Genomic DNA, 57,671 nt, shown 5'->3' with positions numbered 1-57,671 from the left:
CGGTGGTTTATGACTTTATTCAGCGTCGCGTTGGCGACAGAATTGGCCTTATCTTATTTGCCGATACCGCGTACGTTCAAGCGCCGCTTACCTATGACAGAGATACCGTTTCCACACTTCTGAGTGAAGCTGTCATTGGGTTGGTTGGCGAACAGACGGCCATTGGCGATGCGATAGGTTTAGCGGTGAAGCGCTTTGACGAACGGGAAGAGTCTAATAACGTTTTAATTCTTCTTACCGATGGGCAAAATACTGCAGGGAATATTACACCCGAGCAGGCGAAAGAGTTGGCAATTAGTAAGGGTGTGAAGGTTTACACTATTGGTGTGGGCGCAGATAAAATGCTTATCCAAAGCTTTTTCGGCAGCCGACAAATAAACCCGTCGCAAGAACTTGATGAAGGCATGTTAACCGACATTGCAACTAGCACTGGCGGCCAATATTTTAGGGCTCGAAATGCCCAGGAACTTCAAGCTATTTATCAACAACTTGACGCGCTTGAGCCTATTGAAGGTGAAACGCGTAAGATGCGTCCATTGAGCGCACTGTTTTACTATCCCCTTGGTGCGGCAATATTACTGTCAGCACTATGGGCATTCTTGACGGTTCTTTTATCAACATTTCGTTGGTTCGCACAAAGACGAATTAACTCGTCCCAGCAACCCCCGAACTCAGCTGATTCTATACAAGCAGCTCAAACAAACAGGGAGACGAAGTAATGGAATTCGACTTCTTAAACCAATTTCATTTTTTACGCCCCGAATGGTTTATCGCGCTCGTTCCCCTGATGCTGCTTGTGTTTTTAATTAGAAAAACCACGGCTAAGCAATCTGGCTGGCAATCTGTGATCCCTTCTCATCTATATCAATATATGGTGATTGGAAAAACCGAAATGGGCGCAAAACCTCCAATGTGGATGCTTGCTTTTGTGTGGATTATAAGTGTGATAGCACTCGCTGGCCCAACGTGGGAGCGCCTGCCGCAGCCGGTTTACCAGTTGAAAATGGGACACGTTATAGTCATAGATATGTCGCTTTCAATGCGCGCTACCGATATGACGCCAGACAGGCTAACTCGCGCTAAATATAAAGCGATAGACCTAGTCAACGCTATTGGTGAAGGAGAAATGGGCTTGGTTGCTTACGCTGGCGATGCGTTTGTCATTAGCCCCTTAACCGAAGACGCAGGGAATATCACAACCCTTATCCCAAGTCTTTCACCGGAAATTATGCCCGTGCCGGGCAGCGACCCACTCCTTGGCATAGAGAGTGCGTCAGAGCTTCTCACGAATGCCGGATATAACTCAGGCATGATCTACTGGATTACTGATGGTATAGAGTTAGAACAACAACAAGAGCTTCAAGAGTATGTGGCCTCTATTCCTTTTACAGTAAATGCACTTACCGTTGGAACATCTGAAGGCGCGCCTATTCGCCAGCAAAGCGGTGAGCTTTTAAAGGACTTCACTGGCAGCATCGTTATACCCAAGTTAAATGAAGGCGCAGTGAAAGGCGTGGTTAAAACCAGCGGCGGACGCTTTGAATCCTTTACATCAAACGACGCCGACATTGATGCGCTCGCCTCGGTATCTCTACTAGATAAAAGCGACAGCGAAGAGAACGAAGAAGAGAGTAATTTACAAGGCGACCAGTGGAAAGAAGTTGGCCCTTACTTGCTGCTTATACTTCTTCCGTTTGCCGCCTTTGCATTCAAACGCGGGTTAGTTTTCATCGTGTTAGTGGGTTTACTTAGCCCCTCTATGATTAAAAACGCCCATGCTTTGCAACGTGCCCAACCCTCAGAAATTGCTGGAACGTCACAAGACATAGACGCACCGGAAAGCGCAAAGGAGATGGCAAATAAACCCGATTCACTTTCATGGTGGCAAACGCCATTTATGAATGACAACCAAGAAGCATTGAACAGCTACCAAAGAGGTAAATACAAAGACGCCGTTAACAAGTTTAATGATGAAGCGTGGAAAGCATCATCACTTTATAAATCAGGTGACTACGAAGGTGCGTTAAATGCCTTCAAAAGCATTCCTGGTCCCGAGAGCCTTTACAATCAAGGCAATGCACTGGCAAAACTCGGTAAGCTTGAAGACGCTATTAATAAATATGATCAGGCGTTAAGCGAAGCCCCCGATTTTGACGATGCAAGAACCAACAAAAAGATTGTCGAGGATTTGCTGAAACAGCAGCAACAACAGAATCAGGATCAAAACCAGAACGAAAATGGCGATGATGGCGAACAGAGTGACTCGCAGGATAATGGCCAAGATAACTCTGATAGCCCTAATAGCAAACAGCAATCAGGGGACCAGAACAATCAGGAAGGTTCAAATGAGCAGAATGGTCAGCAAAACGATAATGAGGGTCAACAGTCTGACCAAAGCCAAGCTAACGATGAACAGCAAAGTGGCGGAGATAACTCACAACAGCCTGATGATTCCGAGATGAACAGTCAGAACGAGTCATCAGACTCTCAGCAGCAAAATGCAGAACAAGAGCAGTCTGACCAAGGTGATGGTGCACAGCAAGACAGCGCGCAAGCACAAAAAGACGAACAACAAGCAGAGCAGGAAGCACAGGCAATGCAAGGTCAAGAAACCGAGCTTACCGACGCAGAAAAAGAAGAGCTGCAGCGAATGGAGAGTTTAATGCGCCGCGTGCCAGACGACCCTGCATTCCTACTAAAACGAAAAATGCAATTAGAAGCACAAAAACGTCAGCGTCAACGTATGCCTTCAAACCGGAGTGATTGGTAGATGAGAGCCTTATTACAATCTACACTTATAGTTTTTTTATTAACCCTACTCTTAAGTACGGCGGCTTATGCCGATGTAAACTCGCTGGAAGCCACCATTGATAGAAACCCTGTCATGTTGGATGAAGCCATTCGCTTAACGGTTACCGCAGACGGCAGCGCAGACAGAGATGCATTCGACAGCTCTCCCCTGCTTAAAGACTTTGTGGTCGGAAGAACATCAGTAAGTAGCCAAACCTCAATTGTCAATTTCGACACCAAGCGTACCACCGTTTGGACCACTACGTTATTTCCTCGTAAGGAAGGCACGTTCACCATTCCTTCACTAACCATTGAAGGTAAATCAACCAAGCCTATTCAAGTTAAAGTAATACCAGTTCAAGAACAAAGTAATGTCGCACGAGACTATTTTGTTACCACTGACATCGACGTGAAAGAGGCCTATTTAAATCAACAGCTGCTTTACACGGTTAAGCTGTTTCTTTCTAGCAATATTGAGCGCGGTAGCCTACAAGCGCCAGAAATGCAAAATGCGGAAATCACCCAGCTAGGAGAAGATAAACAGTATACAGATATCGTAAACGGTAGAAGGTATCAGATTATAGAGCGTCAATTTGCCGTTGTGCCTCAAGCATCCGGTGAATTCACGCTAAGAGGCCCTATTTTCACTGGCGAAGTTATGGCTGCCAATACTAACCAACGTTTTGGCTTCTTCAACCGCACCCAGCAAATTAATCGGGTTGGGCCCGACATTACGGTGAATATTAAGCCCATTCCTCAGGGGATAGATTACCCTTGGTTACCTTCTGAAATGGTGCGAGTGGATGAAGAATGGCCACAAGGTGATAGTTTTGTAGCAGGTGAACCAGTCACTCGTATTGTTACGCTAACCGCATTGGGCGTAGTAGAAGAGCAGCTTCCTGATATTCCTGAGCTTTATCCGCCAAACTTTAAGCTGTACCCTGATCAATCTAATACTACGACAGTTGAAAAAGACCAGAGCTTAATTTCACAGCGCCAAACGTCGCTGGCGATCATTCCAACGCAGCCTGGTAACTTTGTCTTACCTGAAATTACTATCCCTTGGTTTAATACGCTTACTCAGCAAACTGAGTATGCCACTATTCCCGCTCGTTCAATTACGGTAGCGCCAGCGTCTGGCGCAAATAATGCTAATACTCCGAATAGATTAGACACTCCATCAATCAGTAGTGCAAGCAATGAAGATATTCAAAACGATATACCGTCAACTGCACCACAGACTAACGCTAGTGCTAGCAAAGAGGGTGAACCATTAGACAGCGCTTCAGGTGAATTCAATACTAACGAAAATACCCAGCTTAATTGGATGGTAACTGGTGCACTACTTGTGCTGTTCGTCATAGCGCTTACAGGATGGTTAGTTACCTACAGAAAGCTTAAACAGGCTCAGTTTATGGGACCTGGGATCACTAACAAAACCGGCTCTGTACAGCGCCACCACTCTTATGCTCAGTGGGATGAAAAAGCACAGTTTCAAAACCTTATGTCAGCAATAAAGGCAAAGGACACACGTTTACTTACGTCTGCTCTTAAGCAGTGGATAAACGCGTTAACTTCGGGTAAAGCGCAACTTTCGCAGTTTGAAGGAATCAACGCTAGTGTTAATGAGCTCTATGCACTGCGCTTTTCAGCCAATAAAGCTGACGCTAGCACCCAATCTAAACAGGTCATGAAAGCTTTAGATAAACTTTCACATGAAGCTAAGCTTGCCCGCAGCGAATGGAAGCAAAAAAGTGAAGGGGACAATAACACGCTATCTGCCTTATATCCTGCTTCATAAAACGCATTTCATTTGCCAATACACTAGAATTTGCGTAATGAAAGCCCTTGCAATTAGCTAAATCACTGTGACAAGGGCTTCGTAGCAGAAATGATTGCGTTCGAGAAACAGTCGACCCTTTGAGCCTTATTGTCCTCTTTAAGGCTTATTAATCTTTGAAGCTTTAGCTCATAAAAATAATCAATTAAACGCGACGGGGAATATAATGAAGAAAACACTAGTAAAGCTAACGCCAATTGCGTTGGCCATTACCACGCTTACGGCTTGCTCTCCTGCAAGTGAAACCGCTAAAACAGCGCCGGAACCTATTAAAACAGAACAGCCAGCCGGGCAGTCTGAATCAGAGCGCCTTAATGCGTTCTTCGAACGTACTTTTGAAGAAGATCTTAAGCGTTCGCCATTATTTCAAAGTTACTTGGGTAAAAAATGGGACTATGACAAATGGGATGACATCAGTGACGAAGAAGCTGATGCTCGCATTGCCATCGCCAAAAACCGACTAGAAAAGCTTAATAGTTTTGACACCAGTCAGTTAAGTGAACAGGAACAGCTAAGCTTGCGCCTGTATAAATTGGGTATTGAGCGCGATTTAGCTAACGACGAATTTCGACATCACCGTTACATTGTACATCAGTTCCGCGCCGCACATACACAAGTGCCTAGCTTCCTTATCAACATTCACAGCGTAAAGAGTAAAGAGGACGCTAAGGCATACATTGGACGACTAGACAATGTACGTACGTACTTTGATCAAGTTATCGAACAAATGAAAGTTCGCGAAAAAGCCGGCGTATTCCCCCCTGCATGGGCCTACGATCAAATGATTGATGCGTCAAAAAACGTGATTACCGGCGCACCGTTTGATTCTAGCGAAATACCTTCAACTATCTGGGAAGATTTTCAAAATAAAGTAAATAGCCTAGATATTACAGAGGCGGAAAAAACGACGTTATTAGGTGAAGCGAAAGCCGCTTTGGTAACTTCAGTCATGCCGTCATACGAAAAGTTTATCGAAGAACTCGCTCATCAAAGGGAAATCACGCCTGAAGGCGATGGTGTGTGGCGCTTACCCAATGGTGATCAATGGTATCAGAATCGTCTAAACTGGTTTACCACTACAGACCTAACCGCTGAAGAAGTCCATCAAATTGGCTTAGACAATGTAGAGCGCATACACGATGCGATGCGCGACATTATGAAACAAGTGAAATTTGAAGGCACCCTTCAAGAGTTTTTCGTTTTCATGCGTGAAGACGAGCAATTCTATCTACCTTCAACAGATGAAGGTAGACAGCAATACCTTGATATGGCGAAAACAGCCATAGACGACATGCGAGAAGCTATCCCTGAATACTTCGGTATTCTTCCAGAGGCGCCCATGATTGTTAAACGGGTTGAAGCATTCCGCGAACAGTCTGCGGGCAAGGCGTTTTATCAAAGCCCAGCGCAAGATGGCAGCCGCCCAGGTATTTATTATGCAAACCTTTATGACATGAAAGCAATGCCTACTTATCAGTTAGAGGCGCTGGCGTATCACGAAGGCATCCCAGGTCACCACATGCAGCGCGCTATTGCACAAGAGCTAGAAGGTGTACCTCAATTCCAGAAATTCTTGAGCTTTACCGCATACACAGAAGGTTGGGGCCTATATACCGAAGAACTTGCAAAAGATATGGGCTTTTATAAAGACCCTTATTCTGATTTCGGTCGTCTAGCCATGGAACTTTGGCGCGCTTGCAGACTTGTGGTTGATACGGGTATTCATGCGAAAAAATGGACGCGCGAAGAAGCCGTAGATTACCTTGTTGAAAATACGCCAAACCCTAAATACGACGCGCAAAAAGCCATTGAGCGCTACATTGCTATGCCAGGTCAGGCTACGGCCTATATGATTGGTAAACTGAAAATTATGGAACTTAGAGAGCATGCCCAAGCTGAACTTGGTGACAAGTTTGATTGGAAAGGCTTCCATGACGAGGTGTTGAAGTACGGTCCAGTCCCACTTTCTATTTTAGAAGAAAACATTAATGCTTGGATTACTTCCCAAAAACGTGCCTAGCTTTTCGAACTAGGTGCTCTGATCACTGGAAATAAAATGAAAACGCGCCTTTCGGCTAACGAAATGGCGCGTTTTTTATGCCATAGTGAGAAAAAATTAAGTTTTTGGATTTTTTTATGTTTGGGCGAAATAAATCTGATAATGCTCAGGTCTTATCGGGTATGAAAGCAAAACACCAAAGATATGAAGCATTAGTAAAGGCATTTCACGCCGACATCTACCGCTATGCATTTTGGCTTATCAAAGACCAGAGCATTGCTGAAGATGTTGTTCAGGAAACCTTTTTACGTGCTTGGCGCTCATTAGACGCCCTAAATGATGAAAAAGCAGCAAAGTCATGGTTAATTACCATTCTTCGCCGCGAAAACGCCCGTCGGTTTGAACGCAAACAGTTCGACACAGTAGATATTGATGATTGCCATATTCAAGATGACACACAGCATGCTGATGGGGACTTGAAAGATAGAGAGCTTCAGCGACTATTAGGTGGATTGAGTGTGGAGTATCGTGAACCCTTAATACTCCAGTTGATTTTCGGTTTTAGTGGCGAAGAGATCGCCAACCAGTTAGGGCTTAACAAAAACACGGTAATGACTCGCCTTTTCAGAGCGAGGAATCAGCTAAAAGAGGCATTAGAGAAGCAAAATGAACAGAGAGGTCGTGTAAATGGATGAGTTAGAATTTAGGCGTCGTATCTACGCCGATCCAGAAACGACTGACAGTGATGTTGTAGAAGCGGCAAAAGCGGATGAAAGTAAACGCAGTTTCTGGAATGAACAAAAGCAGTTAGATAAGCAATTAAAGCAAGCATTGAAAGTCGATGTACCAGAGGATCTCGCAAGCAAGCTAATATGGCAGCAGTCTGCAGACGAATTCACCCGTTATAAACGCAGAAGTCGCTGGTATTTAGCCATGGCTGCATCGGTTGCTTTCACTGTAGGTATCGGACTTACCATGTGGTACCACCAACCGCTTAGTATTGGCGGACAAGCACTTGCCCATATGCAGTACGCAGAAATGGAACACGCTCATTCGTTGCTTCCTGTTGATTTGAATATGGTTAACGCAAAGCTAGCAAGCTTTGGTGGCAGCTTTAGCGAAATGCTCGACGGTGTAGAGGTCGCAAACTATTGTCATTTGAGCACAGTTAGAAGCCTTCATCTGATTGTGAATACGCCGCAAGGCAAGATGTCGGTATTCGTAGTACCTGAACGTGGAGATGTCTCCGTTCCAAGCGAGTTTGCCGATGGTCAGTACCATGGAGAGAGCATTAAAATGAAGCATGCCAATGTAATGATTGTTGGCGATAAAGATGCTGATTTAAGCGATATGAAAAAGGCGGTGTCAGAAAGGATTCAATTCTCTGCTTAACACACGTTAAGTAACTGTAAAGTGTTCCAAAAAAGTGCGTATCTTTAGCACTTCCCTTCGTCGGCCCCTATGGGCCGATTTTTTTTGCCCAAAATTAAGATGAAACCCTGTTCAATAAAACTTATACTCCGACTTAAAGGTTAAAACGTCCGTTTTAATTTCAGTTAATCACTTCATTCACTTACCCGCAGTAAAGAGGTCTCCATCACAATGAGCGCTTGGTTTCGTTTTACAAGGCTAATGATTTGCCTTTTGATTCCTGCAATAGCTTGTTTCACTGTCTTTGCTCAAAGTATAGATATTCCCAACGCACTTAGACTAAAAAAACTTGATAATTATAGTCATATAGCTGCAACGGCAATTTATCATTGGAATACACCTAGCGAGGTGAGCAATGAGAATATCATTGCTATGTTAACGAGCGCCGGTTTGCAGAATGACACGCAAAGTGAAGGCGTGATATTTAGACACTTGTTGGCCACTTATACTGCGAATGATGCTGACTCGCCGAGAATCCCACTTTTCGTTAAAGAGCCTCTATTAGATAAGCATTGGCAAGAGCTTAAGACAATTAAGCCTGAGCTTTTCGCTGCTGCGAAGGCGTATTACATTTATGCTAGAGCGGTAAATGATTTTAAAGGCTCTGACCATAGGGTAAATTTTTCTGTTCCTGAACTGCGCCGTTTGCAGCGAGAAGCGCTAGAAACTGGGAGTCGACGAGCCACTGCTATAGCTAGCATATGGTTAGCGATGGAACTCACCCTTGCGAACCCAATACAAGCAATTAATGAAATCGAATATGCGTTACCGCACCTTCCTCGATACTCATCAGACAAAAGCTTAGAAAATGCGTTATCAAACGTAATTGCACATGATTGGCTGAGAGGTGCTTATCTGGAACTCTTCGTTCCAAGCAGAGCATTTTTCCACTCAAAAGAGATCATTGAAAGTAAAACGCAAGATAACAACACCATGGTAAAGACTTGGGCCTACTTCTCGGCCATCGATTCATTGTTAATTCAAAATAAGTTTGAAGAAGCATTGGCTATGTCAAACGACGCAATAGAGCATTTGTCCACAGTAACGTCAGTGCACGAAAGGTTGTTGACGTATGTCCAAAGACTTCGTGTAGTAGTGTTTCAAAAAAGCGAAGGATATGAACTGCTAGCGCAAGAAGTCATGACGCAAATCAGGCAGCTTGATACCACAGAGGTAAAACAAAGAACTGAGGAGCTTTCAGCTTACGCAGATGCACTTTACGCTGCGGTATTGAACGATGATGCTAAATTTCAAGACTCCCTTCAGCGTTACCGCAATATCGTTCTGGCTACTATTCCAAATTCGGGTTTTAAAGAAAAAATCAAGCTTAGGTTAGAGCGGGAGCTTTCTAGGCTTTACGATGCTTCGGGTGACTACGAAAAAGCATATGAGCATTCGAAAACCTACAATAGGCTTCTTGTTGAAAAAAACACTGAGCAATTCAAGTTGTCAAATTCTTCGTTTACCGACGGTATTGCGAAAGATATCGAGTTAGCGCGATATCGACAAAAAGAACTCACTGTGCTCAGAAGTGAAAAAGATGGCCTTTCTACCGACAAAGAAGCAATGAAAACCACCATTTTTGCGTTGATTATCACAATTCTCATCATTCTTGCACTATGGCTATGGATTTCAAAACGACAGAGCGACTTGCTAGCTGAGCGTGACTCACTTACCGGCGCTCTCACGCGACGAGCTATGCTAAACAGTTTGAAAAAAGCACTGAAAGGCAATAAAGCGTCCTGTATTGCTCTACTTGATGTCGACAACTTTAAAAAGATTAATGACAAATACGGCCACGTTGTCGGTGATGAAGTGTTGACTACCTTTACGCAGATTATCAAAAACCGAATTCGTAAGTCAGACAAGCTCTGCCGATATGGCGGCGAAGAGTTTTTGATTTACTTTTCCGACTCCGACCAAAGGTCTGCTAAGCGAATTCTGGACGAGCTGAATTTCGCGCTTTCTCGCCAGAAACACTGGAGCAATACAAAAGAAATGTTTTCCGTGAGTTTTTCTTCGGGTCTGTTAGACGTCAACGGAGAAACCAACCTAGACACCATTATCAAGATGTGTGATGAGCTTCTCTACAGAGCCAAAAGAGAAGGTCGAGCGCGCGTTGCATCTTTTCCAATTTAACCTTTCGCCAAACTTTATTTACGAATTACCGTATAGAAAACATGCAAGGTCGCTGACTGACATAGAGACTCTATGTCATAGGTGTTAGCATGAAAGAAAAAACATAGGGAATTTATATGGCTACTGGCACGATAATCTCGTTGGGTTTGTATTTTGTTGTAATGTTAGGGATAGGCCTTTTCGCTTATCGGCAGACAGACACCAACGTAGAAGGCTATATGCTTGGCGGCCGCCAACTAGGCCCCGCGGTAACCGCGCTTTCAGCAGGTGCATCGGATATGAGCGGATGGATGCTCATGGGCTTACCCGGTGCAATGTATGTATCAGGCTTATCTGCTGGCTGGATTGCCGTAGGTTTGACACTCGGTGCTCTGGCAAATTATATGTTAGTTGCTCCACGCCTTCGCGTTTACACTGAAGTAGCCAACAACTCCATTACCCTCCCCGACTATTTTGAAAATCGCTTCGCTGACAACACGCGTTTATTGCGCGTTATAGCCTCTGTGGTTATCGTTGTCTTCTTTACGCTTTACACCTCTTCTGGTGTGGTAGCTGGCGGAAAGCTCTTTGAGACATCATTTGGATTAACTTATGAGACCGGCTTATACGTCACCGCGGGTGTCGTCGTAGCTTATACCCTCGTAGGCGGTTTCATGGCAGTAAGCATGACCGACTTCGTTCAGGGGTGCATCATGTTTGTATCTCTCATTATGGTACCTGCCGTTGTTATTAGCGAGTTGGGTGGAATCGGCGCGTCAATTGACGCCTTAGATACCATTAATCCGGCGCTTTTCGATGCATTTATGGATGCGGCTACCAATGAAGCACTAAGCGTAATAGGCATTGTTTCACTGATGTCATGGGGCCTAGGTTATTTTGGTCAGCCTCATATCATTGTGCGTTTTATGGCGATACGTTCTGTTAAAGATATACCAACTGCGCGCAATATCGGTATGAGTTGGATGATTGTGTCGATTATTGGTGCGTTAATGACGGGGCTTTTCGGCCTTGCCTATGTAACAGGTAACGGAAACGAAATCGATCCAGAAACCGTCTTCATCTACTTATCTCAAATTCTATTCCACCCGCTCATCGGTGGCTTCCTGCTCGCTGCGATTTTAGCGGCGATCATGAGTACTATTTCTTCTCAGCTGTTGGTAACCTCAAGTTCATTAACCAGTGACTTTTATCAAGCCTTCCTAAGACGTGATGCGTCAGATGGCGAGCTCGTTATTGCTGGTCGTGTCAGCGTAGTAGTTGTCGCGCTTGTAGCAATCTATCTAGCTTATGATAGAGACAGCACCATTTTAACGCTTGTAAGTAATGCTTGGGCTGGCTTTGGTGCAGCCTTTGGACCGCTTGTACTATTTAGCCTGTTTAAGCGTGAAATGACTCGCCGTGCTGCATTAGGTGGTATGATCGTTGGTGCAGTAACGGTGTTACTGTGGATTTATCTTCCTATTGAAATCGGCGGCCAAAAGCTTGGTGACTGGATGTACGAAATTGTCCCTGGGTTTATTTTATCTAGCTTAACCATCATGATTTTAAGTAAATCTGGCTCGCCAAGAGAAGGTGTGGTCGATACGTTCGACGCTTTCCAGACCAAATTGAGTGAAAGGTAAGCGAACGATACGAAATAAGTCATTCGCAACGAAAGTGAATAACAAGCCCTGTTTATATTACTAAACAGGGCTTTTTTCTTTTTATAGGCCTTGAAAAAAGTGGCTTATGCTTCAATTGCATGACAGTTTTATTTAATGGAATAAGATAGCTATTTTAAATAGCAAAATCGCATACTACTTTTGAAATTAAATATGTTATCGTTCTATGCAGAAAAATAACCCATATATAACTTTTTTGTATATAACATAAAATTCGGACTTCAAAATGACTGCTAGTATCCCGTCTGTAACGCATTTGAAACAACTCGAAGCCGAGAGTATCCAGATTTTCCGTGAGGTTGCTGCTGAGTTTGAAAACCCAGTTATGCTTTACTCTGTAGGAAAAGACTCTTCTGTACTGCTTCACCTTGCCCGTAAAGCGTTCGCGCCCGGCAAAATTCCTTTCCCACTATTACACGTAGATACCACGTGGAAGTTTGGTGAAATGATTAAGTTCCGTGACGAACAAGCTAAGAAGCACGGTTTTGATTTGCTTGTTCACATCAATGAAGAAGGTGTTGAAGCTGGTGTTGGCCCATTTAGCCACGGTTCAGCAAAACATACTGACATCATGAAAACCCAAGCACTTAAGCAAGCGCTTAACAAATATAAGTTCGATGCGGCATTTGGTGGCGCTCGACGCGACGAGGAAAAATCACGTGCCAAAGAACGTGTTTACTCATTCCGCGACAGCAACCACCGCTGGGACCCAAAAAACCAGCGTCCAGAGCTTTGGAATATTTATAACTCTCAGGTTAATAAAGGCGAAAGCATTCGTGTATTCCCAATGTCTAACTGGACTGAGCTAGATATCTGGCAATACATCTACCTAGAAAACATCGATATTCCGCAACTTTACCTTTCTAAGCCTCGCCCTGTCGTTGAGCGCGACGGCGTTCTTATTATGGTTGACGACGACCGTATGCCGCTAGAAGAAGGTGAAGTACCAGAGATGCGCTCTGTGCGTTTCCGTACTCTTGGCTGTTACCCACTTACCGGTGCGGTAGAATCAGAAGCAGCTACCCTACCTGAAGTTATCCAAGAAATGCTGCTTACCAAGACGTCTGAACGTCAGGGCCGAGTTATCGACCATGACAGCGCAGGCTCTATGGAGAAGAAGAAAATGGAAGGGTACTTCTAATGGCCACCGACAACGTTGTTTGGCATAAACACGAAGTAAACAAGACCACCCGCTCTGAAAAGCTTGGTCAAACGCCTCGTGTATTCTGGCTAACGGGTTTAAGCGGCTCTGGTAAATCGACATTAGCCAACCTGCTTGAGAAAAAGCTTCACGAGCAGAACAAGCACACCTATCTGCTTGACGGCGACAACGTGCGCCACGGTCTGTGTGGCGATTTAGGTTTCAGCGATAAAGATCGCGTTGAAAACATTCGCCGCATTAGCGAAGTCGCTAAACTTTTTGTCGATGCCGGTACCATTGTGCTTACCGCTTTTATCTCGCCTTTCAAAGCCGACCGCGATTATTGCCGCAGCTTAATGGAAGACGGAGAGTTTGTAGAAGTGTTTATCGATACACCTCTTGAAGTGTGTGAAAAACGCGACCCGAAAGGGCTATACAAGAAAGCGCGTAGCGGTGAAATCAAGGACTTCACAGGTATTGATTCAGCCTATGAAGCGCCTGAAGCGCCAGAAGTACACTTAACCTATCAGGATGAACCAGCAGAGCAAACCGCTGAGCGATTGTATGCTTTGCTTCAAGAAAAGGGATTGGTGTAATGACACAGCCTTTAAATAGTCTTGCACAAAAAGTGCTAGCTATCGCCAAAGAAGCTGGCGATAAGATAATGGCCATTTACGAGAAAGACTTCGCCATTTATGAAAAGCAGGATACCAGCCCGCTAACAGAAGCTGACCTTGCCGCACATAACGTAATCGTAAACGCCCTTGAAGCTGAATCTGACCTGCCGATTCTTTCTGAAGAGTCAGCAGATATTTCATGGGAAGAGCGCAAAACGTGGTCGTCATACTGGCTGGTAGACCCGCTAGACGGCACTAAAGAGTTTATTAAGAAAAACGGTGAGTTTACGGTAAATATTGCACTTATCGAAAACGGTAAACCGACCATGGGTGTGGTTTACGCGCCAGCACTAAACAAAAGCTATGTAGGTATTGTTGGTGAAGGTGCGTGGACTGAAGTAAATGGCGAATTTACCGCTATTTCTGCGCGCAAGCACGATGGTGCCGAAGTGTGGAAAGTGGTAGGTAGTCGTTCTCACCAAAGCCCAGAAATTCAGAATTTATTGGCACAGCTTAAAGGTGAAACCGAGCTTGTGGCGATGGGTAGCTCACTGAAGCTTTGCTTGGTGGCTGAGGGCGAAGCACATCTTTACCCTCGATTAGGCCCAACATCTGAATGGGATACAGGTGCAGCGCACGCAGTCGCACTAGCAGCAGGCGCAAACGTAACCGTACTTGACCCTGAAAACCCATTAGATGACAACGCTGACGCTCTTACGTACAACCAAAAAGAGTCTGTGTTAAACCCCTTTTTCCTTGTGAGCGCATAACATGAACAATGAAAACGAATTATTGAGACAGGACATTCTGTCTTACCTAGAACAACACGAAAAGAAAGACATGCTACGTTTCCTTACCTGCGGTAGCGTAGACGACGGTAAAAGTACCCTAATTGGTCGCTTGCTTCACGATTCTAAAATGATTTATGAAGACCAACTTGCAGCTATCACTAAAGACAGTAAAAAAGTGGGCACTACCGGCGAGAAAGTTGACCTTGCCCTTCTTGTAGACGGTCTTCAGTCTGAGCGTGAGCAAGGGATTACTATCGACGTAGCATACCGCTACTTCTCTACTGACAAGCGTAAGTTTATTATCGCAGATACTCCGGGGCACGAGCAGTACACCCGTAACATGGTAACCGGTGCGTCAACGTGCGACCTTGCTATTATTCTTGTTGATGCTCGCGGCGGCGTTAAGGTACAAACGAAACGTCACTCGTTCCTGGTTTCTCTTCTAGGTATAAAACACGTTATTGTTGCTATCAACAAAATGGACTTGATGGACTATTCAGAAGAAGTGTACAAGCAAATTCAGGAAGACTACCTGAAGTTTGCTGAGCAGCTTGATATTCCTGACATTCAGTTCGTACCTATTTCAGCACTTGAAGGCGACAACGTAGTAGGCAAGAGCGAAAAGACCCCATGGTTTGACGGCACGCCACTTATGGAAATGTTGGAAAACATTGAAATTGGTGAAGACGACAACCTAGAAGATTTTCGCTTCCCTGTACAATACGTTAACCGCCCTAACCTAGATTTCCGTGGCTTTGCGGGTACGGTGGTATCTGGCCAAGTTGCACCAGGTGATGAAGTAACGGCACTTCCTTCTGGTAAGAAATCAAAGGTGAAGCAAGTCGTTACGTTTGAAGGCGACCAAGAGCGCGCTTATGTACCTCAAGCAGTAACGTTAACGCTAGAAGATGAAATTGACATCTCTCGTGGCGATATGATTGTAAAATCAGACAACTTGCCACTGCTTAACACGCAATTTAAAACTCACCTTGTGTGGATGTCTGAAGAGCCGCTAATGCCAAACAAGCAATACTTGTTTAAGTTCGCGACTAAATCAACGCCAGGGGTAGTTGCTCATATCGATAATCAAATTGATGTGAACACGCTGGAAGAAACGGATGCCATGCACTTAAATCTTAACGAGATTGGTGTAGTAGACGTTAAGTTTACTCAACCTGTTGCCTGCGACCCGTATAAGCGCAACCGCCCTACCGGTTCATTCATCGTCATAGATCGCTTGACCAACGGCACTGTTGGTGCTGGTATGATCATTGACGAAATTGCGGGTGACGCACAGCATACATCACCAAACTTCTCTGAGTTCGAGCTTGAATTCAATGCACTAGTACGCAAGCACTTCCCGCATTGGAACTCTGTGGATATCAGTAAACTTTAAGCAGGACTGGAGCAATATGGATGTGACCCAGTTCATCGTACTGGCAGTATTTGCCGGTACGATATGCGCGCTGATCTTTACCAATCAGCGCCCTTCCACTGTGTTTTCTGGTGCAGTGTTAGCTTTACTGGTTACCCAGCAGTTATCTCTTGATGACATTTTGCTAAATTTGACAAACAAGGGTCTTATCACCCTTGTTTTGTTGCTTTTGGTAAGCAGCGCAATTGATAAAACAGCGCTAATAAAACGCCTTGGAAGAAAATTAGTAAGTGCTAATTTTACTCAATCCTACTGGCGCTTGTTTTCATTGACCTTTTTATCGTCTGCCCTATTAAACAATACGGCAATTGTGGCAAGCCTAATTGGCCCAATTAAGCAAAATCAATATCATCCTGCCTCGCGATTGCTAATCCCGCTTTCATACGCGGCTATTTTAGGCGGTACGGTAACCTTAATCGGTACGTCTACCAACCTAATCGTAGACAGCTTCTTGCAAGAGCACGGGCATCCAGGCTTTAACTTTTTTGACTTCACACTTTACGGAACGGTAGCTGGACTAAGCTGTGGTCTACTCATGTTTTTGTTACTTCCTTTGCTACCTCATATTGGCAATAAGAGTAACAACTATCACGAGTATATGGTTGAAGCCGAAGTGGAATCTGGTTCAGAGCTCATAGGCAAAACCGTAGAACAAAACCATTTACGTAACTTACCAGAACTCTTTTTGGTAGAAGTGGTGCGCAATGGCAACCTGATATCTCCTGTTGGGCCTGACCTGGTCATTCTGGAAAACGACAAACTGATCTTCTCTGGCAACGTTCAAAAGCTTGATAACCTTAGCCACATAAAGGGGCTAAGCATGTTTGCTGAGACCGATGGGGTATTGCGTGAGAGCTTAACCGAGGTAGTTGTTGCCAATCGCGCTCAAGTTATTGGGCAAACCATTAAAAAACTTGGCTTTAGAGCCCTGTTTGATGCGGCCGTTGTAGCCATTCGCCGCGATGGAGAGCAGCTGTCAGGCAAGTTAGGAGAAATAAAGCTTCAAGCAGGTGACTTCTTACTTTTAGCTACAGGCCCAGACTTTGCGACTCGTCAAAATTTAAATAAAAACTTTTTTATTTTGTCAGAGCAAAAAATCGCCCGCCCACTAACCAACAAGCAAGAGTGGATTACCCTTGGCGGCTTCCTTTCCACGGTGTTATTGGCTGCAACTAATGTCATTTCACTGGCTATTGGTCTGCTGTTTTTAGCCGCTGTGCTAATTGGCGTAAGGGTAACGTCAAACGGCGAAATGAAACGAAATTTACCGTTAAATTTGATTGTAGTGATTGTGGGCGCGTTAAGCCTGGCAACCGCATTAGAAAATTCAGGGGTTATAAATATAACCACCGAGGCACTTATGCCAGTGTTGTCGGGTACTGACTGGTTCATAGCATTGTTAGTCATCTACTTGCTAACACTGGTTTTAACAGAGTTCGTTACCAACAACGCTGCTGCGGCGTTAATGTTCCCGTTTGCCTACGGGTTAGTGCAAATCATTGGCGCACCGCTAATGCCATTTGCGTTAGCGGTAGCATTTGCAGCAAGTGCCAGTTTTATTTCACCGTTCGGCTATCAAACCAACTTGCTTGTTTATAATGCGGCGAATTATAAGTTTTCGCATTTTATGAAAATTGGACTGCCTATTTCGCTGTTGTACAGCACCATAGTTTTGACACTGCTTAATATTACTTATTTGTAAGGTCTTGCGGCGCGTTTTGAGAGTACACAGAAAATCACCAAAGATAGAGCAGCAATCAGCAGCATTACGTAAAGGGAAGCAAGCGCTTCCCTTTTTCTATTTATAACCTTTCAATACATTCATTTTCTCTTACAAATATCAAGATGTTGTGCTGTACAACACCTGTAGCCAACAGTAATCTATACCTCAATTTATTGCCTGCCTGTTGGCAAGCTAACAATGACTCATGGCTTTACCCAGAGACAGAGTAATAAGAAAAACGAAATAGGAGCAAGGGATGCACAATGTAACGAACCCCTTTCAAGCGTGTAACGATATTTTCTTCAAGCCTAATGGCGTATTTAAAGCAGTAGGTGAAAACAACAATTGGAGCTGGATGCCATTTATTTTGTTCATGGCTATTTCTCTTGTTTCCCAGTACTTGTATGTAAACTTCGTTGACATTGAATGGTTCGCTCAGATGAATATTGCCGCGCAAGGGGATATGAGTCCGGCAGAAGAAGAGCAAATGAAGGCCTTCTTCACCAGGGATGCTTTGCTTTGGTCATCGGTTATAGGTGCCTTTTTTGTTCCTATTATCGTAAACGCCATTTACGCCGTGTACGTGAATTTAATGACCCGTTCTGACGACAGCCATGTGTATGGCTTTACTGACTGGTATGGTTTCGCTTGGTGGCTTTCAATGCCTTATGTGCTTACTGGTTTAGTGGGTGTTGCTTTGCTGTTGTTCGCAGGCGACCATCAAGTTTATCGCCAGCGTCCCTTGGGTATATTGCGAATATCCCGATGGACTCGCCTTGGTACGCTTTCGGCCAGGCGTTAAGGGTAGAGCTATTCTGGGGCATTTATTTAGCCACCGTAGGTATTACTCAATGGACCGCCTTTTCTCTTAAAAAGGCGGCATTAATTGCAAGTGCACCTTATATTGTTATCTACGGCATCTGGTTGATTGCCCTCGCCTTGTTCTAATTAACCTTGCGAATGTAACGCGCCCACTATACGAAAAGTGCGCTGTGCTATTAATACAGTAGTTATGAATATAATGTTTGTGATTACAGTGCTTTAGTACAGCGTTTCTATAAACTGGCCGCGCAGCCTTACTTTAAAAAGACGCACCCTTTCATTTCTTTCACTACCCATGAATAGCATCATTGCCGCTTTTGTCGTCACACGAAGTATCTTTATACCATATATGGTATTACACCCACAGCGGCAGCTGTTTCGTTGGCTTAGACCCTTGTCGTAACGGCCTGAAATAATCTTTATTTTGATAAAACTTCGCATCCTGCGGTGAATGCCATAAAGGCACGCCTAACAAAGGAAGGGGCTTTAAGAGTGGTGTGATCTGAAAAGCATCGAGTGCTGAAATTCGGGCTGACATTGCATCGTCGAGTACGGCGCGTTGTTGCCATTTATCGAGCTCACTAAATCCTTGAGGCACTGAAACCGCGAGCCACTTTCCAGTAAGCCCAATAAACGGGTTCAGCATCATTTCTAAACTCGCATGCCCAAATACATAGGGCGTTACTTCAGCATGCCAACGCCCTCGATTTGCTAGAAATACCTGTTCCCATTCATGGGTGGCCAGTTGCTGTAGGAAAACTTCTAGCGATTCAACGCCACTTGGTTTGGGCTCTTCTATCGCCAGCACCACGCCACACTCATCAAAGTGGGTAATCCGATTGCGACGTGCGGTGCGAGGGTTTACGCCGTACGCCTCGATATCGCTTATATGCAGTTCATTTAATAAGGATTTTGTTTTGGGAAATTGCAGCCAGATTAGTGCATTAAACAAATCGTGCCAGCTTTGTTCTCTGGTAGGGACAACCCCATCTTCACTAATAATCGTTTCATAGTAACGCTGTTCATCTTCTGAAAACTGACTCTGTCCTTTAAATACAGGCCCCGTCCATTGCTTGTGATATCTAGATGTAAGTTCATTAAGCACTTCAGGCGATGGAAAATCATCAAATTCTAATAATTCGAGTTCATCTAGAAGATCAATTACCGGAGGACTTGCGTGTGCTTTTAAGTAGTCTTTACAGAAAGGGATTGAGTCTGATTGCATATCAACTATTGGTTCGCTCTGGGGTTTTCTCTATACTGAGCAAGTATTGTAGAGCAAACAGAGACTAACAATGAAAAAAATGTTTTTGCCATTGCTTGTACCTACCCTTCTGGGCGTAAGTGCTTGCACACCTAACAACGACAGCGCGTCACAAGATCAGTCTGCGAAAAAAGAGATGCCTGTGGCGTCTAACTTTGACAGTGTTTACAACAATATTTCAGACGCCGATATTCGCGAGCCATTAAAGGTACTGTCTTCAGATGAGTTTGAGGGCCGTTTACCGACGACTGAAGGCGAAAAGAAAACCATTGAATACTTGGTTAGTGAATTTACCAAAGCGGGGCTTAAACCGGGTAACGGGGATAGCTTTTTACAAAAAGTAGCCCTTATGGAAATTACTGCTGACCCAGATATGACCATGACTATTGGCGACAACAACTTCGCATACAAAGAGCAAATGGTTGCCTCTTCCAAGCGTGAACAGAGCTCAGTGTCGCTCGAAGATTCAGAATTAGTCTTCGTTGGCTATGGTGTGAATGCACCAGAGTACGACTGGAACGACTACGAAGGGTTAGATGTTGAAGGCAAAACCGTCGTCATGCTAATTAATGACCCGGGATTTGAAAATCCAGAAAGTGGTAAGTTTCAAGGCACAACGATGACCTACTACGGTCGTTGGAGCTACAAATATGAAGAAGCGAGCCGTCAGGGCGCTGCTGGCGCCATTATTGTTCACGAAACTGCACCTGCCTCTTACGGCTGGTCAGTTGTTGCCAACAGCTGGAGTGGTCCGCAGTACGGCCTTGTAAGCGCCGACAAAGGAGCAAGTCGTGTGGCTGTTGAAGGTTGGTTAACGTTAGATGCAGCGAAAAAAGTGTTTGCTGATGCAGGGCTCGACTTTGACCAAGAGAAAGCAAACGCCATGCAAGGTCCTTACAACAAAGCGATGGATATCAACGCCTCGGTTACGGTTAACAACACCTTCAAAAAGTCAGAGAGCAACAACGTTATCGCGACTCTGCCGGGCGCAGAGTTTCCTGATGAGCATATTATCTACACGGCACATTGGGATCATTTAGGTAAAGATGAGAGCAAAGAAGGCGACCAAATCTATAATGGCGCTCATGATAATGCGACGGGCACTGCGGCTATTCTAGCCATGGCCAAAGCATACTCAGAGTTGACGCCTGCACCAAAACGCTCGGTATCATTTTTAGTAGTAACTGCTGAAGAGCAAGGGCTGTTAGGCAGTAAATATTATGCAAGCAATCCTGTTATTCCGATTGAAAATACGGTTGCTAATATCAACATGGACGCAATGAACGTATTAGGTAAGACCAAAAACGTTGCCGTTGTAGGCATGGGTAAGTCAGAAATGGAAGACTATCTTGAAGCCGCTGCGGCTAAGCAAGGCCGTACACTGACTCAGGAAGACAGACCAGAAGCTGGGTACTACTACCGCTCAGATCATTTCAGCTTTGCCAAGCAAGGTGTTCCAGCACTGTACGCTGAAGGCGGAAATGAACCAGCAGATGAAGAGACAGCCAAATACAGAAAACGTATGAATGTCATTGTTACGGGCTGCTATCACCAAGTGTGCGATCAGTATCGTGACGATTGGGATTTAAGCGGTATCGTACAAGACACGCAAATGCTGTTTGATGTGGGTGTAGGTGTTGCAAATGCAGAGGCTTGGCCGAAGTGGAATGAAGCAAGCGAGTTCCAGCGCCAAAACTAAAACACTTTGACGTAAAAACGCAAAGAAGGCCGCGTCTTCTTTATCGTTAATAAAGGGTTTCTTCCTGAAACCCTTTTTTATTGACCCGCATTAATTTACTACCCTCTATATTTGAACTCACTTCCCTCTATATTAAGCACTGCTTACCGCATTCATAAGCTTACCTTTGCATGGAATTAGGATAAAAATGTTAATAAACGGCTATTTTGGGATAAATGGAATAAGAATTTCCATTTTCTCATCATAATGTACTTGCAATTTCCTGTCAGACTGGCACATTCAGGGGCACGCGAATAAGAATAACAACAAATCATCGCCCACTCGTACGCGAGTACCGACAGAAAAAACTTCTATTATTTTTTTCAACAAGTGAACAGAGAGAATCCGTTATATGTGTGGTATTTTCGGTATCCTTGATATCAAAACCGATGTGTCTGAACTCAGAACCCAAGCCCTCGATTTATCAAAACTTTTGCGCCACCGTGGCCCTGACTGGTCGGGTATCTGGAATAATGACAATACCATTCTTTGTCACGAAAGATTGGCGATTGTCGACGTTGATACAGGGGCGCAGCCTCTTATCAGCCAAAACGATAAACAAATTCTTGCCGTTAACGGCGAGATTTACAACCACAAGCAACTTGCTGCTAATCTAGATGAGCCGTACCCATTTAAAACCCGTTCTGATTGCGAAGTTATTCTTCCGCTTTTTCAGCAAAAAGGCATCGACTTTATCGATGAACTAGAGGGTATGTTTGCGTTCATTCTATACGATGAAGAACAAGACGCTTACCTTATTGCCCGCGACCATATTGGTATTATTCCGCTTTATACCGGTTACGATGAACACGGTAACTTCTATGTTTCATCTGAAATGAAAGCGTTAGCAGGCGTATGTAAGACAATCAGTGAGTTCCCTCCTGGCCACTACCTGTGGAGCAAAGAAGGTAAAATCACCAAGTACTACAAACGCGACTGGATGGAATACGACAACGTAAAAGACAACACCAGCAACCTAGAAGAGCTACGTATAGCATTCGAGAAAGCTGTGAAGTCACACATGATGTCTGACGTTCCATACGCTGTACTTCTATCGGGCGGTTTGGACTCTTCACTGGTTTCAGCTGTCGCTGCGCAGTACGTTGCAAAGCGCGTTGAAGACGAAGACAAGACAGATGCATGGTGGCCTCGCCTGCACAGTTTTGCTGTAGGTCTTGAAGGAGCACCTGACCTTAAGGCAGCGAAGAAAGTGGCCGACATGATTGGCACCGTACACCATGAAATTCACTTTACCATTCAAGAAGGTTTAGATGCCATCCGTGATGTTATCTATCACTTGGAAACCTACGATACAACAACGATCCGCGCCGCTACTCCAATGTACTTAATGACACGCAAGATTAAAGCGATGGGCATTAAAATGGTGCTATCGGGTGAAGGTTCTGACGAAATTTTTGGTGGTTACCTATATTTCCATAAAGCGCCAAACGCCAAAGAATTCCACGAAGAAACGGTACGTAAACTTGATCGTCTACATATGTTTGACTGTGCGCGTGCTAACAAAGCCACATCGGCATGGGGTGTAGAAGCTCGTGTTCCATTCTTAGATAAGAACTTCATTGACGTAGCTATGCGTTTAAACCCACAAGACAAAATGTGTCTAGATGGAAAAATGGAGAAGTGGATCCTTCGTAAAGCGTTTGATAACGGCGAAACCCTTCCAGCAGAAGTACTGTGGCGTCAAAAAGAGCAGTTTGGTGATGGTGTAGGTTATTCGTGGATTGATTCAATTCGCGATTTCGTTGAAAACGAAGTGACTGATCAGCAACTTGCAACAGCGGAATTCCGCTTCCCAGTTAACACACCAGACACCAAAGAAGGCTACTACTACCGCACTATTTTCGAGAGCTACTTTCCTCAAGAAAGTGCGGCGCGCTGTGTGCCAGGCGGTAAATCTATTGCGTGTAGTACAGCAGAAGCACTTGAGTGGGATGAGAGCTTTAAAAACAATGCAGATCCTTCTGGCCGTTCGATGAAAGGCGTCCACGCTGGCGAGTCTTAATAGACAATCGTACAAGCAGAGCTAACATTTAAAAAAACGCGGCCTAAGCCGCGTTTTTTATTGTCTATTTATTCTTTTGAATCTTCTGTTTTTGGTTTATACCATAAAGCAGAATTAGTAAGAGGGGTCTCAATGGGTAATAACGGATTTTCGAGAGTGAAAATTTTACGCTCATTAACCCCTAAAGAGGCTAAAATTGGGGCGTACGTAGATTCAAATAACGCATCAAAAGACCCATCTTCAATGGCTCTGTTAAGGCCTGTTTCAATGAGATTCGCTAACGTCTTGTTACTTGAACTTACAAAGTAATACATAGCGGTGGGGTAATACAGCGCCATTGAAGGCTCAAGGTAAAGATTGTTACGACGACCTTCCACCTCCAGCTCTGCGTCCACTTCCATAACAGAACGAGGAAAGAAGTCTCCTTTACCTTGTTTAATCATGTCATACGCTTCGCGAAACTCAGGCACAGTAAACACGTTAAACCCGTTGGCTTGAAGAATTTTGGTGTCCGGCCATTCTTCACCCTGAATGGGTATAAGTTTACGCATGTCAGTCAGCGATAATACATCATCGAACTTCGTCTTTTTATTTTCGTTAATAACGAAAACACGAAGACCTATAAGCCCTTTTGCGATTGGAATACGAATCGGGGTCAGTTCCTTCTCGCGCTGGCTGTCCGTCATACTCCATACTACGTTAACTTCTCTGTTTTCACGTAGCTGACGCATCGCTTTGCCCGTCAGCAATATACGATCAGAAGGGCGTAGCTCATAATTTACGCCGGTTTTATCGAGCGCAAGTTTAAGCAGTGCTATCGGATATTGAGCACGGGCATCTGAGTCGTCAATAGGACGCGGATAAGTGATTGTCCAAGTAGCGGCCTCAACCATCGATGCAGCAGTAAAAGAACACAAAGCGACGGCCGCTATTACGGCTTTTTTTAGCAGATTAAAGCTATGCATCTTCTTTATGTCCTTTGTTAATTTGATTACTTAAGCGCAAGACGTGTTTGCCACAAAGCCGGCGCGTTTCAAACACTTATTCAATACCAATGTATTTATGTGTTTGTAAAGATAGCCGCCAGTTACGTTCAATACAAGTACGCACTGCAAGTTCTGTGGCTCTCTTTTGCTGGCTAATTGGTTGTAAACAAACCTGTTTTCCGTCTAATGACGATACATTAGTAAGCAGCGCATCAAGCTCGTCAATATGCTTTTGCATTGCGATGGGGTGCTTGATTTCATTCGCTCTTTCAAGCGCACTTACTAAGACGTCATATCCGCCTTTCATGTTTATTTTAGGAGAAACCGTCACATACGTACGCGTGTCACAAAGTACTTCAAAAGTACCGCTGGTCTCTATTTGTGTTGTGTATCCATTGTCATGAAGTAGGCTCGTCAGAGGACGTAGGTCGTACATACATGGCTCACCGCCGGTAATAACCACATGCTTTGCCACATAGCCTTGTTTCCCAAACTCAGCCAGCAAAGCCTCCTCACTGGAGATGAAATAGGTTTCAGACTCTTCGCCTTTTGTGATCACAGCTTGTGGCGACACACTCAAGTCAGGCTTAATTTCCCACGTATGTTTTGTATCACACCATGGACAGCCCACAGGACAGCCTTGTAAACGAACAAAGATAGAGGGAATACCAGTGTGAGCACCTTCACCCTGGATAGTTTCAAACATCTCATTGATGTTTAATGTGGACATTACAGACAATTTGACACCCTTTAACGATTGTATGTTGGGATTTTACCAAGGATCACATAAAATTCGGGCATAATTTCTTAAATCTTCGAAAAACTATGTCAGAAAACGTTGTTGTTATCTATTCAGGAGGCATGGACTCCTTCACAGTGCTGCATAAGGCGCTAAAAGCAGGCAAAAAAGTTCATGCACTAAGCTTTAACTACGGACAACGCCACAAGAAAGAACTCGATTATGCTGCCAACGTGTGTAATTCGCTTAACGTTCCCCACAAAATTGTAGATATTAGCGCCATAAATACGCTCATAGGGGGTTCAGCGTTAACCTCAGATATCGAAGTTCCAGAAGGCCACTATGAAGAGCCAAGCATGAAACAAACCGTGGTGCCCAATCGCAACATGATTTTGTTATCGCTGGCCGTTGGCTACGCGGTCAGTTTAGACGCTAACGAAGTATACTATGGCGCTCACTCTGGCGATCATGCCATTTACCCAGACTGCCGCCCTGAGTTTGTTCATAAAATGAATGATGTGTGCGGCATTGCGAATTATACACCGGTTACGATTATGACGCCTTATATCGACGACAGCAAAACCGCTATCTTGACCGATGGTCTGTCAATGGGACTGGATTACGGCCAAACGTGGACCTGTTACAACGGCAGAGAAAAAGCATGCGGAAAATGCGGTGCGTGCGAAGAGCGCTTAGAGGCGTTCAAGGAAAATAACGCCGTCGATCCTCTAGAATACGAATAGCGTAATCTGAAATAAAAACACCTCTTATTGTTTATAAGCGCTTTATTCCAAGCGTTTATAAACAATAAGAGGTGTGATCGCAGGTGCTTGTTGCTACTACTTTTGACTCTCTGAAATGAAGTAGCTCAATTCTTTAATACAGTGACGTAATACAGGGTTTAATCGCGTATTTTTTCCATTCATCACAAACAGTTCGTGACTAAATTTAAATAAGCTCCCTTTTGCAATAGGTACAAGCCCAAGTGCAGCGCCCTGCTCTTTCGCCATATAGTCTGGCAGCAAACCAACATACTCGCCGGTCATAATCGCAGACATCGCTGCATCAAATGAATCTGAGAAAGTTTGAATCGATAATCTGGTTTCATCTTCAATGTAGTTTGCCGACGACAATCCAGAAATACCAATGGCAGGATAATCACCAATTTTCACGCCTTCTGGTAAATCAGTATCGCGATACTTTGCCAGAGGATGTGTAGGCGCACAGTACAATCGCCCTTCGGTTTTGATGCCGACAGGATGAAAGGTTACTGATTCCGGTTTGACCATGTCATAGGTTGAAACAACGAGGTGGCACTCACCAGATAGAGCGACATGCTCAACTTCATTGTATAAACGAGTTTGGATATTAACGTGAATATCGTCAAACTTCTTCATTGTACTTTTAACCGCTTTACTTACGGCCAAGTGCATAGAAAGTGGAAGACCAGCCATTAAGACCAAAGTGATATGACCAGAATAGTCATCATGCAGCGATTTCAGATTGAAGACAAAGTTGTCGAAGGCATTAAAGATGCGTTTGGTTTCTTGGAAAACCACCTCACCCTCTTTTGTCATTTGAAAGCCACCACGACCGCGATGACATAACACCAAATCTAAACGTTCTTCCAGTTTTTTGATGGCTGCACTGATGTTGGGTCGTTGCATACGCAACACGGGTTCTGCCGCAGTAAATCCGTTGCAGCTCGCTACAGCGTAAAACACACGCAGTAGCTTTATATCTGACTCCTGAAGACGATTAAGCATATTAGCACCTGTTTATAGGTATAGTTATCGATACTCAACTTAGAACTATATTCAACTAATTGTGCTATTACAACGACATTTTGCGGCTTTTCATCTCATTTTTTATTAAAAATTTGAGTTTTGTGCTACGAAAAAACTGACGTCAAGTCGTATTGTCCACAGGAAAAAAGGGGGATTTTCTTACATCAAAAGGAAAAGTGCTGTAGTGAGTTATCCGGTTTTATACGGAAAGAACCCACATACAGCCTCAGCTAGCGGGACGCATCGCCATTTTTAAGAGAGTGTAACAACTTGCTTTCGAAGTGCTTCAATATCGTCACGCAATGATGCTGCTTTTTCAAACTCAAGCTCACGCGCATATTCAAACATCTGCTTTTCAAGCTCCGTGATTTGGTCCATTAACTCAGTAGCACTTGCTGTTTTCTGTTGCTTCTTCTTCTCTTCAACTTTGCGCAGTCTGACTTTTCCAGACGCAGGGTGCGCGCTGTCGCCTAAGTCCATAATATCGGTAATAGGCTTGTTAAGTCGCATCGGCGTTATACCATTTGCCTCATTATGCGCCATTTGCTTCTCACGACGGCGCTCGGTCTCGTCCATCGCTTTTTTCATCGACTTGGTAATACTGTCAGCGTACAAAATAGCTTTACCATTAACGTGACGCGCGGCTCTACCAATAGTCTGAATTAATGAACGCTCGGCTCGCAAAAAGCCTTCTTTATCGGCATCTAAAATCGCCACCAGCGACACTTCCGGCATATCTAGACCTTCACGTAAAAGGTTAATACCTACCAACACGTCGAATTTACCCAGTCGCAAGTCTCGGATTATTTCAATTCGCTCTACGGTATCGATATCCGAATGCAGATAACGAACTTTAACGCCGTGCTCATTTAAATACTCGCTTAAATCTTCAGCCATACGCTTGGTTAAGGTAGTAATAAGCACACGTTCGTCAAGCTCTACCCGCTTTTGAATTTCAGACAAGACATCATCAACCTGAGTGGCTACAGGACGTACTTCAATAACAGGGTCTAGCAGACCCGTTGGACGCACAACCTGCTCTACTATCTCACCGTCAGTTTTCTTTAATTCATAATCGCCTGGCGTCGCAGAAACATAGATGGTTTGGGGGCAAATCTGTTCAAACTCTTCAAACTTAAGCGGACGATTGTCCAACGCCGACGGCAGCCTGAAACCAAACTCCACCAAGGTCTCTTTTCTAGAGCGATCCCCGCGATACATTGCCCCTACTTGAGAGACAGTTACGTGAGACTCGTCGATAAACATTAGGCCATCTGCTGGAAAATAGTCCAATAAGGTTGGAGGTGGTTCGCCCGGTGCTCTTCCTGAAAGATAGCGAGAGTAATTCTCGATCCCAGAACAATAGCCAAGCTCCATCATCATTTCGATATCGAACTGGGTACGCTGTGAAATACGCTGCTCTTCAATCAGCTTATTCGCCTCTTGAAGTTGCTTTTTGCGATCGCCAAGTTCTTCCTTGATATGCTCAATAGCATTGAGGATTTTCTCTCGAGGGGTTACATAGTGCGTTTTAGGAAAAACCGTTGCTCGAATAACTGACTTATCGACAGCCCCGGTTAGCGGGTCGAACAGACTAATTTTATCTATCTCATCGTCAAAAAGCTCGACCCTTACGGCTTGCTTTTCAGAGTCCGCAGGGAAAATATCTATAACATCGCCACGCACACGGAACGTACCCCTTTCAAACGCTAAATCGTTACGCTTGTACTGAAGTTCTGCAAGGCGACGTAAAATGTCACGCTGGTCCATGGTGTCGCCCTGGCGAAGGTGCAATAGCATCTTCATGTAGGATTCAGGGTCCCCCAAACCATAAATAGCCGACACACTCGCTACAATGACCACGTCTCTGCGCTCCATCAACGCTTTAGTGGCGGACAGTCGCATTTGTTCAATATGATCATTAATTGACGCGTCTTTCTCAATAAAGGTATCTGTACTTGGAACGTAGGCTTCTGGCTGATAATAATCATAATATGAAACGAAGTACTCTACGGCGTTATTGGGGAAGAATTCTTTCATCTCACCGTAAAGCTGAGCCGCTAATGTTTTGTTGTGTGCAAGAATAAGCGTTGGTCTCTGCACTTCTTTGATGACATTAGCCATGGTAAAGGTTTTACCCGACCCCGTAACACCAAGCAGTGTTTGGCCGGCCAAGCCACTTTCTAGGCCATCCACCAAAGCTTCTATTGCTTTTGGCTGGTCGCCTGCTGGCTTGTATTTAGAATGAAGCTCAAACCCTCTACTCATTTACTTAACCTTTTCTTTAGCTTACTGCTTAACATCTTGCTTGCGGTCAAACTACTCAACATTAAAAACGCACAGCCTTAAATAACCGCTCTGGTATTAGCTGTGCTCAGACGTTTCTTTATCTAATTCAAACTGAGTAATCGCACGTTTGAAAACAACAAATGAAACACACGCCATTGCAATATTGGCAATGACCGTTCCTGCAAATAACCCTTTCAGTTCAAATAGAAAACTACCCGCAACGCTGATAGGTACGAAGAAAACAAATAAGCGGATGACACTTAACGTTAATGCCGTCATTGGGCGATGCATGGCATTCAACGATGAGTTAGTCAGAATGATAATGCCTTGCATGCCATAACCCAGCGGTACAATCATAAGAAACAGCTGTATTAGTACGCTTACCTCTGCTTCATTAGCAAAGGCGACGGCTATCCAGCTAGATAGTCCCCACATGACAAGAAAAATGGCGAACTGCCAAACCAGAACAAATTTCAATGTAAGCGAATATGCCGTTTTTACCCGTTCTACTTGGCCTGCTCCAACGTTTTGACTGATAAATGGAGGCAGTGTCATGGAAAGTGCTAGCACAACAATACTTGCAATAGACTCCATTCTATTTCCCACTCCCCACGCTGCAACCGCTTCAGCACCGTAACCAGCAACTACAGCTGTCATCACGCCACCGGCAACAGGGGTAAGCATATTTGCACCCGCCGCAGGTAGTCCTATTTTGAGAATTTCACGGCTGCTATCACGCAGCTCGGCAAGTGTCAGCAGTCGAGGCAACATCAACTTTCGACGAACGGCTAAAATATAAAGAATCCATAATGCACCAACTATCCACGCTATAAAGGTAGCGAGTGCCGCACCTTTTATTCCCATTGCCGGAATGGGCCCTAGGCCGAAAATGAAAATAGGATCAAGCAACGCGTTTAATCCACCGCCTGCTGCCATAACAACACTGGGTGTGCGTGTATTGCCACACGCTCGCAGCACACTATTGCCAACCATCGGCATAGCAAGAAAGATGCTCGACAAGTACCATAGCCCCATATAGTCAGATATGTACGGCATTAGATTGTCTGTTGCATTAAGCAACTTAAACACAGGCTCTATGGTGAAAAAGCCAATTGCAGCTAGTGCACCCACAAGCAAAACGGACAGCATTAATGAACCCGTCGCATAATGTTGAGACTTGGTTATTTCTTTACTGCCCTGTAACTTGCCTATAATTGCAGAGGTACCAATACCTAAACCTATGTTTAGGCTTATTACGGTAAAAGTAACGGGAAAGGTAAAACTAATAGCGGCTAAAGGGTCGGTGCCCAACAAGCTCACAAAAAAGGTATCGATAAGTCCAAAGCTCATCATCATTACCATTCCCAGTATCATGGGAATAGTCATACGCTTTAACGTAGTACCTATATCTCCTTCCAATAAGTCGGAAGTACGTTGTTTAGCGTTACTTTTTATCACTTGAGCTCCGGCAAACTAAAATCCCCTCATCAATTGCGCGTTAGTGTAAAAGAGTGAACACTATTTAGCTATGCGTATTCGACAAACAAAACAAAGCATAAGAGGGTTGTATGAAAAGCGATGTTTTTGACAAAAGTACGTGCGATGACCCATTTCGCTGGCTACGCCACAAAACTACGAGTTTTTTGTAAAAATAAATCAAAACACGTGCGTATGTGTTCATTACAGTTTAATTTCTATCCTGTTTCACTTTTAATATGCAGGCAAAACGTCTCGGGCGCATCTAGCTATCCAAATAGAGCGTTTAAAAGACACACAAAAATATTAACAAAATGTAAGGCATTGAGAATTAAGATGGATTTCATTGAATAGCATTTAGGCATTCGTTGAATTAACACACAAGCTACTTTTTGTTCAACCGATCTATTCCGATCGAGAAACAAGATCAAAAAAAACACCCTAAACCCCTGTATTAAAAAGATTATCCACTCAATAACGCCATAACCTCATTAGATCAATACGTACGCGATCTCGTAAATAACTACAGCGATTCTAAGCTATCAACATAGTTATCCACAGATTTAGTGGATAACTAACGCCAGACCATATTCGGCGGGATTTCGTGCTCGATTAATTTCTCAGCACGTAAGTGGTGACTAACCTTTTAATCCTCGGGTACAGGTTACAGATTTATTAAATGCTGTACATAATAACAGTATGGAAGGTTTTTTTTATTCTATTTAGTTATAGAAGCAAGATATAAATAGATATTAGAAAACGATTGTAAATCACATTATTTAAATTCCAAAAAACGCTCATCGCTCATCATTGTTAAATAATGTGCACTTATTAATCACCGTTTTCACTAGATTGACGACAAAATAAGCACAAAAGCTTCAAAAAGCTATTTTTTGCGCAGTCAGCACAAATATTTCATTTATGTTGTTGACAGTTCCTAAGTACGTCTTTAATATTCGCCTCCGTTGAAGCACAGGTCCCCCTTAGCTCAGTTGGTTAGAGCGACGGACTGTTAATCCGCAGGTCCCCCGTTCGAGTCGGGGAGGGGGAGCCAACTTCAGCAAACAACTTAGGTGTCGATTCCCCCTTAGCTCAGTTGGTTAGAGCGACGGACTGTTAATCCGCAGGTCCCCCGTTCGAGTCGGGGAGGGGGAGCCACTTAGTTGGCTCTTAATCGCCTCACCCACTTCATTCTATTTTAATTCCTAAAACAACGCGTTTAGACATTAAATAACCCTAATTCAATCAAGTTGTTAAACCCGTTCTAAAAAGGGATAATAGACTTAATCTGTTTTTCTTTTTAATTCGCGGGCATTGTCCGTCAAAATTCCTCGAAGGAATTTCGTTATTCATGACTGAATTTTTACTGCTATTGATTGGTACAGTACTGGTTAACAATTTTGTGTTGGTTAAGTTTCTCGGCTTATGCCCGTTTATGGGTGTGTCTGGCAAACTTGAAACTGCCATGGGCATGTCTATGGCCACCACATTTGTTCTCACCCTTGCCTCTGCATCGAGCTACCTAGTGGAAACCTATCTACTTGCTCCACTGGGCATCGGTTACCTTAGAACGCTTGCTTTTATTCTTGTTATCGCGGTGGTGGTTCAGTTCACAGAAATGGTCGTGCACAAAACCAGCCCTACCTTATATAGATTGTTAGGTATTTTCCTTCCTCTTATCACAACCAACTGTGCAGTGCTTGGTGTAGCGCTATTAAACCTTACCGAACAGCATAATTTCATGCAGAGTCTTATCTATGGTTTCGGCGCTGCTGTGGGGTTCTCTCTCGTACTGGTGTTATTTGCGGCCATGCGTGAGCGTTTAGCTGCTGCTGATGTACCTGTATCTTTTAAAGGTGCCTCAATCGCTATGATAACCGCTGGTCTCATGTCCCTAGCATTTATGGGCTTTAGTGGACTGGTGAAAGTGTAATGACGATATCTACCGCTATTATATTCGCCGTTGTTGCTATTGGCGTCCTTGCGCTTATTTTTGGCTTAGTTCTGGGCTACGCGAGCATCCGCTTTAAAGTTGAGGGCGACCCGCTTGTTGAGCAAATAGATGCCGTACTACCACAAACTCAGTGTGGCCAATGCGGATATCCGGGCTGCAAGCCTTATGCTGAGGCAATTGCTGAAGGTGATGATATTAATAAGTGCCCACCTGGTGGCGAGGCAACGATTAAAAAGCTCGCAGACTTGATGGGAGTTGAACCTAAACCCCTTGATGCAGCTCATGGCGAAGAAGACGTTAAAAAAGTGGCGTTTATACGCGAAGACGAATGTATCGGCTGTACCAAATGTATTCAGGCCTGCCCTGTCGACGCCATTTTAGGTGCCGCCAAACACATGCACACGGTTATTACTGATGAATGTACAGGGTGTGACCTATGTGTAGATCCCTGCCCTGTCGACTGTATCGACATGGTGCCAATTGCTCAAACAACTTCTACATGGAAGTGGGATTTTGAATCATCGCCTAAAGGTGATATCCCCATCAAAATGGTGTCGTAATTGTGATGTATCCAAGTTTTGATTCAATTATAGAAACCCTTGAAGCGGGAAAGATGTACTCATTTCCAGGTGGCGTACATCCCGACGATAAGAAATCTCTATCTAATACATCAGTAATAAAGAAACCGTCGTTACCCGAATTATTGATTGTTCCTTTAAGGCAGCACATTGGCTCAGACGGTATCTGCTGCGTAGAAGTTGGCGATACCGTATTGAAAGGCCAAATTCTTTCGCAAAGCTCATCGCCTTTTTCTGTGCCAGTTCATGCGCCAACCTCGGGCGAGGTTGTTGCGATTGCTCCGCATGTTGTAGCGCATCCTAGCGGCCTAACAGAAATGTGTATTTCGATACGTCCTGATGGTAAAGACACATGGTGCGACCTCTCTCCAATAGCAAATTATAGCGACATAGATAAGAACAAGCTTATAGAAGCTATTTGCCAAGCAGGAATTTCAGGAATGGGTGGTGCCGGCTTCCCTACCCATATAAAAACCTCAACATCTAAACCTGTTGAGTTTCTTATTTTAAATGGGATTGAGTGCGAGCCTTACATTACTTCCGATGATCGATTGATGCGTGAGCACGCCTGGCAAATACGCCAGGGTCTAGACATTCTTACTCACCTTATTGGGCCGAAGGCCATTGTAGTTGCGGTTGAAGACAACAAGCCAGAGGCTTTCGAAGCACTTAATATTGCCTGTCAGGATAAGAAAGACTATCGCGTTGTTAGCGTTGAGACTAAATACCCTGCCGGCGGCGAAAAACAGCTGATTCAGGTACTGACTGGCCGAGAAGTTCCAAGAAATGGATTGCCTGCCGACGTAGGCGTGATGATGTTCAACGTTGGTACCTGCTATGCCATTGCAGATGCTATTTTACACGGCAAGCCGCTGATTGAACGGGTTGTTACCGTAACTGGTGAAGCCGTTGAATCACCAAGCAATTTTAGAGCGTTGTTGGGTACGCCCGTCTCTCATCTATTGGATGAAGCAAACTACAACCCGAAAAAACAGAAAGCACCTAAAGTGATTATGGGCGGGCCTATGATGGGCTTTACCTTATCAGACGCTACGATCCCCGTGGTTAAAACCACAAACTGTTTGCTGGTTCCTGCAAAAAAAGAGCTGGTAGACGACAATGCAGAGCGCCCCTGTATTCGCTGTAGCGCATGCGCCGACGCTTGCCCTGCATCGTTGCTCCCCCAACAAATGTTTTGGCACGCCAAAGCAAAGGAATACGATAAAGCCGAAGAGTACGACCTTTTCGACTGTATAGAGTGCGGCGCATGTGCTTACGTTTGCCCCAGTGAAATCCCCTTGGTGCATTACTACCGCCAGGCTAAATCCGAAATACGCATTCAGCGTGATGAAAAGAACAAGGCCGAGAAAGCTAAACAGCGTTTTGAAGCACGTAAAGAACGTTTAGAGCGCGAAAAACTTGAGCGCGAAGAAAAACATAGAAAAGCAAAAGAAGCACGATTAGCCGCCAACAAAGCCAAAGAAGAAAGTGCAGTAGCCGATAATGCGAATAGCGCTGTTGATGCTGGCGCAACTGAGGCCAAGGACAAAGTAGCGGCGGCGCTTGCGCGTGCGAAAGCAAAGAAAGCGGCTATGCAGGCCAACGCAAAGGATGAAAGTAATACAACAAATACCAACGAACCAAGCACTGCGGCAGACGATAAAAAAGCACAGGTAGCAGCAGCTATTGCCAGAGCTAAGGCGAAAAAAGCCGCACAAGCCCAGAATGAAGCTCAACTTGAAAGCGCGGATAAGCAAGTTGAGCAAGCGTCATCGCCAGAAGATGATAAAAAGGCAAAGGTTACTGCAGCAATCGCCAGAGCAAAAGCGAAAAAAGCCGCGCAAGCTCAAAACGAAACGCAAGAAGAAAGCGCTGTCGAACCATCAACCACAGAACAGCCAAGTAACCAGTCATCATCACCAGAAGATGAGAAAAAAGCTAAAGTTGCTGCCGCTATCGCTAGAGCAAAAGCCAAAAAGGCCGCGCAAGCCAGCCAGTCTGAAGCATCTTCAGCAGAAAAAACTGCGGGCTCTCAAGGCGAAAAGCATACTGAACTTTCCGATACTGAAGCTAATTCAGAGCTAAACGCTGAAGCGCAGAAAAAAGCGCGTATTGCCGCGGCAATCGCTAAAGCTAAAGCGCAAAAAGCTGCTAAAAATAGTGAAGACGGTCAGCCTGATAAGTCAGTTTCAGGGCAAGGTGCGCCAACTCAATTAGATGAGCAAACAGACAGTCACTCCAATGAACAGCTAGATGAAAAGCAGGCTAGGATCGCAGCGGCGGTAGCGAAAGCGAAAGCTAAAAAGGCCGCTTCGCAAAAAACGCAAGCATCTAGCCCTGATGGCGAGGCTGGTATTGAGAATCAAGACGCTAACTCGCCAGAAGAAGCCAGTTTTCAAAGCGTCAGCGATCAAAACAATAGTGCTCAGAGTGATAGCGCATCAGATCCTGCTAACAACTTGAGCGAAGCGGATGAAAAAAAAGCGCGCATTGCTGCTGCGGTGGCGAAAGCGAAAGCCAAAAAAGCGGCTAAGCAGGAAGAACATCAAGGAAGCGAGCAAACTGATGCTAACGACGCTGCCTCGACAAATGAAGCTGACGAGAAAAAGGCGCGCATTGCTGCAGCAGTGACAAAGGCTAAAGCAAAGAAACTTGCTCAAGACAGTAATGGCAATTTAGCGACCTCATCAAATACTGCTGAACAGGAAAGTAGTAAAGCACATGAGCAGAGCGAATCGTCTAGCCGTGTAGGTCAAGCAACAAGTACGCAAGCGCCTTCTCAACCGACGGCACAAGATGAAAAGAAAGCGCGCATTGCAGCTGCAGTAGCAAAGGCTAAAGCAAAAAAAGCAGCAGCTGAACAAGAGAAAGAATCATAATGAAGTTAAGTTTATCGAGTTCACCACACCAACGGGTTAAACGCGATACTGCCCAAGTCATGCGCATGGTTATTTATGCCATGCTCCCTGGCATGATTGCACAATCCTTCTTTTTTGGCTGGGGAATGCTCATTCAAGCCATCATTGCAGTAGTGAGTGCACTGGTCATTGAAGGCGTGATTTTATTTTTAAGAAATCGCCCCATCGAGCGCACATTAACAGATTACAGCGCAGTATTAACCGGCTTACTTATCGCAATTAGTATTCCTCCTACCCTACCTTGGTGGATGACAGTAACGGGTGTTTTCTTCGCTATTGCGGTGGCTAAACAGGTTTACGGCGGGCTTGGCTTTAATATTTTCAACCCTGCCATGATAGCGTATGTGGTGCTGCTTATTTCATTCCCTGCGGCTATGAGCCTATGGCTGCCTCCTGCGACTCACGCTGGCATTACGCCAAGTTTCTTTGATTCGGTATCACTCATATTTACTGGTTTTACTACAAGCGGATACGATGTCACTCAACTCAAAACCATTGCCGATGGTGTAACTATGGCTACACCGTTAGACACATTGAAAACCGACCTAACGCAAGGAGTAACATACTCAGAATCATTAGCGAAGCCAATCTTCGATGGCGGGGTATTCGAAGCTGCTGGTGCTGGGTGGGGAATGGTGAGTCTTGCGTATTTACTTGGTGGCCTCTACCTTTGGAAGACCCACGTTATCAGCTGGCATATCCCGGGAGGTATGCTGCTAAGCGTGTTTATTTGTGCATCACTGCTTCATTTAGCAAACGCCGATTACTACGCTTCACCGCTATTTCACCTGTTTAACGGTGCAGTAATGGTAGGCGCCTTCTTTATCGCCACCGACCCGGTTTCAGCGTCAACAACACCAAGAGGCCGCATTATATTTGGTGCAGCTATTGGCTTTTGGGTGGTAATAATCCGTACCTTTGGTGGTTACCCTGATGCCGTAGCGTTTGCGGTTATTATTATGAATATGGCGGTGCCTTTGATTGATTACTATACCCGTCCTCGCGTGTACGGCAAAAACGTTAAAGGTCGAGGTAAACACTAATGATGAAAGAAAGCCTGGCCAAAAACGGCCTTATGTTAGGTGCGTTTGCCGTTGTTACCACAGCATTAATAGCACTCACATTTTTTGGCACCCAAGATAAAATTGAGCAACAAAAGCAGCAAAAACTGCTAAGCGTACTTAATGAAGTCGTGCCTAGCGAATTCCACGACAATGCCCTTTACGCCAACTGCACAGAGGTCAATGCACCTGAACTTGGCAACAAAAAAGCCCACAAAATATATCGTGCGACGTTAAATGGCCAACCTAGCGCATTAGTATTAGAAGCCACTGCTCCAGACGGATACAGTGGAGATATCGATATCGTTGTTGGTGTAAAAGTGGATGCACACGTTGGTGGAAACACACAAGGCAGCTCGAGTACTGACTCGCTCGACGGTGAGAGCGAAAATCTCAATATCACCGCGTTAGCGCTCTCGGAGTTGTCCGAGCTTGACTCAACACCTCAGAAGTCATCTGAGCAAGACGAGAATGCGTCCGATATTTCTGCGCCCAACACTAATAGAATCAGTATGAGGGTGCTTGGCGTACGCGTTATCGAACACAAAGAAACCCCTGGCCTTGGCGATAAAATAGAGCTTGCCGTTAGCAACTGGATAACGACGTTCAGTAACAAGCCTTTTTCACCCGACAATTTGGCGCCTTGGCAGGTCAAAAAGGACGGTGGTGAGTTCGATCAGTTCACTGGCGCTACCATCACGCCGAGAGCAGTAGTAAGAGCAGTACGCGAAGCCTTGCTTTATGCACAGGCCAACCAATCTGCACTTTTCAACGCTCCTAACACCTGCGCAATTACAGATTCCGTTGAAACAATTGATGCGATTAACGTGAATGAGACTCAACCTCATAGTGTAGAGGAGCTTTAACGTGACTGATTTTCGCGACCTGTCTTTACAAGGGCTTTGGAAGAACAATCCTGCGCTGGTACAACTGTTAGGTTTGTGCCCGCTATTGGCCGTTACCGCGACGTTTATCAATGGTCTCGGGTTAGGCCTTGCTACCATGTTGGTACTCATTGGCAGTAACGTTACCGTTTCACTCGTTCGTAATGTGGTAAGAAACGAAATCCGCATTCCCGTTTTTGTTATGATCATTGCTGCGTTCGTTACCATTGTTCAGCTATTAATGAATGCATACACCTATGACCTTTACTTAGCGCTAGGTATTTTCATTCCGCTGATTGTAACTAACTGCGCCATCATAGGCCGCGCAGAAGCCTTTGCGTCGAAAAACGGGCCGCTCGCCTCTGCCTACGACGGATTCATGATGGGACTGGGTTTTACCGCAGTGCTGGTCATTTTAGGTGGTATGCGTGAGATATTGGGTGCAGGTACATTGCTAGCAGGTGCAGACAGACTGTTTGGCTCAATTGCTGAGAACTGGACCATAACGCTTTTCAACACTGAAAATCCGTTTTTGCTTGCGATACTGCCGCCTGGTGCCTTTTTAGGTATGGGTCTTCTCATTGCTATCAAAAACAGTATTGATGCAAAGTTAGCCGCTAAGCAAACATCGCCTGCAGTGAAGGCTGAACGGGTACGCGTTACCGCTGAAAGCTAAGCGCTAAAAATCAAAAACAAAAAAGTATTTAGAAATGAATGATGTAGTTGAGCCGGCCAAGCCGCTTTCTAAGCAGGAAAAAGTAAAAGAAATCATGCGAATACTGGATGACCTTTATCCGGAAATTCCTATCTTTTTAGATCATAAAGACCCATATACGTTACTCATTGCGGTTCTGCTATCGGCGCAATGTACAGACGAGCGCGTTAACCAAATTACGCCAAAGCTCTTTGCTCGGGCAGATAATCCGTACGACATGGTATTGATGAGTATTGAAGAAATTCAAGACATTATCCGTCCTTGTGGTTTATCTCCCATGAAGTCCAAAGGCATTTGGCATTTGTCTGACATGATCATCAAGCAGCACAACGGTGAAGTGCCTGCAAACTTTGAAGCGCTAGAAGCCATGCCCGCAGTGGGTCACAAGACTGCCGCTGTGGTTATGTCTCAAGGCTTTGGCATTCCTGCTTTTCCCGTAGATACTCATATCCACCGATTAATGTATCGCTGGGGTTTGTCGAACGGGAAGAGTGTTGAGCAGACAGAGCGTGACGCAAAACGCTTGTTCCCAAAAGAAAGGTGGAACGATTTGCATCTGCAAATCATCCTATATGGCAGAGAATACTGCCCTGCCCGCGGTTTCGACTTAAACAAGTGTGTTATCACACGTGAGTTCGGCAGAAAGAGTTTTATTAACGAAGTGCTGAAAGAACAAGAGAAGAAGCAAAAATTGGCGCTTAAGAAGAAGCGTAAATAGAAACTTTCAGAGAGGAGCCTTAGGCTCCTTTTTTATTCTCCATTTATTTTCTCTTAAAAGAAATTTTGCGACTAACACACGACTTACGCTTGTGGTTTGCCTCGAAAGGGACTACCAAATTGGCTATGATGGATGGGTTAGAGTTTTGCTCGCGCAAATAAAAAAAGAAATATAAAAATAAATCCATGGAGAACACATGTCTCGATTGAATACTATCGCTAGAAGGCTAGCGTTTGGTGCATTAGTAAGTGCATGCAGTTTTGGTGTTTTTGCAGAAACTTCCCCCATTACTGACGAGCAAAAGAAAAATGCGGAAGCATTAATTCAAAAAGCCCTGAAAAGTGATTTAGGCTATAGCATCGTTGAATCACTAACCACTGAGATTGGCCCTCGCCTGGGCGGCTCTGAAGCAGAAAAACGAGCTAGAGATTGGGGCGTGGTGGTAGGAGAGCGTCTAGGTTTTGATAAAGTCAGCATAGAAGAATTCACTATGCCATTTTGGGATAGAGGCCACCTACACATTTCACTCACGGCGCCTTATGCCCAACCGCTTTACGGCACAGCCCTTGGCGGCGCAGCGCCTTCTGAAAGCGAGATCAATGCAGACATCGTTTATTTCAGAGATATTCACGCGCTAACCGCAGTTAAAGATGGTGCCCTTAAAGGCAAAATTGCATTTGTAGACGGCGACGCCATGGTAAAAAGCCAAACAGGTGCAGGCTATGGTCAAGCGAACCAACGTCGCCGAATTGGTTGGCAACATGCTCAACGCGGCGGCGCTGAAGCGCTGGTCGTGCGCTCAGTAGGATCTGACTCTCATCGTTTTCCTCACTCAGGCATGATGAGCTCAGACGGCGATAATTGGGCAGATATCCCCGTAGTCGCTATCTCAAACCCTGACGCAGACCATTTACGACGTTTACATAACTTAGGTAAACCGCTGTCATTGTCGCTTCACTCTGAATCGAAATGGAAAGGCGAAGTAAACAGCGGCAACGTAATACTGGATTTAGTGGGCAGTGAGAAGCCCGAAGAAATTATCCTTATTGGCGGCCACCTAGACAGCTGGGATTTAGGAACGGGTGCAGTTGATGACGGTGCAGGCGTTGCTATTACCACGGCAGCGGCTGCGTTGATTGCTTCTTTACCAGAGCGCCCAAAACGCACCATTCGTGTGGTCATGTTTGGCGCTGAGGAAGTGGGCTTATTAGGTGCCTTTGCTTACGCTAAACAACACGAAAAGAACCTTGAAAATCACGTTCTGGCCACAGAGTCTGACTTTGGTGCGCAAACTATCTGGCAAGTAGTGTCAAATGTGAATCCCGAAGCGACTGTGCTAGTCGATGAAATCGCGAAGATTTTATCACCGCTAGGTATAGTGCGTGGCGGTTCAGACATTGCTGGCGGCGGCCCTGACATTATTCCGCTAGCAGCGAAAGGCGTACCAACGATTAGGTTAAATCAAAACGGTAGAGATTACTTTGATCTTCACCATACGCCAGATGATACCTTAGATAAAATTGACCCCGATGAGCTTGCGCAAAACATTGCAGCCTACGCAGCAAGTATATACTTGTTAGCCGATTCGGACGTTGACTTAAAAGCTAAACAGTAGTTACACGTTAGTAATCATCAAACATTGGTCAGTGCATCTCGTGCTGGCCAATGCTTACCAGTGCTCTGCTTACCCTCGCCTCTGCTAATACCCATTCTGCATTCCCACGCTCCGCTAGCAAACTTGCCAGCGCCTTCTGAGTAGGCAATGATCTATGTGGATTGGTAAATATACCTCGTCCGAAATACTCAGGCTTTATTGCGCTTGAATAAGCTGGGCAACAAATCGCTTCGCCTCTTGCCTTGATGGCAGCTCTACATGCCGATACGTATTCGCATGTTTAAAAGCAACGGTTGTTTTATTTATGGAGATATTTGAGATTAACGCACCTGAAATGGCGCTATTAAAGGTAGAGATAGAATCTTGAAATTGCATAGTAAATACTTCTTTATTAATGTTGTTTGTTTTGAATTCCTCGCAGGTTGGGTAAAGAAATCGAAAAACGATAATTAGGCTCTAGCGTGAACATAGCGTTTCAGAAAGAGCCCATTTTTTTGAGGTCACTTCAGAAAAGAGAAATGACCTTAGATAAGCATAGAGGTCTTATCGAACTACTACGTTAGCAGCTTGAGGACCTTTTTGGCCTTGTTCAACTTCGAAGCTAACTTCTTGGCCTTCTTTCAACGTTTTGAAACCGTCAGAAGCAATTGAACGGAAGTGTACGAATACGTCTTTGCCGCCAGCTTCAGGAGTGATGAAACCAAAACCTTTTTCTTCGTTGAACCACTTAACTGTACCGTTTACAGAATTAGACATAATAAAAACCTTTTAAAAAAATTGATGTAATGGTGGAAACCACCGAATAGCTATAGACATCTCCAAGCTAGTAAAGCAGTTGTATATCTATATAAAACTTCAATTTGAAGGATTTAAAAAAGAGGTACAGCGCAGTATTAGGTAAAGCAAATAACATATCTAGAGCGATGCGAAAGGTACAGGTTATTGCGAGCAATGTCTACTAGTTTTCCGTTTATTTTTTAACCAAAACACAACTTTTTTACAAAAATGTTTATTAGAAAGCTGAATACGTATGTTTGTTCAAGGCAGTTGAAAGCTAGGTTAACCTTGCTTTTTTGCTATAGGTTTAAATTATGACAGATACGTATGAGTTAGCAGGTAAAACAGCCATCGTTACCGGAGGCGGAAAAGGGCTAGGTAAAACTCTCGCTCAATTTCTACTAGAAGCAGGAATGAACGTGGCCATTTGTGGGCGCACTGAAACTGCGGTCATGCAGACTGTAGAGCAGTTCGACGCCCTATTCCCAGGTAATGTCATTGGCCAAGTTTGTGATGTATCGAAAAGCGCTGATGTTGCCAGTTTTGTTAGAAAGGTCAAAGATACATTTGGCGAGCTACACGTCCTAATTAATAACAGTGGCTTTGGTAAGGAGACCCTTATTTGGGAAACCTCAGAGAAAGCGTGGGACGAAGTAATGGATACTAACGTAAAAGGGACTTTTCTCATGTGCAAAGAGGTCGTGCCTCACATGATTAACAACAAGGAAGGCTACATTATCAACATTGCTTCTCAGGCGGCATTGAACGGCTATGCCAATGCAGGCGTTTACTGTGCATCAAAATTTGCGATGGTGGGGCTTGGAAAAGCGTTGCAAGAAGAGGTTCGCCCCTACGGTATTCACGTCCATTCCCTAAACCCTGCACTGATACAGTCGCAGAAAGCAGAAACAGAGAAAGTGGACGATGGCCTGATTCAAAATGAAGACTTAGGCAACATGGTGGTTTACCTATTGAGCCAACCTCGCCGTCTTAAAATTGATAATATCGGCCTATGGGGCTATTAATAGCAGTCCGCATAGATAATTACCCACTCAGCGAGACTTAAAATGTTCGTAATCGCGGCGTGTTACCGCAGATATAGTACGTTTAACTAGAATTGTAATATTGTCTTAAAGCGTTAACATTTCCTGATTAACATAAAAGCGTGTCGTTTGCGTTTACTCAAATAAAGTACTCATCGTATTTATGTGTACAAAAAGTAACGGCCAACACGCAATCACAGTGCAGTGTGCCATCGAGTAATTCCGATGGCTCAAAAAAGGAATCTCTTATGCGAATGCTTCACACCATGCTTCGAGTTGAAAACTTAGAGGCCTCTCTTCACTTTTATACCTCACTCATGGGCATGCGCCTTCTTCGCCAGTCTGAAAACAAAGAGTATGAATACACGCTAGCTTTCGTGGGATATGGCGATGAAACCGAGAGTACCGTCTTAGAACTTACCTACAACTGGGGCGACAACACCTACGATAAGGGTAACGCATATGGTCATATTGCGATTGAGGTAGATGATATCTATCAGTTTTGTGAAAACTTAGAAACAAACGGCGCTGATGTATATCGTAAACCGGGGCCAGTAAAAGGCGGCTCCACAGTTATTGCTTTTGTTCGCGACCCCGATGGGTATGCAATAGAACTCATACAAAATAAATCCATTTCGCTATGAAATGGTTCAAAAACAAGAACTGAAGATACAGCCAGCGTAGTCAAAGCGATTTGAACGCTTAAGTCGCCAAACTATCAACTTGAAAACGTGCGGCACTGGAAAAAACCGATGAAAAACCACATGGAGTGACACGACATGCTACGTAACCGCTTATTATTTTCGCAAAATGATAAAAACAAAAGCCAAGCTAGAACAGCGATAAGTCGGAAACCTCGAGCAGCGCACAATATAAGCTTGCGCAGTAAGCCAAAAGCAAAACTGGCCGCTATTCTGCCAGCGTTGGTTGTCGCTTTTACCGGTACAGTTGCTGCTGGCAGTACGTTTTCGGCCATGGCTGCAAATAACGAGAATGGACAAATACACGCTGACACAAAAGAAAATGTTGAAACGCACTTTACCGTGATAGCCCATCGCGGCGCGTCGGGCTATTTACCTGAGCATACCCTTGAAGCAGCTACCCTCGCCTTTTCTCTGGGCCCCGATTTTATTGAGCAAGATGTTGTTATCACCAAAGACGACATACCCGTTGTGCTACACGACATCCACTTAGAAACGGTCACCAATGTAGAAGATGTGTTTCCTGCACGCCACCGCGATGACGGACGCTATTACGCGCGTGATTTTACTCTTGAAGAACTGCGACAACTGCGGGTACACGAGCGCGCTAACAGTGACGGGAAGCAAGTTTTTAAAGATAGGTACCGCGGCACACATGCTAATTTTAAAGTTGCCACGTTAAATGAACACTTTGAGCTAATCAGCGAGCTAAATCGCCAATTTGGAACGTCTGTCGGGGTTTATCCTGAAGTAAAGTCCCCTGCCTTTCACATTAAAGAAGGCGTTGATGCCAGTAAAATCGTTGTAGATGCTTTGAATGCTTACGGGTTTGGTGGAGAGAGCGGTAATAGCTACCTGCAATGCTTCGATTTTAACGAAGTTAAGCGCGTTCGTGAAACCCTGGGCTATAAAGGCAAAGTTGTGATGCTGATTGGCGAAAACGACTGGGGCGAAAGCGACACAGATTATAACTGGCTGCGCACTCAGGAAGGCATGCAGCAGGTTGCGTTGTATGCCGATGGCATAGGCCCTTGGTTAGGCCATTTACTCGATAATGAAGCGATGACTCAAGGAAAAATAGAAGCCGCGGCATGGATTGCCTACGCCCACGAAAATAACCTGACAATCCACCCCTACACCTACCGACATGATGCACTACCAGCAGGTATGAGTTCAGAACAAGTCTTGGAAGTTTTAGACAAGGTGGTAGGTGCTGACGGTGTTTTCACCGATCATTTAGTACCGGTATTAAGGTGGCGAGAAAAATTAAACTAACGCATTTTAAAGCGAGTGTAGGCGCGACAATTAGCGCCTAGGATTTTGAAAGTCGCACCACCACGCGTCTGTTTTGGGCGCGGCTTTCTCGCGTATCGTTTGGCGCAATATGGCGTTTCTCACCGTGGCCTGTCAACTGAATTCGATCTTCAGGTACACCTAGCGTAGTCAAATAGCTTTTTACTTCGTTAGCACGTCGAATAGACAACTGTTCATTATTATAGCGACCGCCGTAGCTATCGGTGTAACCATCAAGAAGCACAAGCTCAAGCTCGCTGTCTTCTTTTAAGTATTCACCTATCATGGTTAAGCGCTTCTGCGAATATTTGGTTAGCTCTGTACTGTTGTTTTGATACGACAATACCGTGTAGGCAATGTCATCAAAGCCGAAGGGCAATAAGTTCGATACACACTTCACAAATTCACGATACACACCAGAGAAGTTGCTAGCGTTTAATGCCACACTTACTTGGTCGTATTTGTTATACCAATCTTGGTAATAGATTGTGGGCCAAAAGCCTTTTTCTAATTCAGACAACATAGTCCAAGCCGCATCCTGCGGAAGGTCGCCATTGTACTGTTTACGAATAGACATGTCGGCAATGGTTTTAGGCGCAACGCCGGGCATCCATTTAGGTGGTACAGAATAAACAGCAGCCATATCAAATTTGCTTGGCAGCAAATACATGTCCAGTTCGAATTCCATATTAAGCTGCTTCGACGCTGAGCTCGTGAACATGGCTTCGCCATAACCGGGTAGTTCGTGGTTCAAGGTACACTGAAGTCGGGTGTCTTTGTCTATTCGCCAGTTGGAGCTTTCTATGGTTGCAGAATATTGCCGCATGGCAGCGTGGGAAGACAATGACCCCAGCATCCCCAATAAAGCGATGTATTTTAATTTCGACACCATTTCGACACCATAACGAAAATCAGACTAACACAGGTAAAAGACAACACTACGTGCACAAATTACCGAACATAATGAATCAAATTAGCTCACACAAAAAGAAGAAATGTGCCTAATGATTTTTTCACGCTTAATTTGATTATCGTCCAAATTGTAGAAAAGTTTAGCGTTTAATACCATTCGCGTTTTGTACTTTTGCTAGCCCCCTGATTTAACAGTTTATAAATTGCAACTGGCAACTCGAGAGTATCCTTGCGATAATTCTTTTACGCAATATGCTTCGCAGGTTGGTACGCATTTTAGTCACCAACCAATTAACGCAATCGAGTCTTACAAGAGTGTTTATGTCTGCCAACCCGCCCCTTCTCTCCCAGCGCTTTCGAGGTTACTTTCCCGTTGTTATCGACGTTGAAACAGCCGGATTTAATGCAGGCACTGACGCCCTGTTAGAATTAGCCGCGGTAACGGTGAAAATGGATGAAAACGGTATACTTCATCCTGATCAAACTTTTCATTATCACATTGACCCCTTTGAGGGCGCTAACCTAGAGCCAGCAGCCTTAGAATTTAATGGCATCGATCCTAATTGTGCATTGCGAGGGGCTATTGAAGAAAGCGAAGCCATGAAGGACTTATGTAAAGGCATCCGCAAGGCGCAAAAAAATGCAGACTGCCAACGTTCAGTTATTGTTGCTCACAATGCAACGTTTGATCAGAGTTTCGTCAATGCCGCGATAGAACGCTGCAATATAAAACGCACGCCGTTCCATCCGTTTGTTTCATTTGACACCACCAGCCTTGCTGGATTGGCCTTAGGCCAAACGGTTTTGGTAAAAGCATGCCGTGCAGCGGGGATCGCATTTGACCAAAGTGAAGCGCACAGTGCGCTGTATGACGCCCAAAAGACCACCGAGCTATTTTGCTATATGGTAAATCGCTATAAAGCGCTAGGTGGATGGCCTGTAGAAAATAAAGAGTAGTTTTATTCAAACTGATATAAACAAAAACAGCGCCAAAAGGCGCTGTTTTTTTATAATCTTTAAACAGTTTAGCTTATAGCTTGTCTGCTTCTTCAGATAGGTACTTAGCAACACCTTCAGGCGACGCATCCATACCAGCTTTACCTTCAGTCCAACCCGCTGGGCAAACTTCACCATGCTCTTGGTGGAATGCTAGTGCATCAACCATGCGTAGCATTTCATCAACGTTACGGCCAAGTGGAAGGTCATTGATTACCTGATGACGTACCATACCTTCTTCGTCGATTAGGAATGAACCACGGAACGCAACGCCATCTTCTGGGTGCTCAACATCGTATGCCTGGCAGATGTCGTGCTTAACGTCAGCAACAAGGGTGTACTTAACCGGACCAATACCACCTTGATTTACCGGAGTGTTTCTCCACGCATTGTGTGAGAACTGAGAGTCGATTGAAACACCGATCACTTCAACACCACGCTTTTTGAACTCGTCGAAACGCTTGTCAAAGGCGATAAGCTCTGACGGGCAAACAAACGTAAAATCTAGTGGGTAGAAGAATACAACAGCTTTCTTGCCCTTGATTGCTTCACTTAGTGTGAAAGTGTCAACAATTTCACCACTACCAAGTACCGCTGCTGCAGTAAAGTCAGGTGCTGGACGGCCAACTAATACACTCATGAGTCTCTCCATTTATATTTGGATTGTAATAATAGAAGTGATTACGTTGCGTAACCACTTTGATAAGAAATTTCCTTCAAAGAAAATAGGTACGAATATGGAAATAACAATATTAAACAACGAGTTTTTTTACTGATCATACCAATAACCGCTTAACATCCCCCCACACTGTTCAGTCTTTCTTCAATTACCTTGTATTAAATTTGTCATTATCCACTTGCTAAAGCAAAGAATAACAATTATTATCATTTACAGATTCATTTGGAGTACGTTTAATGTTTGTTTGCATGTGCTATGGGGTAACTGATAAAAGCATTCGCGCAGCGGTTGAAGAAAACGGTGTGGGAAATGTGCGAGAGTTACGTCAACATTTAGAGCTTGGCTCACAATGCGGTAAGTGCATCAACATGGCGCAACAGATCATTGACCAAACTATCGTCGATGAGTCCCTATTCAAAGACGTTGGCTAGGCAATTAGCCAACCCGCGTATTCTTAACACGCAACGTCATCGCTCTTAGCATCCTTGGCTAGACTTAAAACACCATATTTATTATCACGATTATTTCTTTAAGTGACCTAAGTCATATCCTAGTTTAAATACCTAAGTAATATTTACATCGTCACCTAAAACGATAGGTAGTTGTCCTTTCAAACTCAAAGCTAGGCTCACTTTCTTACTCTCACTGAGTGCAGCGTGCCATTTAACTACGTAGCTTTGCTGAAGCATGCCCTAGTTAAAGGTGTACTCAATGCCTGCATAATAGAAAGCCCCATTGATACCGCTAGGCGATGTAGGTGGGTAGAGTGCGCCAACTTTACCTTGAAAAGGGTTTTCATTAGGCAGCGAATCAAACAGATTTTGGGCGCCGAGGGTAACTTGTGTTTGAGGCAGTACTTTCCATGCAACTTGGGCATCGAATGTGGTTAACGCATTGCCGTATATGTCCATCCCTGCGGACGCATCAAGATGGTCTTCATAAAACTCACCGTAATAGTTAAGTCGCCAAGTAAATGCCCAATTTCCTTTCGATTGCTCCAGCGTGATACTGCCTCGATGAGCAGGCAAGTTATCTTCCAGCATGCGAATTCTTGCCTGTGTTAGATTAGGTAGAAGCCGTATTTCGTCCCCCACTTGCGCAGGATAAAGCGTAACCCGCTCTACTTGTGTGTCTGTCCAGTTGAAGGCAAGAAGTAAAGAATTTGACCAATCAGCTAGCGCAAAATTGTAGTTAACAACTAAATCAACACCCTGAGTTTTTGTGTCAAAGTCATTTGTAAAATACTTTGCAGCATTATATTTCGCCGCATCTGGACGCCCTTGGGCAATAAGCGCACTAATGTCGTCGTCGGTTAACGGGATTGCAGATGTCGTACTAATGCGATCAGAAAGGCGAATATTGAAATAGTCGAGCGTCGCAAAAAAGTTCTCGCTTGCCTGCATAACAAGCCCGAGGCTAAAGTTCACCGATTCTTCAGGCGTAAGTGGAGTTGCGCCTAGTTGCAGTGAGATAAGATCAGTTGGAGGCAGCGTTGCTTGGTCTTCCAAACCGTTAACACCGTAGGCGGTAGTTACGTTGATAACATTACTCTGCCCTACTGTTGGCGCCTTAAAACCGGTGTTTACAGATCCGCGTAATGCAAAAATATCATTTAATTTATAGCGAGTACTCAATTTCCCATCGAATGTCGAGCCGAAATCACTGAAATGCTCTACACGAGTGGCCACGCCAAACTGCCATGCTTCGGTAACATAAAATTCCAAATCGGCGTACACAGCCCAATTGCTTCTGCTCCAGTGCCCAGCACTTTGAGGCTGATACCCCGGAAAACCGTTGGAACCGATGGAAAAGCCTTGGTTCAACCCAAGTGGCGGCTCTAGAGCGAAAGGGCCTGCAATATATGACGCTTCATCGCCGGACTTTTGAAAATAGGTTTCTTTGCGCCATTCTAAGCCCACGGCAATGCTAACCGGATCGTCGAAAATAGTTTGAATGAGTTTGTTAAAATCTAAGTTAAGCGTTCGCTCTACTTGCGACACACCACCGGGCGAAAACGACGTTGGCGTTTGTGGCCCTAACGATGGATTAACCGTATTGGAGATGGTGTACTCAATGTCACTGTAGCCCAATGTCGCACTGGCATCCATCGCCCAGCCATTAGGTAACTCATGTTTAACGCCCATCGCAACAGAAGCGTCCGTTATCGTACCCCCAAATTTTGGTGTGAAACCGCCAGGGAACCACTCGTTGAAAGCAAAACAGTTGGCACCAAGCGCCGTTGTGTTATCTGCAATAAGTTGATACGTGGGGTCCAGCAATACACTATTGCTGGACAAGGTTATAGAAGGGCAAGCAATTCCACTTTCCAATCCATCGAGATCGGCTACAATCAGACGACTTTCCCCTGTATTTGGGTCGGTACGGCTGAACACCCCTTCTCGGGTTTGCGGATTTCGAAAGTAAAAACCACCGTTGATTTCTCTTCTTGCTGCAGTGGCAAAGCTGTAAAATTGTGATTTAGACGAAATGTCTGCGCCTGCATTTAGCGCAAGTTTAATATCTTCGTTAACATCAAGCGCTCCCCATACTTGGGACGGTGACGCGATGAACACATTCCCTTGGTCAATCAAGTTCTGCGCATCAATCCGCTGTACAGAGCGCGACGTGCCATTTTGCTGACGATACTCTGCCGTTGCATTTAAAAAGCCGTCTTCTCCAATAGCAAAGCCCTTATTCAACTGCACTTGAAACAGTTCGCCGTCACCTTCACTGTATCCGCCCACTTTCAGCGCAACATGCCCTCCTTCACGAGCATCCTTAAGTACGAAGTTAATCACGCCTGCAATGGCGTCTGAGCCATACTGGGCTGCTGCACCATCTCGCAATACTTCGACTTGCTTTAACGCATAGGCAGGAATAACCGATATATCAGGCCCTTGTGCACCGTCAGATAAACCTCCGCCTAAAAACGTGATTACCGCAGAGCGATGGCGTCGCTTTCCGTTAAGCAGCAAAAGCGTGTGATCCGAGGACATGCCTCTAAGGTTCGCCGGCCTTACCAGGCTACTGGCATCATTGATGGGCTGATCGTTTACGTTTAACGAAGGAACCATCACGCTTAACATAGAAAGCACGTCTGAATTTCCCTGTGAGTTAAGGGTTTCAGAACCAATCACATCCAAAGGAACTGGTGAGTCAACAGCACTTCGAGGCGAGTTACGAGTACCGACGACCGCAATTTTTTCAAGTCCATTGCCTCCCTCGTCTGTTTTCTTTTCGGTATCTTGTGTCTGTGTTTCCTTCGCCACTAACGATGAACGAGAACGAATACTTACCGCACCGCTTTCATCAGTTACTACCGCCAATTCTGTTCCTTCAAGAAGCTGTGCCAGCGCTTCATTCAGTGTGAACGTACCTTCCAATGCGTTTGTTTTCACTTTTTTTGCTAAATCAAAAGGAAAAAGCAATGTGGTATTTGCCTGTTTAGCTAGTTCGGTTAGCGCTTCATTAGCATTTTGTGCGGGTATTGAAAAGCTGTAAGCACCCAATTTTGGTTCGGTTTGGTCGGGTGATTGCGAAGGGCTGTCTGTTTGTGCATGAAGCGTTGGCGCTGGTGCTATGAAAAGAAAAAAGCCGGACGCTATGTGTAGTGCCGAGAGGGACAAAATACGGGAGAATTTGCACATTCTTTTTTGCGAAAGGCATTGGGCCGAACACGCGAGGGCATGCAGCTTTTCTATTGCCTTTTTGGTTTGCCTGCTTATCGCAAAATTGCTGTATTGCAAGATATAAAATCGATGTGCTTATTATTTTAATTATATTGTCACATTAAAGAAATTGATGCCAACTACGAATAGTAGAAAGCACCTATCTTTCAGAAATATTTAACTTTTCGCTAGCTTAAGCTCAATACTTGTTTCTGTGACTTTCTCGTAATTGATATTAAAGCTGCTCTTAAGTGCTGACAACAAACCGTCTATATCGCCTACCTTAAAGTAGCCCGCTACACGTCGCTTGCGCAGACTTTCATCCGAAATGTTAAAGCGAACGGGTGTATAGCGCCCAATCTCAGCTAATACGGCCTCTAGCGGCTCACCTTTAAATACAATCATACCTTGTTGCCACGCTAAATCGTCATCAATGTCATTTTGAGACATGCTTTCACGGGCTTCCACTTTACCTTGTACAGTGGCTTTTTCACCCGCGAACATAAGAAGCCCTTCTTCAGCAACAGGACGTTTAGTGAAGAGCGATTCATTTGAGGATGAAGCCTTAAAGCGGTCTTTCACCAATACCTTTCCGTCGGTAACCACTAACTCAAACGCATTATCATCCACATATTGCATATTAAAGGCAGTTCCAACAGCGGTAACGGTGTTGTTGCCTGCGGTCACAGAGAAAGGGCGAGACGTGTCGTGAGCCACTTCAAAGTGTGCCTCCCCTTTCAATAAAACGATATTGCGCGCCGTTGATGAGAAATCTACGGTAACTACAGAGTTTGTATTTAGATGAAGTTTAGAGCCATCGGCTAGCGTCACGTTTTTCTGTTCGCCAACACCGGTTTGTACCTTTTGTGTTACCGCTGCGAATTCAGGGGTGCTATTTAGCCACGTGCGCTGAACCACTACCCCAACAGCAATTGCCATCACTAAAAATGTGGCCGCAATGCCCCAAACCGCTGTTTTAGGCATATTGCGTTTTTTCGACGACTGACGAGAGGTTGGCTGCGGGAATAAACCGCTCAATTCATTTAATACCGACATGTCGTCCCACAAGCTAGCGGCGTCGAGCAAAGCTTGACGATGCGCATTACTTTCCGACAACCAAGCATCTAGCTCCGTCTTTTCGTCACTGTTTAAGCCGCGATCGAGACGGCTTATCCATAAGCATGCTTGCTCTTGGATATCTTCTTTGCTTGAAAACTGGCGAATATTATTCATGTTAACTACGGCTTATGTCCTGAGTCGCGTTAGCAGTGGCACGGGGGGATGCACTGTCCTTTGACAGCTCGGCTAAGTACCTAGAGCACATCATTAAACCTTTGGCGACATGCTTCTCAACGGTGCTTTCGCTTAGCCCCACAAGCTCTGCAATCTCTTTTTGTCGCATGCCATATACTTTTTTCAGCAAAAATACGCGTTTTACATCAGCAGACAGTGTATCTGTCGCTCGGCAAAAATGAATAAAACGCTCTTTGCTTTCTACATTTTTTTCTAAACTGTGCCCTACAAGCTCATAAGGCAAAATATCCATGTCATCGAGCTGCTGCTTATTTTTGTTTTCAGCTTTCGCAACATGGTTCAGCGCTAGATTACGCGCTGTCTTGAGCATATAGGTACGCTCATACTGTATTTCTTGTTTTAACTCTGCTTCGTAGCTTTTAATAAAAGCTTCTTGCACGATGTCTTCAATGTCGTCGGCGCCAACAATAGAACCTACCGCACGCATTAGCTTTGAGCGGTATTTTAAGAAGGTTTCAGCTACTGTCGACTTTCTCGTCATAATATTAAATGTTGTGTGTTTCGATTTGCTTACATTGGCATCAATAATGCCTGCTTTTTCGTTCTTTTTCACCTAATAAAATAAAAGGGGGCTAATGCCCCCTTAACTTTGAAACATTGAGTGAAAGTTTGGTTTATAGGTAATTGCTTACCTATTAAAAAGTGTAAACACCTCTTAGGTAGTAGAAGCCACCGTTTATACCAATTGGTGATGTTGTCGGATACGCTGAACCTGCAATCTGTGCGTAGGTGATACCACCTGCATCAGTGTTGTTTTCGTCAGGGTATTCATCAAACGCGTTCTTAGCACCAACAGTTACCGTGAACTCTTCAGTGAAGTTATATGCCACTTCAAAGTCGAACGTAATTTCAGAACCTACTTTGTCAATCGGCAATGCAGAGTCTAGGTGATCTTCGAAGATGCTACCGTAGTAGTTCATTCGCGCAAGGAAGCGCCAGTCGCCATTAGTGTGGTTAGCTGTTGCACTGTAACGTACCGCTGGAAGGTTATCTTCTAGCATGCGAATACGGAAATCAGAGATATTGTCCGACGCGCGGTCAACTTCTGTAGATGTCCAGTTATATGCGAGTGAGAACTTAGTTTCACCGCCCATCATATCCATCGAATAGTTCGCTACTACGTCTACACCTTCGGTGGTGGTGTCGAAGTCATTAGTAAAGAAGCTGATTTCAGAGAAGCTAGACGCATCGTTGATACCTTGCTCAAGCAGCGTGGCAATGTCTTCTTCAGTCAGCGCAATACCAGAGGCAGTACTGATACGGTCAGTCAGTTCGATGTTGTAGTAGTCTGCGGTAATGAATAGACCATTATCGAAATCGGCTACCACACCAAACGTGATACTTTCTGACTCTTCAGGCGTTAACTGCTCACCACCTTTAAGTTGAGACACTGGATCTGTCGGAGGCAGTGTTGCACGGTCAATAAGTTCACCACCTGTACCAAACGCGGTAGTTACGTTACGCACGTTGCTTTGACCAAGGGTAGGTGCTTTAAAGCCTGTTGAGAACGCACCACGGAAAGCGATGTTCTCAAGTGCTTGCCAACGGAAAGCAATCTTACCTTTCGTTGTGTCACCGAAATCAGAGAAGTCTTCATAACGTAGCGCACCGGCTAACATGAAGTTTTCAGTGATATACGCTTCTGCGTCAATGTACAGTGCGATGTTGTTGCGGGACACACGACCTTGGCTATTGGCCGCCAAGCCAGGGAAACCATTTGAGCCAATGCCAAAGCCTTGTGTCGCCAGCGGACCTATTTCATAAGAGGCAGTATCACCTGCAAAGCTCTCATAACTTTCGTTGCGATATTGGAAACCAGTTGCCACGAATAGTGGTTCATATAAACCAACATCGAACGGCTTAGTGAAATCAATATCAAGGGTTTGCTCAGACTGCGTATAGCGACCTGGGCTAAATTCTGTAGGTGTTTCTGGACCTAAAGACGGGTTGATGGTGTTGCTAATAGCAAAGTCAACTTCGTTTTGGCCAAGGTTCAAGCTCACGTCATACGTGATATCGTGGTCAAGTTCGCCTTTCGTACCAAAGACAAGTGACATATCTGTAACCGTACCACCGAAACGAGGTGTGAAACCACCCGGCAACATTTCGTTGAACGCCCAACAGTCAGGGTTGTTCTGAACTTCGTTAATATAACGCGGGTTCTCTAGTACGTTATCACCAACTACGATGTCGGTTGGACAGTTACCTGACATATCACCGGTTAAATCACCAACAAGCAGTAGTTGCTCGCCATCGTCATTTGTACCACCATCGTTCACACCACCACGATTGTGTGGGTTACGGAAGTAGAAACCACCTTCAACTTCACGCTCGGCGTAGTTACCAAACATGTAAGCTTCTGAGGTAGCAGAAAGCTCAATACCTGCATTAGCGAAAAGTTTGATGTCGTGTTTGATTTCAGGTGAGCCCCAAATTTGCGCAGGATCTGCTACAAAAGTGTTCCCAGCCGCTATCAATGCAGCAGCGTCTGCACGCTGTACACTTCGAGATGTGTCGTCTGCAGTACGGTATTCAGCTGAAAGGTTAATAAAGCCTTTGTCAGATAGAGGAAGACCTACGTTACCCGACATCTGAATCATGTCGCCGTCGCCTTCGTAGAAAGAGCCGTAACGGGCTTCAAACGAACCGCCTTCTGATGCATCGTTAAGTACGAAGTTAATTACACCCGCAATCGCATCAGAACCGTATTGTGCTGCTGCACCATCACGCAGTACTTCCACTTGCTTTAATGCCGCTGCTGGGATAACAGAAATATCAGGACCTTGTGCACCGTCAGAAAGACCACCACCAAGGAAAGTGATAACCGCAGAACGGTGACGACGTTTACCATTTACAAGCACAAGCGTGTGGTCTGATGCCATACCGCGAAGGTTAGCAGGACGAACAAGCGTTGAAGCATCGTTGATCGGCTGGTCGTTTACGTTAAAAGACGGAACAACAGTCTGCATCATAGATACCATATCAGTGGCACCCTGCTGCTTAAACTCTTCGTCAGAAATAATATCAATTGGCACCGCTGAGTCAGCGACCGAGCGAGGCGCTGCACGTGAACCAACTACCGCAATTTGTTCAAAATCTTCGGCCTTAGCACTCTCTTCAGCTTCTTGCGCATAAACAGGTGCAGCGGCCATTACTGAAAACGCAGCTGATGCGGCTAATACGCCACGCACGTTTTTGGTCAATAAAGACAAGGTTGTATTCATGGTGGTTTCCCGGAGTTTCTCTAAGACACCTTCAGCGTTTTAAACACATTAAAAAAATGCTCAGAGTAGTTGTTATTTTTTACCTTCAACACTGACTCATTTGCGGTCAGATGGTGTTTTTTATAGAACGCAAGATATTAAAAAACAAACCTTTTTCGACAAAATAAAAATATTTTTTCACTCCGTAGAGGATTTTAATTTCTGACCTGTCTATATAATTTTTACGGGAATAAAAGTGCGGGATTTTTGGCGGGTTTTAATAAAAAAAGCCGACTATAAGCCGGCTTTTAAATCGTTTTTTACAAACCTAAAGATTTGTACATGGAAACAAGATTTACTCTGCTTCTTTGTACTTTGCAGCCGTTTCTTTAATAAGCGGTTGAAGCTCGTTTTGTTGGAACATTTCAATAATGATATCGCAACCGCCTACAAGCTCACCTTCAACCCATAGTTGCGGGAATGTCGGCCAGTTTGCATATTTTGGTAGTTCTGCGCGGATGTCTGGGTTTTGAAGAATATCTACATAAGCAAATGGTTCGCCACATGACATCAACGCTTGCGATGCTTGTGAAGAAAAGCCACAGCTAGGTAGTTTAGGAGAACCCTTCATATACAACAAAATTGGGTTTTCTTCGATTTGCTGCTTGATTCTATCTAGCGTTGATTGATTTTCAGTATTATCCATTTGATTCCTCTGAGCACAAAAGTGTATTCCCAGTTAGATGGGAATGCATGAATGATTTATCAAGGGAAAGGGTATCATAATTTTATGTTTAATTACCCATAGCTGAATTGATCTTTTCAACCTCTGGATCGTTATCTACCCATACATTGCAATACAAATTAGTGTCACATTTTAACTTTTGAAAAAAAATTCACATTTTTGTCATTGAGTTATAGGACTTTATCCCCACATTTGGGATATGCTTTAGCGTCTAAAGCAGTATATTGAACATAGAATTAATATGCACTTATTGAACAGGCGAAGATAAGTGGGCTTTAGACTACAATACTAAACCAACATGGAGACCGTCATGGCTTTTGAATTACCAGCATTACCATACGAACAAAATGCACTAGAACCGCATATTTCTGCTGAAACGCTTGAGTACCACTATGGCAAGCACCACGCTACTTATGTAACTAAGCTTAACGGCCTAGTTGAAGGTACTGACATGGAAAACAAAAGCCTAGAAGAAATCATCAAATCTTCTGACGGCGGTGTTTTCAATAACGCAGCGCAGGTATGGAACCACACGTTCTACTGGCACTGTCTAAGTCCGAATGGCGGCGGTGAGCCAACAGGCGCGCTAGCAGAAGCTATCAACGCGAAATGGGGCTCATTTGCAGACTTCCAAGCAGCATTTAACGATAAAGCGGTTAACAACTTCGGTTCAAGCTGGACGTGGTTAGTTAAAACTGCAGACGGCAGCCTAGATATCGTTAACACAAGCAACGCGCAAACGCCTATTTCTGGCGACGACCTTACGCCAGTGCTTACTGTTGACCTTTGGGAACACGCTTACTACATCGACTACCGCAATGCGCGTCCTAAGTACCTAGAAAATTTCTGGGCGCTGGTTAACTGGGAATTCGCAAGCAGCAACTTTGCATAAGCCAAAGACTGAAGCGTTAAGCGCCTTGCGCTCTTAACAGCGTAAAGTATCAGTTATAAAAAGCCCCGCTTCCAAGCGGGGCTTTTTTATGCACTTGTCCCGTCCTAAAATACGTTGACATAAAGAGGATTTCTTTATGACAACTTCAAGTAATCAAAGACCTAAGCGCACACAGCGTGATTACACATTAGCTTTTAAATTGGGTGTGGTTGAGCGTGTAGAAAAAGGCGAATTCACTTATAAACAGGCACAAGCTCACTTCGGAATACAAGGAAGGTCGACGGTACTGGTTTGGCTCAGAAAGCATGGTAGAC

47 protein-coding genes and 2 tRNA genes (1 of these 49 running past the window's edge) are annotated in these 57,671 nt (G+C 44.6%); 34 read left to right on the top strand and 15 right to left on the bottom strand.

Features of this window, described 5'->3' with window-relative positions; genetic code table 11:
- The 14 genes from MHM87_RS10855 to MHM87_RS10790 form a co-directional block, all read left to right on the top strand.
- A protein-coding gene (locus MHM87_RS10855; protein WP_239259049.1) for a VWA domain-containing protein crosses the window boundary here: on the top strand, positions 1-719 show its 3' portion. Its footprint begins 358 nt before the window's first position; the window shows 719 of its 1,077 coding nt (coding positions 359-1,077); the start codon falls outside the window, past its left edge; the stop codon is at positions 717-719.
- Positions 719-2,770 carry a VWA domain-containing protein gene (locus tag MHM87_RS10850; protein WP_239259047.1) on the top strand — a complete coding sequence of 684 codons (2,052 nt, stop codon included), beginning with the start codon at positions 719-721 and terminating at the stop codon, positions 2,768-2,770. The genes MHM87_RS10855 and MHM87_RS10850 overlap by 1 nt, the downstream gene beginning before the upstream one ends.
- A complete protein-coding gene (locus tag MHM87_RS10845) occupies positions 2,771-4,591 on the top strand; it encodes a BatD family protein (protein WP_239259045.1) in 1,821 nt (606 codons plus the stop codon). It begins immediately after the preceding gene.
- 205 nt (positions 4,592-4,796) lie between these two features.
- Positions 4,797-6,650, top strand: coding sequence for a DUF885 domain-containing protein (locus MHM87_RS10840; protein WP_239259043.1), 1,854 nt, complete (start codon positions 4,797-4,799; stop codon positions 6,648-6,650).
- Between the two features lie 116 nt (positions 6,651-6,766).
- Entirely contained in the window at positions 6,767-7,324 is a 558-nt protein-coding gene (locus tag MHM87_RS10835; RefSeq protein ID WP_039233340.1) for a sigma-70 family RNA polymerase sigma factor, read from the top strand.
- A complete protein-coding gene (locus MHM87_RS10830; RefSeq protein ID WP_014948800.1) occupies positions 7,317-8,021 on the top strand; it encodes a DUF3379 family protein in 705 nt (234 codons plus the stop codon). The genes MHM87_RS10835 and MHM87_RS10830 overlap by 8 nt, the downstream gene beginning before the upstream one ends.
- Positions 8,022-8,432: 411 nt before the next feature.
- Positions 8,433-10,199, top strand: coding sequence for a GGDEF domain-containing protein (locus MHM87_RS10825; protein WP_239259041.1), 1,767 nt, complete (start codon positions 8,433-8,435; stop codon positions 10,197-10,199).
- 116 nt (positions 10,200-10,315) lie between these two features.
- The gene (gene putP / locus MHM87_RS10820) at positions 10,316-11,821 is read left to right on the top strand and encodes a sodium/proline symporter PutP (protein ID WP_061094586.1); all 1,506 of its coding nucleotides are present in this window, start codon (positions 10,316-10,318) and stop codon (positions 11,819-11,821) included.
- A gap of 265 nt (positions 11,822-12,086) precedes the next feature.
- The gene (cysD, locus tag MHM87_RS10815; protein ID WP_014948797.1) at positions 12,087-13,001 is read left to right on the top strand and encodes a sulfate adenylyltransferase subunit CysD; all 915 of its coding nucleotides are present in this window, start codon (positions 12,087-12,089) and stop codon (positions 12,999-13,001) included.
- A complete protein-coding gene (cysC, locus tag MHM87_RS10810) occupies positions 13,001-13,597 on the top strand; it encodes an adenylyl-sulfate kinase (RefSeq protein WP_014948796.1) in 597 nt (198 codons plus the stop codon). The genes cysD and cysC overlap by 1 nt, the downstream gene beginning before the upstream one ends.
- Positions 13,597-14,388 carry a 3'(2'),5'-bisphosphate nucleotidase CysQ gene (gene cysQ / locus MHM87_RS10805; protein ID WP_014975999.1) on the top strand — a complete coding sequence of 264 codons (792 nt, stop codon included), beginning with the start codon at positions 13,597-13,599 and terminating at the stop codon, positions 14,386-14,388. Before cysC ends, cysQ begins: the two co-directional genes overlap by 1 nt.
- Position 14,389: 1 nt before the next feature.
- The gene (gene cysN / locus MHM87_RS10800; protein ID WP_014948795.1) at positions 14,390-15,805 is read left to right on the top strand and encodes a sulfate adenylyltransferase subunit CysN; all 1,416 of its coding nucleotides are present in this window, start codon (positions 14,390-14,392) and stop codon (positions 15,803-15,805) included.
- 16 nt (positions 15,806-15,821) lie between these two features.
- Complete coding sequence (locus MHM87_RS10795) at positions 15,822-17,546, top strand: SLC13 family permease (RefSeq protein ID WP_239259038.1); 1,725 nt, start codon at positions 15,822-15,824, stop codon at positions 17,544-17,546.
- A gap of 277 nt (positions 17,547-17,823) precedes the next feature.
- The gene (locus MHM87_RS10790) at positions 17,824-18,369 is read left to right on the top strand and encodes a Yip1 family protein (protein WP_239259036.1); all 546 of its coding nucleotides are present in this window, start codon (positions 17,824-17,826) and stop codon (positions 18,367-18,369) included.
- A gap of 375 nt (positions 18,370-18,744) precedes the next feature.
- Here MHM87_RS10790 and MHM87_RS10785 read toward each other — a convergent pair whose 3' ends face one another.
- Positions 18,745-19,614, bottom strand: a complete 870-nt coding sequence (locus tag MHM87_RS10785; RefSeq protein WP_239259034.1) for a DUF3025 domain-containing protein — start codon at positions 19,612-19,614, stop codon at positions 18,745-18,747.
- A 70-nt stretch (positions 19,615-19,684) separates the two neighbouring features.
- On the opposite strand from MHM87_RS10785, the gene MHM87_RS10780 reads away from it, so the two are divergent.
- Positions 19,685-21,352, top strand: a complete 1,668-nt coding sequence (locus tag MHM87_RS10780; protein ID WP_239259032.1) for a M28 family metallopeptidase — start codon at positions 19,685-19,687, stop codon at positions 21,350-21,352.
- A 391-nt stretch (positions 21,353-21,743) separates the two neighbouring features.
- Entirely contained in the window at positions 21,744-23,414 is a 1,671-nt protein-coding gene (asnB, locus tag MHM87_RS10775) for an asparagine synthase B (protein WP_239259030.1), read from the top strand.
- Between the two features lie 68 nt (positions 23,415-23,482).
- On the opposite strand, the gene MHM87_RS10770 is transcribed toward asnB, so the two are convergent.
- Together MHM87_RS10770 and queE are read right to left on the bottom strand one after the other, a co-directional pair.
- The gene (locus MHM87_RS10770; RefSeq protein WP_014948789.1) at positions 23,483-24,379 is read right to left on the bottom strand and encodes an amino acid ABC transporter substrate-binding protein; all 897 of its coding nucleotides are present in this window, start codon (positions 24,377-24,379) and stop codon (positions 23,483-23,485) included.
- Positions 24,380-24,455: 76 nt separating this feature from the next.
- The gene (gene queE / locus MHM87_RS10765) at positions 24,456-25,130 is read right to left on the bottom strand and encodes a 7-carboxy-7-deazaguanine synthase QueE (RefSeq protein ID WP_075176206.1); all 675 of its coding nucleotides are present in this window, start codon (positions 25,128-25,130) and stop codon (positions 24,456-24,458) included.
- 95 nt (positions 25,131-25,225) lie between these two features.
- Between queE and queC the strand changes: the two genes are divergently transcribed.
- A complete protein-coding gene (gene queC, locus MHM87_RS10760; RefSeq protein WP_014975995.1) occupies positions 25,226-25,882 on the top strand; it encodes a 7-cyano-7-deazaguanine synthase QueC in 657 nt (218 codons plus the stop codon).
- Between the two features lie 96 nt (positions 25,883-25,978).
- Here the strand turns inward: queC and MHM87_RS10755 are convergent, their stop codons facing one another.
- The 3 genes from MHM87_RS10755 to MHM87_RS10745 all read right to left on the bottom strand — a co-directional run bounded on the left by MHM87_RS10755 (position 25,979) and on the right by MHM87_RS10745 (position 30,589).
- A complete protein-coding gene (locus tag MHM87_RS10755) occupies positions 25,979-26,905 on the bottom strand; it encodes a LysR family transcriptional regulator (protein ID WP_014948786.1) in 927 nt (308 codons plus the stop codon).
- Between the two features lie 273 nt (positions 26,906-27,178).
- Complete coding sequence (uvrB, locus tag MHM87_RS10750) at positions 27,179-29,194, bottom strand: excinuclease ABC subunit UvrB (protein WP_014948785.1); 2,016 nt, start codon at positions 29,192-29,194, stop codon at positions 27,179-27,181.
- A gap of 96 nt (positions 29,195-29,290) precedes the next feature.
- Positions 29,291-30,589: an MATE family efflux transporter gene (locus MHM87_RS10745; protein ID WP_275443554.1), complete on the bottom strand. Its 1,299-nt coding sequence runs from the start codon at positions 30,587-30,589 to the stop codon at positions 29,291-29,293.
- A 1,079-nt stretch (positions 30,590-31,668) separates the two neighbouring features.
- On the opposite strand from MHM87_RS10745, the gene MHM87_RS10740 reads away from it, so the two are divergent.
- From MHM87_RS10740 to MHM87_RS10695, 10 genes are all read left to right on the top strand, one after another.
- Positions 31,669-31,745 (top strand) — tRNA-Asn (locus MHM87_RS10740).
- Between the two features lie 27 nt (positions 31,746-31,772).
- Positions 31,773-31,849 (top strand) — tRNA-Asn (locus MHM87_RS10735).
- Positions 31,850-32,042: 193 nt separating this feature from the next.
- Positions 32,043-32,624 (top strand): electron transport complex subunit RsxA, encoded by a 582-nt coding sequence (gene rsxA, locus MHM87_RS10730; protein ID WP_014975993.1) that lies wholly within the window; start codon positions 32,043-32,045, stop codon positions 32,622-32,624.
- Positions 32,624-33,205: an electron transport complex subunit RsxB gene (gene rsxB, locus MHM87_RS10725; RefSeq protein WP_014975992.1), complete on the top strand. Its 582-nt coding sequence runs from the start codon at positions 32,624-32,626 to the stop codon at positions 33,203-33,205. Before rsxA ends, rsxB begins: the two co-directional genes overlap by 1 nt.
- A gap of 5 nt (positions 33,206-33,210) precedes the next feature.
- Positions 33,211-36,102 carry an electron transport complex subunit RsxC gene (gene rsxC / locus MHM87_RS10720; RefSeq protein ID WP_239259147.1) on the top strand — a complete coding sequence of 964 codons (2,892 nt, stop codon included), beginning with the start codon at positions 33,211-33,213 and terminating at the stop codon, positions 36,100-36,102.
- Complete coding sequence (gene rsxD / locus MHM87_RS10715) at positions 36,102-37,184, top strand: electron transport complex subunit RsxD (protein ID WP_049585835.1); 1,083 nt, start codon at positions 36,102-36,104, stop codon at positions 37,182-37,184. Before rsxC ends, rsxD begins: the two co-directional genes overlap by 1 nt.
- On the top strand, positions 37,184-38,068 hold the full coding sequence (locus MHM87_RS10710; RefSeq protein WP_049585834.1) for an RnfABCDGE type electron transport complex subunit G: 885 nt from the start codon (positions 37,184-37,186) through the stop codon (positions 38,066-38,068). The genes rsxD and MHM87_RS10710 overlap by 1 nt, the downstream gene beginning before the upstream one ends.
- A 1-nt stretch (position 38,069) precedes the next feature.
- Complete coding sequence (locus tag MHM87_RS10705; RefSeq protein WP_039233136.1) at positions 38,070-38,762, top strand: electron transport complex subunit E; 693 nt, start codon at positions 38,070-38,072, stop codon at positions 38,760-38,762.
- Positions 38,763-38,796: 34 nt separating this feature from the next.
- Entirely contained in the window at positions 38,797-39,519 is a 723-nt protein-coding gene (gene nth, locus MHM87_RS10700; protein WP_049585832.1) for an endonuclease III, read from the top strand.
- Positions 39,520-39,715: 196 nt separating this feature from the next.
- The gene (locus MHM87_RS10695) at positions 39,716-41,134 is read left to right on the top strand and encodes a M20/M25/M40 family metallo-hydrolase (RefSeq protein WP_014948778.1); all 1,419 of its coding nucleotides are present in this window, start codon (positions 39,716-39,718) and stop codon (positions 41,132-41,134) included.
- A gap of 195 nt (positions 41,135-41,329) precedes the next feature.
- Here MHM87_RS10695 and MHM87_RS10690 read toward each other — a convergent pair whose 3' ends face one another.
- Together MHM87_RS10690 and MHM87_RS10685 are read right to left on the bottom strand one after the other, a co-directional pair.
- Positions 41,330-41,509 carry a hypothetical protein gene (locus MHM87_RS10690; protein WP_014948777.1) on the bottom strand — a complete coding sequence of 60 codons (180 nt, stop codon included), beginning with the start codon at positions 41,507-41,509 and terminating at the stop codon, positions 41,330-41,332.
- Between the two features lie 168 nt (positions 41,510-41,677).
- Positions 41,678-41,890 carry a cold-shock protein gene (locus MHM87_RS10685; RefSeq protein ID WP_014948776.1) on the bottom strand — a complete coding sequence of 71 codons (213 nt, stop codon included), beginning with the start codon at positions 41,888-41,890 and terminating at the stop codon, positions 41,678-41,680.
- A gap of 335 nt (positions 41,891-42,225) precedes the next feature.
- Here MHM87_RS10685 and MHM87_RS10680 point away from each other — a divergent pair, with 335 nt between their 5' ends.
- The 3 genes from MHM87_RS10680 (at position 42,226) to glpQ (ending at position 44,930) form a co-directional block, all read left to right on the top strand.
- Positions 42,226-42,936: an SDR family oxidoreductase gene (locus tag MHM87_RS10680; RefSeq protein ID WP_075176202.1), complete on the top strand. Its 711-nt coding sequence runs from the start codon at positions 42,226-42,228 to the stop codon at positions 42,934-42,936.
- Positions 42,937-43,202: 266 nt separating this feature from the next.
- Positions 43,203-43,598 (top strand): lactoylglutathione lyase, encoded by a 396-nt coding sequence (gloA, locus tag MHM87_RS10675; protein ID WP_014948774.1) that lies wholly within the window; start codon positions 43,203-43,205, stop codon positions 43,596-43,598.
- A 135-nt stretch (positions 43,599-43,733) separates the two neighbouring features.
- On the top strand, positions 43,734-44,930 hold the full coding sequence (gene glpQ / locus MHM87_RS10670) for a glycerophosphodiester phosphodiesterase (RefSeq protein WP_239259028.1): 1,197 nt from the start codon (positions 43,734-43,736) through the stop codon (positions 44,928-44,930).
- A 37-nt stretch (positions 44,931-44,967) separates the two neighbouring features.
- Here the strand turns inward: glpQ and MHM87_RS10665 are convergent, their stop codons facing one another.
- Positions 44,968-45,840: an OmpA family protein gene (locus MHM87_RS10665; RefSeq protein WP_014975986.1), complete on the bottom strand. Its 873-nt coding sequence runs from the start codon at positions 45,838-45,840 to the stop codon at positions 44,968-44,970.
- A gap of 341 nt (positions 45,841-46,181) precedes the next feature.
- Here MHM87_RS10665 and rnt point away from each other — a divergent pair, with 341 nt between their 5' ends.
- Complete coding sequence (gene rnt / locus MHM87_RS10660) at positions 46,182-46,817, top strand: ribonuclease T (RefSeq protein ID WP_014948771.1); 636 nt, start codon at positions 46,182-46,184, stop codon at positions 46,815-46,817.
- A gap of 73 nt (positions 46,818-46,890) precedes the next feature.
- Here rnt and MHM87_RS10655 read toward each other — a convergent pair whose 3' ends face one another.
- On the bottom strand, positions 46,891-47,496 hold the full coding sequence (locus tag MHM87_RS10655; protein WP_014948770.1) for a peroxiredoxin C: 606 nt from the start codon (positions 47,494-47,496) through the stop codon (positions 46,891-46,893).
- A gap of 275 nt (positions 47,497-47,771) precedes the next feature.
- On the opposite strand from MHM87_RS10655, the gene MHM87_RS10650 reads away from it, so the two are divergent.
- Positions 47,772-47,966: a bacterioferritin-associated ferredoxin gene (locus MHM87_RS10650; RefSeq protein ID WP_239259026.1), complete on the top strand. Its 195-nt coding sequence runs from the start codon at positions 47,772-47,774 to the stop codon at positions 47,964-47,966.
- A gap of 261 nt (positions 47,967-48,227) precedes the next feature.
- Here the strand turns inward: MHM87_RS10650 and MHM87_RS10645 are convergent, their stop codons facing one another.
- The 5 genes from MHM87_RS10645 to MHM87_RS10625 form a co-directional block, all read right to left on the bottom strand.
- A complete protein-coding gene (locus MHM87_RS10645) occupies positions 48,228-51,161 on the bottom strand; it encodes a TonB-dependent receptor (RefSeq protein WP_239259146.1) in 2,934 nt (977 codons plus the stop codon).
- Between the two features lie 219 nt (positions 51,162-51,380).
- On the bottom strand, positions 51,381-52,436 hold the full coding sequence (locus MHM87_RS10640) for a FecR domain-containing protein (RefSeq protein WP_014948767.1): 1,056 nt from the start codon (positions 52,434-52,436) through the stop codon (positions 51,381-51,383).
- A 1-nt stretch (position 52,437) separates the two neighbouring features.
- Positions 52,438-53,070 (bottom strand): RNA polymerase sigma factor, encoded by a 633-nt coding sequence (locus MHM87_RS10635; protein WP_014948766.1) that lies wholly within the window; start codon positions 53,068-53,070, stop codon positions 52,438-52,440.
- 82 nt (positions 53,071-53,152) lie between these two features.
- Positions 53,153-55,741: a TonB-dependent receptor gene (locus MHM87_RS10630; RefSeq protein ID WP_039226539.1), complete on the bottom strand. Its 2,589-nt coding sequence runs from the start codon at positions 55,739-55,741 to the stop codon at positions 53,153-53,155.
- Between the two features lie 334 nt (positions 55,742-56,075).
- On the bottom strand, positions 56,076-56,426 hold the full coding sequence (locus MHM87_RS10625) for a Grx4 family monothiol glutaredoxin (RefSeq protein ID WP_014948765.1): 351 nt from the start codon (positions 56,424-56,426) through the stop codon (positions 56,076-56,078).
- A 349-nt stretch (positions 56,427-56,775) separates the two neighbouring features.
- Here MHM87_RS10625 and sodB point away from each other — a divergent pair, with 349 nt between their 5' ends.
- The gene (gene sodB, locus MHM87_RS10620; protein WP_014948764.1) at positions 56,776-57,357 is read left to right on the top strand and encodes a superoxide dismutase [Fe]; all 582 of its coding nucleotides are present in this window, start codon (positions 56,776-56,778) and stop codon (positions 57,355-57,357) included.
- A gap of 136 nt (positions 57,358-57,493) precedes the next feature.
- A partial coding sequence (locus MHM87_RS10615) for a helix-turn-helix domain-containing protein (RefSeq protein WP_239259145.1) occupies positions 57,494-57,671 on the top strand: 178 nt, incomplete at its 3' end.

Origin of the sequence: Alteromonas sp. Cnat3-28 (assembly GCF_022348265.1) — a bacterium.
GTDB lineage: Bacteria > Pseudomonadota > Gammaproteobacteria > Enterobacterales > Alteromonadaceae > Alteromonas > Alteromonas macleodii.
This window is presented reverse-complemented; position numbering and strand designations above follow the sequence as displayed.

Excerpts from the sequence above, each read along its gene's own strand:
- MHM87_RS10790 (WP_239259036.1), top strand. The coding sequence starts at position 17,824 with ATGCACAATGTAACGAACCCCTTTCAAGCGTGTAACGATATTTTCTTC.
- MHM87_RS10640 (WP_014948767.1), bottom strand. The coding sequence starts at position 52,436 with ATGAATAATATTCGCCAGTTTTCAAGCAAAGAAGATATCCAAGAGCAA.
- MHM87_RS10655 (WP_014948770.1), bottom strand. The coding sequence starts at position 47,496 with ATGAGTGTATTAGTTGGCCGTCCAGCACCTGACTTTACTGCAGCAGCG.
- gloA (WP_014948774.1), top strand. The coding sequence starts at position 43,203 with ATGCGAATGCTTCACACCATGCTTCGAGTTGAAAACTTAGAGGCCTCT.
- MHM87_RS10710 (WP_049585834.1), top strand. The coding sequence starts at position 37,184 with ATGATGAAAGAAAGCCTGGCCAAAAACGGCCTTATGTTAGGTGCGTTT.
- rsxD (WP_049585835.1), top strand. The coding sequence starts at position 36,102 with ATGAAGTTAAGTTTATCGAGTTCACCACACCAACGGGTTAAACGCGAT.
- uvrB (WP_014948785.1), bottom strand. The coding sequence starts at position 29,194 with ATGAGTAGAGGGTTTGAGCTTCATTCTAAATACAAGCCAGCAGGCGAC.
- MHM87_RS10840 (WP_239259043.1), top strand. The coding sequence starts at position 4,797 with ATGAAGAAAACACTAGTAAAGCTAACGCCAATTGCGTTGGCCATTACC.
- MHM87_RS10785 (WP_239259034.1), bottom strand. The coding sequence starts at position 19,614 with ATGCAATCAGACTCAATCCCTTTCTGTAAAGACTACTTAAAAGCACAC.
- MHM87_RS10755 (WP_014948786.1), bottom strand. The coding sequence starts at position 26,905 with ATGCTTAATCGTCTTCAGGAGTCAGATATAAAGCTACTGCGTGTGTTT.
- cysD (WP_014948797.1), top strand. The coding sequence starts at position 12,087 with ATGACTGCTAGTATCCCGTCTGTAACGCATTTGAAACAACTCGAAGCC.
- MHM87_RS10625 (WP_014948765.1), bottom strand. The coding sequence starts at position 56,426 with ATGGATAATACTGAAAATCAATCAACGCTAGATAGAATCAAGCAGCAA.
- rnt (WP_014948771.1), top strand. The coding sequence starts at position 46,182 with ATGTCTGCCAACCCGCCCCTTCTCTCCCAGCGCTTTCGAGGTTACTTT.
- rsxB (WP_014975992.1), top strand. The coding sequence starts at position 32,624 with ATGACGATATCTACCGCTATTATATTCGCCGTTGTTGCTATTGGCGTC.
- MHM87_RS10795 (WP_239259038.1), top strand. The coding sequence starts at position 15,822 with ATGGATGTGACCCAGTTCATCGTACTGGCAGTATTTGCCGGTACGATA.
- MHM87_RS10680 (WP_075176202.1), top strand. The coding sequence starts at position 42,226 with ATGACAGATACGTATGAGTTAGCAGGTAAAACAGCCATCGTTACCGGA.
- nth (WP_049585832.1), top strand. The coding sequence starts at position 38,797 with ATGAATGATGTAGTTGAGCCGGCCAAGCCGCTTTCTAAGCAGGAAAAA.
- MHM87_RS10825 (WP_239259041.1), top strand. The coding sequence starts at position 8,433 with ATGTTAACGAGCGCCGGTTTGCAGAATGACACGCAAAGTGAAGGCGTG.
- cysN (WP_014948795.1), top strand. The coding sequence starts at position 14,390 with ATGAACAATGAAAACGAATTATTGAGACAGGACATTCTGTCTTACCTA.
- MHM87_RS10770 (WP_014948789.1), bottom strand. The coding sequence starts at position 24,379 with ATGCATAGCTTTAATCTGCTAAAAAAAGCCGTAATAGCGGCCGTCGCT.
- MHM87_RS10745 (WP_275443554.1), bottom strand. The coding sequence starts at position 30,589 with ATGATACTGGGAATGGTAATGATGATGAGCTTTGGACTTATCGATACC.
- asnB (WP_239259030.1), top strand. The coding sequence starts at position 21,744 with ATGTGTGGTATTTTCGGTATCCTTGATATCAAAACCGATGTGTCTGAA.
- MHM87_RS10695 (WP_014948778.1), top strand. The coding sequence starts at position 39,716 with ATGTCTCGATTGAATACTATCGCTAGAAGGCTAGCGTTTGGTGCATTA.
- MHM87_RS10650 (WP_239259026.1), top strand. The coding sequence starts at position 47,772 with ATGTTTGTTTGCATGTGCTATGGGGTAACTGATAAAAGCATTCGCGCA.
- rsxA (WP_014975993.1), top strand. The coding sequence starts at position 32,043 with ATGACTGAATTTTTACTGCTATTGATTGGTACAGTACTGGTTAACAAT.
- MHM87_RS10665 (WP_014975986.1), bottom strand. The coding sequence starts at position 45,840 with ATGGTGTCGAAATTAAAATACATCGCTTTATTGGGGATGCTGGGGTCA.
- queC (WP_014975995.1), top strand. The coding sequence starts at position 25,226 with ATGTCAGAAAACGTTGTTGTTATCTATTCAGGAGGCATGGACTCCTTC.
- MHM87_RS10690 (WP_014948777.1), bottom strand. The coding sequence starts at position 41,509 with ATGCAATTTCAAGATTCTATCTCTACCTTTAATAGCGCCATTTCAGGT.
- rsxC (WP_239259147.1), top strand. The coding sequence starts at position 33,211 with ATGTATCCAAGTTTTGATTCAATTATAGAAACCCTTGAAGCGGGAAAG.
- cysC (WP_014948796.1), top strand. The coding sequence starts at position 13,001 with ATGGCCACCGACAACGTTGTTTGGCATAAACACGAAGTAAACAAGACC.
- queE (WP_075176206.1), bottom strand. The coding sequence starts at position 25,130 with ATGTCCACATTAAACATCAATGAGATGTTTGAAACTATCCAGGGTGAA.
- MHM87_RS10780 (WP_239259032.1), top strand. The coding sequence starts at position 19,685 with ATGAAAAAAATGTTTTTGCCATTGCTTGTACCTACCCTTCTGGGCGTA.
- putP (WP_061094586.1), top strand. The coding sequence starts at position 10,316 with ATGGCTACTGGCACGATAATCTCGTTGGGTTTGTATTTTGTTGTAATG.
- sodB (WP_014948764.1), top strand. The coding sequence starts at position 56,776 with ATGGCTTTTGAATTACCAGCATTACCATACGAACAAAATGCACTAGAA.
- MHM87_RS10630 (WP_039226539.1), bottom strand. The coding sequence starts at position 55,741 with ATGAATACAACCTTGTCTTTATTGACCAAAAACGTGCGTGGCGTATTA.
- MHM87_RS10835 (WP_039233340.1), top strand. The coding sequence starts at position 6,767 with ATGTTTGGGCGAAATAAATCTGATAATGCTCAGGTCTTATCGGGTATG.
- MHM87_RS10845 (WP_239259045.1), top strand. The coding sequence starts at position 2,771 with ATGAGAGCCTTATTACAATCTACACTTATAGTTTTTTTATTAACCCTA.
- MHM87_RS10830 (WP_014948800.1), top strand. The coding sequence starts at position 7,317 with ATGGATGAGTTAGAATTTAGGCGTCGTATCTACGCCGATCCAGAAACG.
- glpQ (WP_239259028.1), top strand. The coding sequence starts at position 43,734 with ATGCTACGTAACCGCTTATTATTTTCGCAAAATGATAAAAACAAAAGC.
- cysQ (WP_014975999.1), top strand. The coding sequence starts at position 13,597 with ATGACACAGCCTTTAAATAGTCTTGCACAAAAAGTGCTAGCTATCGCC.
- MHM87_RS10685 (WP_014948776.1), bottom strand. The coding sequence starts at position 41,890 with ATGTCTAATTCTGTAAACGGTACAGTTAAGTGGTTCAACGAAGAAAAA.
- MHM87_RS10850 (WP_239259047.1), top strand. The coding sequence starts at position 719 with ATGGAATTCGACTTCTTAAACCAATTTCATTTTTTACGCCCCGAATGG.